Origin of the sequence: Actinoplanes subglobosus (assembly GCF_042650585.1) — a bacterium.
In the GTDB taxonomy this organism is placed as follows: Bacteria; Actinomycetota; Actinomycetes; order Mycobacteriales; family Micromonosporaceae; genus Actinoplanes; species Actinoplanes subglobosus.
This window is the reverse complement of record NZ_JBHSBL010000021.1, coordinates 123,401-181,071: the sequence shown is the minus strand read 5'-3', so window position 1 is coordinate 181,071 and position 57,671 is coordinate 123,401. Positions and strand designations below refer to the sequence as shown.

The window sequence follows — 57,671 nt, the reverse complement described above, 5'->3', positions numbered from 1 at the left end:
GGGCCGAGGACGATCTCGTTCATGATCCTGATGAGTTCGGCGCGGCTCACCTCGTACCCCATGCCGATCTTGACCCGGAGAATGCGGCTGCCGGCGAACTCGACCTTGGCGAATGCTGAGAAACCCTGACAATCGCTCACCGAAGCCGGTAGGTCGGGGCAACCGACGCCGGAGTCGCCGAGGTGCACGAAGCCGGGCAGGCCGCGCATGGTCGCCGGGGTGCCCTTGGACGTGGAGATCTCCCAGAGCAGTTCGGCCTCGATCGCGGTGCGAGCCTCCGGTGACCCACCCACCCGGAGGGTCTCGCGCCAGTGCTCGGAGGTGCCGCTGAGCTCGGCGCTGACCGGGCCGCCGAATCGTTCCGGGAGCCAGCCGAACGACAGCGACACCGCGGCGACCGCGCCGGGGTCCGGCACGATCGAGGCCGCGATCCGCCGGGTCGTCTCGCCGGTCGGGTCGAGGCGCGGCACCGAGACGCCGGCCATCAGCCCGTCGCCGACCTCGACCCACACCTTGCCCGGTCCGGTGACGACCCAGGCCCGGCGACCGCCCAGGACGGCCGGCTGGAACCCGGCCGGGTCGAACCGCGACCGGGAGGTCAGGAACAGCAGGATCCGGTCGTCGCCGCGCTGCCAGGTACGGGTCTGCGACTCCGGGCCGGTGCCGGAGCGGCTGACCTCGGCGAACCCGTCCGGCAGCCAGGTGGGCCGGTAGTTGACCGGCAGTATGGCCGACGGCGACGGCGACGGGGCGGGGGTCACGGCCGGTGGCTGCGGGGTGTGCGGCCGGGGCCACAGCGCCGCCGCGCCGGCCACCCCGGTGACCGCCGCGGCCGACGCCACCAGCAGTCCACGGCGTTGCCGGTGGGCCCGGGCCCGCGCCTCGATCCCGGCGGCCACCGGTGCCGGATCGTGCGCCCGGCCGGCGATCGCCGACAGCGCGTCGCGCAGCATGTCCTCGTCCCTCATCGAACCTCAGCCTCCAACCGGAGCTTGGCCAGGGCGGTCGACGCCTGTGCCCGGACCGTCGAGGCCCGGCTCCCCATCAACTCGGCGATCTCGTCGAACGTGTGCCCCTCGAAGTAGCGCAGCACGATCACCGCGCGCTGCCGGGCCGGCAGCGCCGCCACCCGGCGGACCAGCTCGTCGCGCTCCTGTCGTTCGGTGAGCGGGTCGACGGCGGCGGCCCGGGTGTCGAGCTGCTCGTGGGACATCGGGACGACCCGGCCCCACCGGCGTCTCAGGGACAGGAACTCGTTGAGGACCATGCGTTTCACGTACGCCTCGGGCTGGTCCATCGCGGCGATCCGCCGCCACCGGGAGGAGACCCGGACCATCACCTCGCCGACGATGTCGTCGGCTTGATGCGGGTCACAGGTCAGCACGGTCGCGTAGCGCAACAGCGCTGCCAGCCGCGCTCCCGCGAACTCCTCGAACCCCATGCCCCTGTAACGCTCCCGCTTCCCGAAGTGCTTAGCGGACAATCGAAGAATGCTGCGTGTGGATCACGGTGTCGTCTCCGGCACCTTCAGCCTGGACGGTCAGACCTTCGACGTCGACAACAACATCTGGGTGGTCGGCGACGACGAGGAATGTGTGGTGATCGACGCCCCGCACGATGTGGACGCGATCCTCGAGGTGGTCGGCGATCGGCGTCTGGTGGCGATCGTCTGCACCCATGCCCACGACGACCACGTCCGGGTGGCTCCCGAGTTGCGGGAGCGTACCGGTGCGCCGATCCTGCTGCATCCGGCCGAGTGGCCGTTGTGGGAGCTGACCCACGGGCGGGACGTGTGGTGGAACATCGATCTCGCCGACGGCGCCCGCATCGAGGTGGCCGGTTCGGTGCTGGAGGTGCTGCACACACCGGGTCACGCGCCCGGCGCCGTCTGCCTCTACTCGGCCGACCTGGGCGAGGTCTTCACCGGTGACACCCTGTTCAACGGCGGTCCGGGCGCGACCGGCCGCTCCTACTCCGACGCCGATCTGATCGTCGACTCGATCCGCAAGCGGCTGTTCGCGCTGCCGGCGGCGACGGTGGTCCACACCGGCCACGGTGACGACACGACGATCGAGGCGGAGGCCTCCCGCCTGTAGTCGACGGCCCGCCCTACCATCGGCAGCACCTGCCGACGGAGAGGGGTGTCGATGTCCGACCGGGGTCGTCTGCTGCGTTCCCTGTTGACCGCCGACGTACTTCTCCGGGTGGCCGCGGTCGTGCTGGCCGCGGCCATCGTGGTCCGTTCGCTGCTCGCCGGCGCCGCCGGGTTCTGGTCGATCGTGCTGGTCCTGGCGTCGGCGGCGGTTCTGTGGGGGCTGTTGAGGCTGGCCACCCGGGTGCGGTCGGCACTGTCCGGGGCGGCCGCCGAGGCGCCGAGCCTGCCGTCGTTCATCGCCGACCGTCCCCGGTCCCGGCTGGCCGCGATCCTCGCCCTGCTGGTGCTGATCGTGCATGCCGGGATCACCGGATACGTCGGTGTCTGGACCATCCTGGTGACCGTCGCGCTCGCCGCGATCGCCACCCTGCTCAGCCCCAACCTGCGGCTGGTCCTGGTGCTCGGCACCACGGCCGTCGTCTTCGCCGCCGCGACCGTCTTCGTTGCCACCTTCTTCCAGGGCAGCACCGAGGCCCGGGCGCTGGCCGTGTCGCTGGCCGCGGTGATCCTGCCGGTGCTGGTCTCCGACAAGCTGGTCGGCCTGTTCAAGCAGCCCGCCCTGACCATCACGCATCAGGCGGTGCTGGCGGTGCTGACGCTGTTGCTCGGTTTCCTCGGCTGGACCCGGGCGGACTGGCTGCCCGGTGTCATGCACAACTGCTACACGCTGCCGACGTCGACCGGCATCACCGTGCTGCGCGCGACCGCCGACGGCACCCGCTGTTACGGCCTGCTCGACACCGCCGACGCCGGGGTGTTCGCGGCCACCGCGTTCGGCCGCGACCCCGTCACCACCAGACTGGAACGCCGCATCCTCGACAACAACAAGCCGCTCGCCGATGGTGACCTGACCGTCGTCTGGCTGGGCGCGCTCTCCTGCGATCCGCCGCCCGGCGGCGGGACCGGCTGTGCGGACGGGCGTGACTACCCGTCCGAGCGGGACCAGCTGCGGGCGATGCTCTTCGCGCAGAAGCACATCGAGGACACCACCGAGCACCAGCTGCACGTGGTGATCGCCGACGCCACCCAGGACGTCCGGCACGCCGCCGACATCGCCAAGATGATCATCGAGCAGCGGGACGCCCTCGGCCCGCGTCTGGTGGTGATCGGTGGTGGGGACAGCCGCGACACCACCCAGAGCGCGATCAACAGCCTGCTCGACGCCGGGATCCCGTTCATCGCCCCGAACCTGCTGGCCGACTTCGGCGCGCCCGGCCGCCCGTTCGTCGACCGCGCCGGCTATCTCCAGCTGGCGCCGCCCAACCTCACCTACGCGACCGACACCGCGGTCCGGCTCGCCGACGAGTTCCCCGACGGCTACCGGCTCGACGTCTATCAGCACCCCAACGCCACCGACCTCTACACGACGTCGCTGGTCAACGACCTGCTCGCCGCGGTCGCACCGAACGACAAGGCGAGCGCCCGGCACGTCGCCGCCCTGGACCGGATCGACGAGTCGATCTGCGAGGGCGCCGAGGGCCCGCCGGCGGTCATCTACTTCGCCGACCGGTGGACCCGTTTCGCCGACTTCGTCCAGCGGATCAAGGAGGTGTGCGGCCACCGCCTCCCGCGCCTGGTCATCGCCGACAGCTCGGTCAGCCGGTTCATGGCCAACTACCAGATGCGGGCGGTGAGCATGGCGCACTGGCCGGTCGACTACTACGTCGGCGGTCCGGGGTGCTCGGCGCTCACCGACTCGTCATTGCGGGTGCTCACCGGTCAGATCCAGCACTTCCACGAACTGTTCGGGATGACCGCCGGCGAGAGCTTCACCTGCGCCGACCGGGCTCCCGAGGCCGCCGCGAGCGGCGAACTGCGCGACGCCTGCACTCTCGACGCCGCCGCCAAGATGACCAGCCAGCCCTGCCACCCCAACGACCTGGGCGGGTTCCTGCTGCCCGCCTGGGACGCGGTCATCCTCGCCGACGCGCTCCTGCCGTTCGCCGACAGCGACGACCGGCCCGCCCCCGCCGAGTACCTGGCCGGTCTGAAGATCGCCGGGCTGCCGCTCTCCACGAAGGATTCGGTGGCCACGATCGAGGCGGGGCGGCTGGTCACCGCGACCGTCCCGGTGCTGCTCTGGCACGTGGACCCGCTCAACGACCCGGCCCGCGTCTGGGAGCGGCCCAGCCCCACCCTGCTGCTTCCGCACGAGAAGAACCCCTAGGCGGGGGTACGGGTCAGAGGTGCGCGGCGATCGTGTCGGCGACGGCGACGCGCATCGGGTCGGGGTCGGCCCACGACCAGTTGGGATGTGCCCGGTTCGTGAGCAGGGCCAGCACCAGCCGGTGACCGGGGTGCACGAGCAACGACGTGCCGGTGAAACCGGTGTGCCCGAACGACGCCGCCGACGACAGCCGGCCCATGAACCACGGCTGGCCCAGCGTGACACCCAGCCCGTGGGCGGAGGGCCGGCCGGGCCGGTCGGGGTCGACGGCGGGCAGGCCACGGTTCTGATTCGTGAGCATCTCCGTGACGATCCCCGCGGACAGCAGCCGTCTGCCGTGCAGGACACCGCCGTTGCGGAGGAGTTCACCGACGAGCGCGACCTCGTAGGCGGTCCCGAAGATCCCGGCACTGCCGATGACACCACCCATCCGGGCGGCGACGTCGTCGTGGACCACGCCGCGGAGCAGCCCGCGTGAGCTGCGGGCGTCGGTGGCGGCGATCCGCGCCTTGCCGGGCAGCCACTTCAGCGGGTTGAACCCGGTCGACGTGAGACCGAGCGGCGTGACGATGCCCGCTTTCAGTGCCGCGTCCAGGGACTTCCCGGTCACCTTCTCGACGATCTGGGCGGCGACCATCAGCCCGACGCTCGAGTACCGGTAGCTACCGCCGGGTTGGACGCCCTTGATCAGCGGGGTGCCGAGCACGGCGGCCCGCTTCGCGGCCAGGGTCGGCCGGCCTTTCACGTTCGCTCCGACGGGCAGGGCGGCGGTGTGAGTGAGCAGCATGCGTACGGTGACCGCGCTCTTGCCCGCCCCGGTGAATCCGGGCAGATACCGGACCACGGGCGCGTCCAGGTCGACGAGACCGCGGTCGACCTGTTGGAGCAGCAGGATCGACGTGTAGATCTTCGTCAGGGACGCCAGGTCGAAGACCGAGTCGGTGCGCATCGCCACCCGTCGCGCCACCGGCAGCTGGACCGGCCCGGCCTTGTAACGCAGCGCGTGCCCGACGGCGACACTCGCGGTGACCCGTCCGTCGACCAGGACGACGGCGGCCGCCCCGGCGTAGACGGGATGCTTCGGGTTCGCCTTGGTCGGCTTGAGGTGACGGGTGAGCGTCGCCTTCAACGGGGCGAGGTAGGCGGCCTGCGTCTGGGCGACCGGTTCGATGTTCTCGATGCCTTCGAGAACCGGATCGACGACGGGACCGGGGTCGGGAGTCGGTGGGGAGGTGCAGCCGGCGGCGGAGGCGACGGCGGCGAGCCCGCCTCCGAGCAGGCTCCGGCGAGTCAACGACACGATCGACATCATGCCTGACGGCGCGTTCAGTGTCCTCGCCCGACGGGGCGGCCGCAGGGTTTCCCGAACTCCCATGACGCTCCGAATTGTTTCGATTACGTTGCGTTTCGGCACGCGGACGGGTCATCGGGGATCCGCCCGCAGACCGAGGGGAGAACAACCATGAGCACGGCTACGTACGCGCCGACCAATCCGGCGACCGCGTTCAGCGATCCGATGCGCTCCGGCTTCGGCGGACAGTTCCTCGGCGCGGCGTACGGCCCGGGCCTCGGGCTCGACCCGCAGCTGATGGGGCAGTTCGGGCAGCAGTACGGCCAGCAGTTCGGCCAGCACCCGCAATACGGCCAGCAGCAGTACGGCCAGCTCCACCAGCAGCACCACCTGCAGCAGGCCATCGCCCAGCACGTGCAGCAGGCCATCGCCCAGCAGGTCCAGCAGGTCCAGATTCAGCAGGCGATCGCCCAGCAGATTCAGCAGCAGCAGATCCAGCAGGCGATCGCCCAGCAGATCCAGCAGCAGCAGATCCAGCAGGCGATGGCCCGGCACTGGCAGCAGGGTCACCCCGGCGCCATGTACGGCGGGTTCGGCTCGCCGTACGGCCAGCAGATGTGGAACTGACCCGGAGCCGGCCGTGACCTACATCAGCACGATGCCGTTCGGGCCTTTCGTGGCGGAACCTCCCGTCGAGGCGATGCGGCAACCGGCGGCCGCGAGCATTCAGCGGTGCTACCGCTGGCTGGAGGCGGCCTCACCGGTCCTGCCGCAGGTCGCGGCCCTGGCGCCGGGCCTGGTCACGGCCGTTCAGCAGTACGCGGCGCAGCAGTACGCGGCCAGCCTGCACCAGTCGGCCGCGGTGCTCCAGACGGTGCAGCATCTGCGCGCCACCGTCCCGGGCCTGCCCGCTCTGTAACACCTCTCTGTGGCCTGCAGAGAACCACCGCGGCCGGATCCGTCCCATCGGATCCGGCCGCACCCCGAACCGAATCGGAGCATCCGATGACCGACCACAACTCCGCCGTCCCGGTCGGCTCGCGGCGCGAGCGCTACCTGGTGGCGCCGCTCGGCGCCCCGCCCGAGGCCGGCCGCCTCCTCGACCGGCTGGGCGAGGACACCGCCACGACCGTGCACCGGGTCGTCACCACCGCACCGAGCTTCGCCGTCGTGGAGATGGACGCCGACCGGGCCGCCATGCTCACCGCGTCCGGTGCCGCGCACGTCGAGCCGGATCTGCAATTGAGCTACGCCGGCCCGATGCCCGACCCCTCGGTGATGCCGCCCGGGGAGGTCGCCCGCGTCTCGTTCCTGGTCACCGGCAGCGACGGGCGTCCGCTGTCCGGCGCCGAGGTCTACCTGATGAACGAGACCTACCTGCTGCGCGGGGTGACGGGCCAGGACGGCACCGTGCAGATCGACACGCCGGCCGGTGTGCTGCACGCCCTCGACGGGGTGCACGTCAAACCCCGGCAGGACTACTGGGCGGTGTGGCTGGGCCGTCCCGCCCTGACCGCCGACGCACCCAACCTGGTGACCTGCCCGTCGTTCGCCGAGACGTTCCCGGGTTTCCCGCAGCGGCCGCTGGACGGCTGGGCCCGCCGGGCCATGCGGTTCGACGCCCTGCCGCCGACGTTCCGCGGTGACGGGGTGCGGATTGCGATCGTCGACTCCGGCGCCTCCGGCGAGCATCCCGACCTGGCCGGGCGGGTCGCCGGTGACCGCGACCGATGGGAGGACCCGGTCGGCCACGGCACCCACGTCGCCGGGATCATCGGCGGCGCGGACGACGGGCACGGCATCGTCGGTGTCGTCCCCGAGGCGATCCTGCACTCGTGCCGGATCATGCCCGACGGCCGGTTCAGCGATCTGATCGAGGCGATCGACCACTGCATCGCCGAACGCATCGACGTGATCAATATCAGTCTCGGCAACGCGCAGGCGTCGCCGCTGGTGGCCCGCAAGATCGAGGAGGCCCGGCAGGCCGGCATCGCCTGCGTGGCGGCCGCCGGCAGCACCGGCGGCCCGGTCCTGTTCCCGGCGTCGCTGCCGTCGGTGCTGGCGGTCGCGGCGATCGGCCGGCTCGGCGACTATCCGCCGGAGAGCTATCACGCGACACGGGTGTACGGGGTACCGACCGTCGACGGATACTTCTCCGCCTCGTTCACCTGCCACGGGCCTGAGGTCGACGTGTGCGCGCCGGGTGTCGCGATCGTGTCGTCGGTGCCCACGTCCGGGTATGCGGCCTGGGACGGCACGTCGTTCGCCGCGCCGTACGTGACCGGGCTGGCGGCGCTGCTGCTGGCCCACCACCCGGACTTCCGGGGCCGGTTCGCGGGCCGGGACAGCGCCCGGGTGGACCGGCTGTTCGAACTGATCAAGGGCAGTTGCCGGCCGCTGGCGCTGGGCGATCCCACCCGCGGCGGTGCCGGCCTGCCGGACGCGGTGGTGGCGCTCGGCCTGGTCCCGCCGGTGACGACGAGTCCGCCCGCGCACCCGATCCTGGCCGAACTCTGGACCATGATGGCCCAGTCCGGCCTGATCCCGGTCAGTGTCCCCACCGTCGGCCATCCCCACTTCGCGGCGATGGGCGCGCCGATGGGGGCGCCGATGGGAGGTCATACGGGCGTGCCGATGGGAGGCCATCCGGGGGCGCCGATGGGAGGTCATGCGGGCGTGCCGATGGGAGGCCACTCGGGCGCACCGATGGGAGGTCATATGGGCGCACCGTTCGGAGGTCACCCGGGCCTGATCGGGGCCAACGTGGGCGCATCAATGGGGTATCACGGGCATGTCGATGGAGCTGAACCGAGCAGGGACGGCGATCAGAATCGGCCGAGCCGGATCACGCTGACAGCGCCGGCCGGTGAGCCGCTCGACCCGTTGCGGGCCGCCATGCGCTCAGCCGGGCTGCTGCCCAAGAACCGCTGAACCCACCCGCCGGCCGTCGCTCACGACGGTTTCGCGTCTCGCGAAACCTGCCTGGGCGACGGGCGGCGAAGTAACGGTGACCGCCGGACACAGCCCGGCGGTCGCGTTTCGGTGCCGGGCCGGGCCGGCCTCGCGGCCGACTTCGAGCGGGTTCGCGTAGCCGTACCGGGAATGAAGGAAGTAAGGGTGAGAGAAACGCCCACCTGACGTCGACGGCGCCGGAGGCGCGGGTTAGGCTGCCCTAACCTCTTCAGGGGCGGGTGGACATGGCGCAACCGGAAACGCTGGCGGAGTTGCTGAACGGGCGGCGGGCCGCGGTGGACGCGTCGTTGCCCGCAGTCGGGTTCGTGGCCGGCTGGCTGGCCTTCGGTGATTCGATCTGGGCCGGCGCGATCACCGCGGTGATCGTCGCGATCGGGCTGTCGCTCTGGCGGTTGCGTAAAGGCGACAAGCCGCGCGCTGTTCTGATCGGGCTGCTCGTGGTGTGCGTCGCCGCGCTGATCGCTCTCTACACCGGCAAGGCGGAGGATTTCTTCCTGATCCAGTTGCTCAGCAACGCGGCCAGCGTGCTCGTCTGGGCCATCAGCATCGTCGTCCGCTGGCCGCTGCTCGGCATCGTGGTCGGCACCGTGCTCGGGCAGCGGACCCGGTGGCGGCGTGACCCCGCGTTGCTCAGGGCGTATTCGCGGGGCAGCTGGGTGTGGGTCACGCAGTACGTGATCCGGGTGGCCGTTTTCCTGCCGCTCTATCAGGCCGGATATCTGGCGGCGCTGGGCACCGCGCGGGTCCTGCTGTCCGGGCCGCTGGTCGCGGCGTGCCTGGCGGTGAGCTGGTGGGTGATCCGCCGCAACCTGCCGGCGGACCACCCGGGCCTGCGTCATCCGGTCGTCGACGAGCCGGTTCAGAAGGCCGCTTCGTGAGGCTCGGCCTCAGAAGGCCGCTTCGTACAGTTCCTTGAGCCCGATCGAGTCGGCCTCGCCGCTGTAACCGCAGATCATCACGTTGTTGTCGGCGGCCGACACCAGGTAGGCCTTGCCCATCTCGAACTTTCCGCTGCCGAGCATCGTCTCGGAGATCTCACCCTGCTGGGCGACCTCGACCCGGCCGACCACATCGCCCCGGAACATGCGGGACACCGCGAGGGTGACGCGACCGTTCTCGATCTTCTGCACGGTGCCCTCGAAGGCGAAGTCGGCGGACTCCGCGAGGCGGGCGGCCTCCGGCTCGCGGCACTTGGCCTGCACGCCGGTGGTGAACAGGACGACGGACCCGGCGGTGGGTTCAGACGTCGTCATGATCGGGACGGCCAGCGGGACCGGTGGCGTCTCCGGCCTGGTCATCGCCCACGCGGCTCCGCCGGCGATCAGGACCAGCGCGGCGGCAACGGGCAGCGCCCACGTTTTCGTGCGGCGGGACATGGCTTCCTCCACGAGATGCGCGACCTGGGTGGGGGACGCCGGTTCCAGCGACGCGGCCGGGTCGGCACGCCTCAGCAGTGCACGCAGATCGTCGTCGTCGGTCACGGCCGGCTCCCCTCTGTCGACTCCTCATGTCCGGAAGAGGTCATGGTCTTTCGCAGTTTCTCCTTGGCCCGGTGGAGCCGGATCGACGCCGCGTTCGCGGTGATCCCGAGGGCCACGGCGATCTCGGCCGCTGCCAGGTCCTCCCATGCCCACAGCCGCAGGATCTCGGCGTCCTCCGGCCGCAGCCGGCGCAGCGCCGCACCCAGGTCGTCGTCGTCCGGGGCCGGCCCGTCGACGGTCTGCGGCGGCGGGTCGAGCCGGGAGATCCGGGTGACCAGGCGGAACTGGCGTCGCTGCCCGCGTTCGGCGTTCGCCAGGCAGAGGCGGGCCACCCCGTACGCCCACGGCAGGTGCTCGGCGGGTATCTCGTCGAACCGCCGCCAGCAGATCAGCAACGTCTCGGAGAGCACGTCGTCGGCGGTCGCCGGGTCGGTGCGCCGGGCCAGATAGCGTCGGACGGCGTCGATCACCGCCGGCGCCAGGGTCTCGAACCGCGCCCGGCGCGAGTCCACGTTCACGAGGTCCACCCTGACTCATGTCCGGCAGCGGGGACGTTCTTTCACCGCCCCGCCCGGGGGTGTTTTTTCACGGCCAGTGCAACGATACTGACCGGTAACCCAGCGTCGGGAGAGAGCCATGCGGACCGCGTACCGGACATGCCCGTTCTGTGAGGCCGCCTGCGGCCTCGAACTGACCGTCGACGGCGACCGGGTGACCGCCGCCCGCGGCGACCGCGAGCACGTCTTCAGTCACGGCTTCATCTGCCCCAAAGGGGCGACGTTCGCGCAGCTCACCCACGATCCCGACCGGTTGCGGCAGCCGCTGGTCCACGGCCGCGAGGCCACCTGGGACGAGGCCTTCGACGCGGTCCGGGCAGGCCTGCGCCCGATCCTTGAGCGGTACGGGCCGAACGCGCTCGCCGTCTACCTGGGCAACCCCAACGCGCACACCATGTCGGGCGGGCTCTACGTCACCCCGCTGCTGCGTGCCCTCGGCAGCCGCAACGTCTACTCGGCGAGCACCGTCGACCAGATGCCGAAACACGTGTCGTGCGGCTACCTGTTCGGCAACCCGCTGATCATTCCGGTGCCGGACGTGGACCGGACCGACTTCATGCTGATCCTCGGTGCCAACCCGTGGGAGTCCAACGGCAGCCTCGCCACCGCCGCCGACTTCCCCGGCCGGCTCAAGGCGCTGCAAGCCCGCGGCGGTCGCTTCGTGGTCGTCGACCCGCGCCGTACGGTGACCGCCTCACACGCCGACGAGCACCTGTTCATCCGGCCCGGCGCCGACGCGTACCTGCTGTTCGGCATCGTGCACACGCTGTTCGCGGAGAACCTGGTCGACCTGGGCGACATCGCCGGGCACGTCAGCGGGATCTCCGCGGTGAAGGACCTCGCCGCCGGCTTCGCTCCGGAGGCCGTCACCGATGCCTGCGGGATCCCCGCCGACCGGATCCGCGGCCTGGCCCGGGAGCTGGCCGCCGCACCCACCGCCGCCGTCTACGGCCGGATCGGCACGTGCACCGTCGAGTTCGGCACCATCGCCAGCTGGCTCGTCGACGTGATCAACATCCTGACCGGCAACCTGGACCGGCCCGGTGGCGTCATGTTCCCGCTCGCCCCGCACCTCACCGACCAGGCACGGCGCGGCAAGGGGTTCCGGACCGGGCGCTGGCACAGCCGGGTTCGCGGGCTGCCCGAGGTGAAAGGCGAACTCCCGGTCGCCACCCTCGCCGACGAGATCGAGACCCCCGGCGACGAACAGGTCCGTGCGCTGCTCACGATCGCCGGCAATCCGGTCCTGTCCACCCCCAACAGTGGCCGACTCGACCGGGCCGTCGACGGACTCGACTTCATGGTCAGCGTCGACCCCTACCTGAACGAGACCACCCGGCACGCCGACGTGATCCTGCCGCCGGCCGATCCCAGCCGCAAAGGCCACTACGACTTCTCGTTCCTGGCCCTGTCGGTGCGCAACTTCGCGGCGTACTCCCCGCCGGTCCTCCCGCCCGACCCGGCCGTCCCCGACGAGTGCGACATCCTCGCCCGGCTCACCCTGATGATCTCCGGGCAGCCCGACACCGACCCGGCCCCGCTCCACGACCTCCTGCTCCAGCAGGCGCTGCAGAACGTGCCCGCCGAACTCCACGACCGGGTCACCGGCGACCACCCGTCCGAGCGGCTCCTCGACGTGGCGCTGCGCTCCGGCGCCTACGGTGATCGCTTCGGCGCCCAACCTGACGGGCTCAACCTGCGCAAACTCGTCGACAACCCGCACGGCATCGACCTCGGCCCGCTGCGCCCGCGGATCCCCACGGTGCTACGCACGCCGTCCGGAACCGTCGAACTCGTCGTACCCGCTCTCGTCGAGGAGACCGCCCGCCTGCACGCCGCCCTGACCCGCCGCCACGACGGCCTCGTCCTCGTCGGGCGCCGCCACCTGCGCTCCAACAACAGCTGGATGCACAACGTGCCGGCCCTCATCAAAGGCCGCGACCGGTGCACGCTGCAGGTCAGCCCGGCCGACGCCGACCGGCTGTCCCTCACCCACGGCGAACCCGCCCAGGTCACCTCGCGCGCCGGGACCGTCACCGTGCCCGTCGAGATCACCGACCGCGTCATGCCCGGCGTCGTCAGCCTCCCGCACGGATGGGGCCACGACGCACCCGGTACGCGGCTGTCCGTCGCCGCCACCAGCCCCGGGGTCAACTCCAACATCCTCACCGACGAACTGGTCATCGACCCGCTCTCCGGCAACAGTGTCCTCAACGGCATCCCCGTCGAACTGAAACCCGCCTGAAACCCCGGCCCCCCTCCACTCGGTCCGAGAGCCGCCCTCACCCGCTCGTCCCGCACAAATCCATCCAGACAGCCATCTATCGACGCCCTCGCCACCCTTCCCCCAGGTCGCAAACCGCCGTTCCCACCGTTCCCCCAGGTCGCAACCGCCGTTCCCACCGTCCCCCCAGGTCGCAACCGCCGTTCCCACCCTTCCCCCAGGTCGCAACCGCCGTTCCCGCCGTTCCCACCGTTCGCGCCGTTCGCGCGCCGCCGTTGTTCGCCCGTTTCCGTTGCCCGCGCCCTGCTGTTCTTCGTCTGTTTTCGTTGCCTTCGCGCTGCTGTTCTTCGCCCGTTTTCGTTGCCCGCCCGCCCTCGCCGTTCGTGCGTCCCCACTGGTCGCCCGCCCGCACCGCCCGCTTGTGCATGGTTGTCGGGAGTGTTGCTGTCGTTCGCGGGCCCGGTTCGGGTGTTGACCTTGGCTGGCTGTTACCGCTGTTTCAACTGCCCTGAGACGTCGCCCACGACCCGCCGACCAAGATCAATCGTCGCAGTGCTGCCCCTGGGTGCAGTGCAGCCCCGGGTTGTTGTCCGTCGGGGCGGTGGGTGCGCCCGTGTTCGGTTTGGGTGGGGGCGTCGCCCGTCTGGGGGCGGTGTGCGCGCCCGTTGGTCGGTCGGGTGTGGTTGTTGGCTGTGGGGGCGGTGTGCGCGCCCGTTGGTCGGTCGGGTGTGGTTGTTGGCTGTGGGGGCGGTGTGCGCGCCCGTTGGTCGGTCGGGTGTGGTTGTTGGCTGTGGGGGGCGGTGGGTGCGCCCGTGTTCGGTTTGGGTGGGGGCGTCGCCCGTCTGGGGGCGGTGTGCGCGCCCGTTGGTCGGTCGGGTGTGGTTGTTGGCTGCGGGGGCGGTGGGTGCGCCCGTGTTCGGTTTGGGTGGGGGCGTCACCCGTCTGGGGGCGGTGTCTGCTCCCATTGGCCGGGTGGGTGTGGTTGTTGGCGGTGGGGGTCCGAGGGCTGGATGGGTGTCGGTGACGTGGGTGCGGGAAGTAGTCGCTTCGATACGGGTGGTGGGTTCGGCGCTTAAGCTGTCGGCATGATCCGAGCGGTGATCTTCGATGTCGGTGAGTGCCTTGTGGACGAGACGCGGATCTTCGGGGAGTGGGCGGACTGGATCGGGGTGCCGCGGCACACGTTCTCGGCGGTGTTCGGGGCGGTGATTGCGGCCGGGCTTGATCATCGGCGGGCGTTTCAGCTGGTGCGGCCCGGGTTCGATGTCGAGGCGGAGCGGGTGAAGCGGGCGGCGGCGGGGCGGGCCGAGGGGTTCGGCGAGGGTGACCTCTATTCGGATGTGCGGCCCGCGTTGACTGCTCTGCGTGCGGCCGGCCTGTGGCTGGGGATCGCCGGGAACCAGCCTGTCCGGGCCGGCGGTGACCTGCGGGCGCTGGACCTGCCGGTGGACATGATCGGGACCTCCGAAGACTGGGGCGTGTCGAAACCTGACATCGCGTTCTTCCATGCGGTCGGGCGGCGGGTGCCGTTCTGCCCGGAGGAGACGCTCTACGTCGGTGACCGTCTGGAGAACGACGTGCTTCCCGCGGCTGCGGCCGGCTTCCGGACCGCACTGATCCGGCGAGGTCCGTGGGCCTACATCCACCAGGACGATCCGCGTGTGGAACTGGAGACCGACATGCGGATCGACACCCTGACCGACCTACCGGGCCGGATCGAGGCCTTCAATGCCACGGCGCACTGATGGTGGCGCGGCGCACTGATGGTGGCGCGGCGCACTGATGGTGGGGCGGCGCACTGATGGTGGTGAGTGGGCAGCAAGCCCGGCGGGCGCGCTGGGGCCTTGAGCCGGGGGGACGTCGCGGGGGAGCCACGGGCGGTGTGGGGCGCGGTTGGGGGCGGCCGACGGCGTACCGGAAGGTCAGATCCATCCCATGCGCTGGGCCTGGTGGATCGCGGTCAGCCGGTTGGGGGCGCCGAGTTTGGTGATCGCGTTGGAAAGGTAGTTGCGGACGGTGCCCTCGGTGAGGTGCAGGCGGGCCGCGATGTCGGCGACCGAGGCTCCGGAGGCGGCCAGGGCGAGGGTGTCGCGTTCGCGGTCGGTGAGGGGGCTTTCGCCGGCCATCATGGCGGAGGCGGCGAGTTCCGGGTCGAGGTAGCGGCCGCCGGCGTGGATGCGGCGGATGGCTTCGGCCAGTTCGGCGCTGGAGGCGTCCTTCGGGATGAAGCCGCGGACGCCGGCGGCGATGGCGCGGCGCAGGTAGCCGGGCCGGGCGAACGTGCTGAGGATGAGCATGGCGCGGCCGGGGAGGCGTTCGGCGACGCTGAGGCCGTCGAGGCCGGGCATCTCGATGTCGAGGACGATCACGTCGGGGTCGTGGGCGGTGACGGCGGGGAGCACCTCGTCGCCGCGGCCGCACTGGGCGACGACCGTCAGGTCGGCCTCGAACTCCAGCATCATGGCCAGCGCCTCCCGGATGAGGTGCTGGTCGTCGGCGAGCAGGACGCGGATCATGCGGCGACCCCGGTTGGCGCTGTGGCACGGACCAGGAAACGGCCGTCGCCGGTGGGCTGGGCGGTGAGGGTACCGCCGACGGCGGCGAGGCGTTCGGCGAGGCCGGCCAGGCCGGTGCCGCCCTGATCGACGGCGGCACCGGCACCGTCGTTGACCACTTCGAGGACCGCTGACCCGTCGGTGGCGAGCAGGGTGACCGTGCACCAGCTGGCCGAGCTGTGCCGCAGGATGTTCGTGGCGCTCTCCCGGACCACCCAGGCGAACGGCCCGGCCGCTTCCGGGTCGACGGCGGTCTCCGGCAGGTCGACCTTGCAGCGGATGCCGTCTGCCTCCAGGATGGCCTGCACGCTGGCGATCTCGGAGGCCAGGTCGAGGATCCGGTAGCCGCGGACCGCCGACCGGATCTGCCGCAGGCTGTCCTGGGCGAGCGCGCGGACCTCGGCCATCTGGTCGGCGGCCCGGCCGGTGTCGATGGCGGTGAGTTTGCCGGCGAGTTCGCTCTTCACGGCGATCACCGACAGGCTGTGGCCGACCAGGTCGTGCAGGTCGCGGGCGAACCGCAGCCGTTCCTCGGTGACGGCGAGCCGGGCCTCGGCGTCCTTGCTGTGGTGGGCCTGTTCGGCGAGGTCGAGGATCCAGATCCACAGCTTGTTCGCCCACGGCAGGGTCAGGCACATCACGCCGTAGATGACCGCGTAGGCACCGATCGGCAGGACCTGCGGGCCCGGGTTGACGATGCCGATGACGACACCGGTGGCGGCCGTGCCGAGTGCCAGCAGGACTGTCATGAGCCGGCTGGAACGGACGGTGACCAGACTGATCCACGCGATCGAGACCATGCCCCAGCCCGCCGGGTTGGCGTCCTGCACCAGGAGGACGGTCAGGACGGCAGCCCCGGAGATCACCGTGTCGATCCGGCTGCGGCGGGCCAGTCGCGGCCAGAACAGCGACACCGCCCGGAGCAGCCGGACCATCGACCAGGTGAGGACCAGCATCGCCGCGAGTGTGACGGTCAGCCGCGGTGCCGACAGCCGGTCCTCCATCGCGTACAGGCTGATCCCGGCCAGGGCGCCGAACCAGGCCAGGATCAGGCTGAAACCCAGACTCCACATGGTGATCCGCTGGGCCCGCTGGATCGCGCTGGTCATGTCGACACCCTAACTTTCAGCCGCGCCGCGGGTCCCAGCGGAAGAACCGCCGGGCCAGGACCGCCGCGACGGCCACCCACGCGGCCAGCAGTCCCAGCGACGACCAGGTGAAAGCGGCACCGTACCCGGCCCGGACCAGGTCGGCGATCGGCGTCAGCGGCAGGAATCCGGCGACCTGCTGGAGCCGGTCCGGGAAGACCTCGGCCGGCACGATCACGGGGGAGAGGATCAGACAGACGAGCATCACCGGTACGGTCGCCAGCTGCGCCAGTTCACCGGACGAGCTCAACCCGGAGATGGCCATCGACAGCAGCGCGAACACGGCCGCCCCACCGAGCGCCGCGATCAGTACGAGCAGCGGGTTGCCGGGCAGCCCGAAACCCATGATCACTGCCGTGATCGTGACGGCGAGGACCTGCAGCAGGTAGACAGCGGTGGCGCCGGCCGCGCTGCCGCCGAGGATCGCGGTCGCCGACGCCGGTCCGCCGAGCAGTCGTTTGAGGACCAGTTCCTCCCGGCGGCTGGTGTAGAAGCCGGCCAGGTTGACCAGCGGGGCGAACATCAGCAGCCCGGCGATCTGCCCGGTCAGGAGGAACTCGACGGCGTCGCGGTCGCCCTGCCCGGCGCTGAACACCAGGAACGCGGCGACACCGAGCGGCATGATGACGGCGTTGGTGAGGGCCGACCGGTTCCTGAAGATCATCGTCAGGTCGAGCCGGGCCAGCCGGTAGATGTGCGCGAGATCGGTCTTCACTGGTCCTCCACGATGCTCAGGAACACGTCTTCGAGGGAGGCGGGACGGACCGACAGCCGGTCCAGGGTGACGTTCCGCTGGGCGGTCCACGCCAGCAGCACCGCCATCGAACGGTGTGCGCGGCCGTCGGGGTCGCCGCCGGTCACCGTGTAGCGGGCGGCCGGGAACCCGTCGGCGACGGTGATCTCCGGGGCCCTGCCGTCGAGTGCGGGCAGCGTGTCGATCGGGGTGTGCGCGGGGACGCGGAAGGCGATCCGGTCACCGTGACCGGAGACCACCTCGGGTACGGTCCCGGCGATCCGGATCTCCCCCCGGTGCATGATCGCGATCCGGTCGGCGAGCCGCTCCGCCTCCTCCAGGTAGTGGGTGGTGAGCAGCACGGTCGTGCCACCGGCGACGAGTTCCTGGATCAGTTTCCAGGTGCCGATCCGGGCCTCCGGGTCCATGCCGGTGGTGGGCTCGTCGAGGAAGAGCACCTCGGGCCGCCCGACGATGGCGAGCGCCAGGTCGAGCCGGCGCTTCTGCCCGCCGGACAGCTGCCGGACGGCGACACCCGACCGGTCCGACAGGTCGACCTTCTTCAGGGCCTCGTCCTGGGAGATCGGGTTCGCGTGCAGGTCCCGCCAGAGGTCGACGGTCTCGGCGACGGTCAGATCACCGATCAGGCCGCTCTCCTGCAGCATGATGCCGACCCGGGGGCGCAGGGCCTTCCGGTTCCGGTACGGGTCGGCGTCCAGCAGGCGGACACTGCCCGACGCCGCCGGACGGAACCCCTCGAGGACCTCCATCGTGGTCGTCTTGCCCGCTCCGTTCGTGCCGAGCAGGGCGAACAGTTGCCCGCCGCCGACGCTGAAGTCGATGCCCCGGACTGCCTCGAAGTCCCCGTACCGCTGGCGGAGTCCATCCACTTCGATCGTCTGTGTGCTCATGCATTCATGGTTCGCGTTTTCCGGTGGCGGGGGCAGTCGCCGGAGTCAGCGATCATCCATGACAGATGTCATGTGCCATCGTGGTGAACACCTTGTGCAGCAGATCGCCGCTGGTGAACGGCTTCTCCAGGAACGCGATCCCCTCGTCGAGCACGTGCGTGGTGCCGAGCAGCCCGTTGCTGTATCCGGACATGAACAGCACCGGCAGGTCCGGCCGCTCCCGGCGGGTCAGCTCGGCCAGTTTCGGGCCGGTCATCTCCGGCATGATCACGTCGGTGAGCAGCAGGTCACAGCCGTGCTCCTGGAAGATCCGGAGCCCCTCGGCCCCGTTGCTCGCGGCCCGCACCCGGTAGCCGCCGTTACTCAGGATCCGCGTGATGATCCGGGCCAGCGCCTCCTCGTCCTCGACCACGAGCACCGTCCGGCCGTCACCCCGCGGCGGGCTGCCGGTGCGGCCCGACGGCGGCGTCACCCCGGACACCGACGAGATCGGCAGGTAGATCCGGAACGTGGTGCCCACCCCGAGCTCCGAGTAGACGTTGATGCTGCCGCCCGCCTCGGCGACGATGCCGTAGACGGTGGCCAGCCCCAGGCCCGTACCCCGGCCTCGTGGTTTGGTGGTGAAGAACGGCTCGAAGATCCGCGCCGCCGTCTCCGGGGACATGCCCTCACCGGTGTCGCTGACCAGCAGGCGTGCGTACGTGCCGGCCGGCAGCGGCGGCTGCATGTTGAGTTCCTCGCCGTCCAGCGCGGCGACGTTCGCCTCCAGGACCACGGTGCCGCCTTCCGGCATCGCGTCCCGCGCGTTGATCGCCAGGTTCAGCAGGATCTGATGCAGCTGGCCGGGGTCGGCGTGCACGCACAGCGGCTCCGGCGAGGGCACCGCGATCAGCGTGATGTGCTCGCCGATCGTGCGTTCCAGGACGGCGTGCACCTCGGCGACCGCCGCGTTCAGGTCGACGTCGCGCAACTGGATGGTGTCGCCGCGGGTGAACGTGAGCAGCTGCCGGGTCAGGCTGGTGGCCCGGTCCACGGCGGTCCGAACGTGCGCCAGGTCGGCCTGCACGTGCGGCAGCTCCCGGGTCTCGTCCGTCACGAAGTCCGTGTAGTTCGCGATGATCGCCAGGATGTTGTTGAAGTCGTGCGCCACCCCGCCGGCCAGGTTTCCCAGGCTCTCCATGCGTTTCGCCTGATCACTGCGTTCCTGCACGGCCCGCTGACGTGCGGCGGCCTCCTTCTCGGCGGACACGTCCCGGGCGATCACCGACACCCCGATCACCTCGCCGGCGGTGTCGGTGACCGGCGTGACGGTGAACGCCACGTCGACCGGGCGGCCGTCCTTGCGGATGCGCCGGCCCTCGTAGGAGAAGCTGCCCTCCCCGCCCCGCATCCGCGCCAGCATGTCCGCCTGCTGGCCCGCACCCGCCGCGTCGGCGAAGATCGTCGCCGGCCTGGCCAGCACCTCCGCCGCGGTCCAGCCGAAGATCCGCTCCGCGCCGCCGTTCCACGCGTTGATGATCCCGTCCGGGGTGAGCCCGATGATCGCGTCGGCACTGTCCTCCACGATCGTGGCCAGCGTCGCCTGATGCGCGTCGGCCAGGTCACGGGCCGCCCGCTCCCGCGCGTCCGCCTCGTCCAGTCGCCACTGACCCCACGGATCCACGTAGATCGCGCCCTTCTGGAGCAGGACGCCGTACCCGCGCCGCAGAGTCCAGTAGTAGACGCCGACCGCCGCCGTGCACGCGTCCCAGACCGCCGACGCCGACGACCAGCCCGGACCGGCGCCGTGCGCGTGCACCTGGTCCAGTGCCGCCAGCGTCCGCCACGCGATCACCGCGTGGAAGCCGTGCCCGACCGCGCAACTGCAGAAGATCATCGCGGTGGCGGTCGCCAGCTTGTTCGAACCCAGCTGCCCGGCCCGGTGCACGGGTACCACGATCGACACCATGATCGCCGCGTAGGCGACCATGATGATGAGGTTGGCCAGCAGGAACAGGTCCGGCACGTCATCACGATCGGACACCCGCAGGACAAACTGAGGGTTGCGTCCGTCGATAGGGTCATGATCATGACGCTGACCGATGTGCTTACCCGCGCCGCGACCATCGCACCAGGTCAGGGCGTCGTGCACGCGGACCGGTTCGTCAGTTACGCCGAACTCTTCGCCGACGCGCTGCGCATCGGCGGCGGCCTGCGCGAGGCGGGCGTCGCACCCGGCGATCCGCTGCCGGTCGTCGCCGACGACGGGGTGGACTTCCTCGGGCTCTTCTGGGGGGCGGTGGTGGCGGGGGCCGTGCCCGTGCCGTTGCCTCCGGAGCCGCACCGCCTCGCCGCCGTCTGGCGTCACCTCGGCGGTCCGCCTCTGGCCGGCGACACCGCGACGCCCGGCGGCACCCTGCTCTCCGCGAGCGACCTCCGGTCCGCGTTGCCTCTGCAGACCCCTCATCCGGTACGGCCGGACGACCTCGCCTTCCTCCAGTTCTCCTCCGGAAGCACCGGCGATCCCAAAGGCGTCGAACTCACCCACGCCAACGTCCTGGCCAACCTCGACCAGGCGTCCCGCGCCGGAGCCCTCACCGCAGACGACGTGTTCGTGACGTGGATGCCGTACTTCCACGACATGGGCCTGATCGGCACCCACCTGGCGCCGCTGCACGCCCGGTGCCGCCAGGTCCGGATCAGCCCCCTGGCCTTCGCGAAACGCCCCGAACTGTGGCTCAGCACCGCGTCCCGCCACCGGGGAACCGTCCTGTCGGCGGCCAACTTCGCGCTGGCGCTGGTCAACCGTCGCGTCCCGGAGCCGGCTCTGGCCTCGCTCGACCTGTCCAGCGTCCGTTTGCTGATGGTCGGCGCCGAACCGATCTCGCCGTCGGTGTGGGAGACGTTCGCCAGCCGGTTGCGCTCCGCCGGACTGCGCGCCGGAGCGATGCAGCCCCTGTACGGCCTGGCCGAAGCCACCGTCGCCGTCACCTGCCCACCACTGGGCGAACCGGCCGTGCCGGTCACGCTGAGCCGGGCGGCGCTCGCCCGGGGCGTCGCCCTCCCCGCCCGTTCCCTCCCCGCGCCGCCTGCCGCCGATCCCGCCGCGTCGCGGCCTGTCGCTGGTCCCGCCATGTCACCGCGTGTCGCCGATCCCGCCTCCGGGCCGCGTGTCGCCGATCCCGCCTCCGGGCCGCGTGTCGCCGATCCCGCGGCGTCGCCGGTGGTCGCGTTGATGGACGTCGGTTATCCGGTGCCAGGCTGTGAGTTGCGCATTGTGGACGACGGCGGTGTCGTGCTGGAGGACAGCCTCGTCGGGCACATCCAGGTCCGCGGTCCGAACGTCACCCGCGGCTACCACCGTGCCCCCGCCACCACGGCCGCGGCCTTCGACGGCGACTGGCTGCGGACCGGCGACATCGGCTTCCTCCGCGCCGGCCGTCTGGTGGTCACCGGCCGCCACAAGGACGTCCTGTTCATCAACGGCCGCAACTTCCACGCCGCCGATCTGGAAGAGGTAGCCGCCGCCACCCCCGGACTGGCCCCGGGTCCGATCGCCGTGGTCGGCGCCACCGACCCGGCCACCGGCCACGAACGGGTCGCGGTGTTCCTCTCCGCCCCCGCGGTACGCCCCGACCCGATCGCCCTGCCCGCCCTGGTCAGGTCCCGCATCGCAGAGGCTCTGGCCCACGACGACGTACGGGTCGAGGTCGTCCCCACCGGCACCTTCACCCGAACCACCAGCGGGAAACTCCGCCGCCAGCCCCTCCGCGACCGCCTGGCCACCCATCCCGCAAACCCACCCGGCCGGTTGTCACCGCTGTCTGAGGTTCCGGGCGACAGCGGTGACGACCGCCTCGCCACCCATCCCGCAAACCCACCCGGCCGGTTGTCACCGCTGTCTGAGGTTCCGGGCGACAGCGGTGGGAGCCAGCCGGGTTCGCCTGGCGGGGCTTCGGTGTCTCGTCGGGTGCCGACGGAGCCGGCCGAGGGGCGGGTGGAGCGCACCGGCTGGTCGTCACCGCTGTCTCAGGCGCCGGGCGACAGCGTTGAGAGCCAGCCGGTTTCGGTGGTTGCGGGGAGTCAGGCGCCCGGCGGTGGCTGGTCGGGCGTGCCGCTGGGGCGGGCCGAGGTCGAGCGGGTCGTCCGGGGGATCTGGGCCCGGGTGCTGGAAGTGCCTGCGGAGACCATCGGGCCGGACGATCGGTTCCTGGCCATCGGTGGTTCCTCGTTGAGGGCGATGGAGGTGCTGGCGGGGCTGGAGGACGCGTTCGGTCGCACCCTCGACCCGGCGATCCTCCGCGACTGCGCAACCGTCCCGGCCCTCGCCGACCGGCTGCTGGCCCTCGGAGCCGCCACGCTCGCGCCCCGCCCGCTCGCAGGCGCCGTCCCGGCTGTGGCACCCCTCCCGAATGCGGTCTCCGGTCCGGTTGTGGCGCCTACCCCGATCGCGGTCTCCGTGCCGGTTGTGGCGCCTACCCCGATCGCCGTCTCCGTGCCGGGCGAGGCAGCCGTCGCGATCGCCGTGGCTGTGCCGGACGTCGTTAACGTCTCGGGCGTCGGTGCCGTCGCGAATTCTCTGGCTGCGTCGGGGGGTGGGGAATCCTTCGCTGACGATGGCAGGGTGGGGTCGGGGGCTCTGGCGGTCGTCGGGATGGCGTGCCGTTTTCCCGGGGCGGATACGCCGGAGGAGTTCTGGGACAACCTTCTTGCCGGGCGGGACAGTGTCACTGCTGTCAGCCGGTGGCCCGGTGGTGGGTACGGGGCGTTTCTCGAAGATCCGGCATCCTTCGATGCCGGATATTTCGGGATTGGGGAAGAAGAAGCGCGGCTGCTCGATCCGCATGCGCGGATCTTTCTGGAACTCGCCCATGAAGCACTCGAACGAGCCGGATATGCCGGACCCCGCCGCAACAACCGCAAGATCGGACTCTACGTAGCGGTCGGCGAAAGCGCCTATCCCGAGATCATCGCGGGAGCGGGAGCGGGAGCGGGAGCGGGAGCGGGAGCGGGAACGGGAACGGGAACGGAAACGGGAACGGAAACGGGAGCGGGAGCGGGAACGGAAACCGGAAGGGGAGCGGGAGCCGGAACGGAAACCGGAACGGAAACGGAAACGGGAGCGGGAACGGAAACCGGAAGGAGAGCGGGAGCCGGAACGGAAACCGGAACGGGAACGGGAGCGGGAGCGGGAACGGGAACGGGAGCGGAAACGGGAACGGAAACCGGAAGGGGAGCGGGAACAGGTCAGGGCGCCGGACCTGGAAACGGCGCGGGGCCGGGGTCGCAGCAGCAAGGGCGGGCGTTTGCGCTCACCGGGGGGCTGCGGAACCTGATCGCCGCCCGGGTGGCGCACCTCCTGGATCTGCACGGGCCGGCCGTCACCGTCGACACCGCCTGCTCCTCCGCGCTGGTGGCGCTGCATCTGGCGCGCCGTGCCCTGGCTGCCGGTGACTGTGACATCGCCGTCGTCGGTGGTGTCAACCTGAACCTGACCCCGACCGGGGAAGCGTTGCTCACCGAGGCGCAGGCGTTGTCGCCGACGGGACGGTGCCGGGCGTTCTCCGCTGACGCGGACGGGTTCGTGCCCGGTGAGGGTGGTGCGGCGCTGGTGCTGAGCCGGCTCGCCGACGCTGGTGAGGATCGGGTGCTGGCCGTGGTCCGGGGGAGCGCCGTCAACAACGACGGGCGTTCGCTGAGCCTGATGGCCCCGAATCCGCTGCTGCAGCGGGAGGTGATCGTCGACGCGTACCGGGAATGTGGTGTCGATCCGGCCGATGTCACCTATGTTGAGGCGCACGGCACCGGAACCGCGGTGGGTGATCCGATCGAGGCGCGGTCCCTGGCGTATGCGTTCCCGCCCCGGGGCGACGGCCGTCCCCGTCTGCTCGGTTCGGTGAAGACGAACATCGGCCACCTGCTCAATGTGGCCGGACTGCCCGCTCTGGTGAAGGTGATCCTCGCGATCCAGCACCGGGAACTCCCGCCGTCCCTGCACCACGACCGGCCGTCGCCGCGGTTCGATCTGGCGGCGGCCGGGTTCGAGGTGGTCACGCGCCGGCAGCCGTGGACGGGGCCGCTCGTCGCCGGTGTCAACGGGTTCGGCTTCGGCGGAACGAACGCCCACGTGATCCTGACCGCGCCGGCCGAGAGAGAGGTGCCGGCCGGGAGAGAGGCACCGGCCGGGAGAGGGGCGCTGGCCGGGAGAGAGGCGCTGGCCGGGAGCGAGGCGCTGGCCGGGAGCGAGCAGACCGCGGAACACCCGGGCGGGCCTCATCTGCTGACCCTGTCCGCGCGTGATGCGGCCGGACTACGGGCGGTCACCGCGCAACTGGCGGACCACCTCCGGAACCATCCCGGACTTCCGGTGGCGGACGTCTGTGCCACCGCGTCGACCGCGCGCGACGATGGCCCGTACCGAATCGCGGTCTTGACTGAAAATGACCTCGCCGGTCAGCTTGCCGTGACGGAACCGGGAACGCCGCCGGCCCGCCCCGCCCGCGTGGTCTTCCTGTTCGGCGGCCAGGGCACCCAGCGGCCCGGACAGGGTGCTGACCTGTACCGAACCGCCCCGGCGTTCCGAGCCGTCCTCCACGAGGTGTCCGCCGCGGCCGGCCCGGTCGCCGGACGTTCGCTGGTCGGATGGTGCACCGACCCGGACGTTTCGATGTCCGATCTGGCCCGCACCGAGGTCACGCAGCCGCTGGTGGTCGCGTTCGGGGTGGCGCAGGCCGCGCAGCTCGCGGCCTGCGGCATCCGGCCGGACGCGGTCGCCGGCCACAGCGTCGGCGAACTGGCGGCCGCCGTCACCGCGGGCCGCCTCACCGCCGTCGACGCCGTCCGGCTCGCCGCCGAACGCGGCCGTCTCACCGCTGACCTGGCCGAACCCGGCGCCATGCTCGCCGTCGCCGCCGCACCGGCCGACCTTCCGGCCCTGGACGGCGTGGTCGTCGCCGCGGTGAACGCGCCCCGCCGCGCGGTCCTGGCCGGCTCGCGCGAGGCGATCGACCGGGCCGCGGACCGACTGGCCGCCGAGGGGATCGCCGCGCGGCGTCTCGCGGTGTCGCACGCGTTCCACACACCGGCGATGGCGCCGGTCGCCGAGGCCCTCGCCCGCCTCGCGCCACCGACCCGGCCTGCCGTGATTCCGCAGCTCAGTACGGTCACCGGTGAGTGGGACGCGACGTTCGACGGCGACTATCTGGCGGCTCACGCGGTCCGGCCGGTCCGTTTCGCCGACGCCGTCGACCGGCTGTGCACGGCCGGTTTCGACACGATGGTCGCGGTGGGCGGGTCGCCTCTGACGATTTCTCCGGTACGTGGAACGACCGTCCTCGCCGCGGGCGGCAACGCGTCCGAGATCCTGGGAACGGCCGGCGAACTGTGGCTCCGGGGCGCCGCACTCGACCGCAGCCGGTTGGACGCCGGCACCCGCCGCGTGCCCCTGCCGACGTACCCGTTCCAGCGCCGCCGCTACTGGATCACCGCCCCACCGGCCGGCACCGCTCGTACTGCTCCGCCGCCTTTGCCGGTCCCGCCGGTTCGCGTCGCTGATGTCGCGGGCTCGGGCCGGCCTGCACTCATGGTTCCGGTCTGGGTGCCGTGCCCGCTGCCTGAGCCCGCCCCGCCGGTCGCCACCACGGTGGTGGTCGCCGGTTCGCCGGAGGCCGGGGACGCGCTCGCGGCCATCACCGCGGCGCCGGCTGACGGGTTTCTGCTGGTGGTGACGCGTGACCTGTTCGCGGCGGGCGGGAATCCCCCGGACGCCGGGCATGCGGTCTGGTGCGGCTTGGCGATGGCTTTCGCCGACGAGAACCCCCGGGCCCGGGTACGGGTCATCGACCTCGGCTCCGCCGACTCGCACGAGGCCAGACGGTCCGCGCTGGAGCAGGAGACCACCAGCCCACCACGGCCCGGCCCCGCCGAGATCATCGTCCGGCGCGGCGATCGACGGCTGTCCCGCTCGTTCACGCCCGCCGCAGCCGGTGATCCGACCTTTCCCCCGGAGGACGGCAGCTACCTGATCGTCGGCGGGGCCGGGGCGGTCGGTGCGGAGATCGCCCGGTGTCTGGCCCGGCGTGGCCGGCCGCGGCTGCTGCTGGCCGGACGTTCCGCCGAACCGGCCGGTCTACTGGCTGAACTGCGCGAACTCGGTGCGACAGTGGATTACCGGGTCGCCGACGTGACCGATCCGGAGGACGTCGCCGCGCTCGTGGCGGACCGTCACTTCGACCTGGTGATCCAGGCGGCCGGAACGGTCCGGCCGGGAAGTCTGCGCGCCAAGTCGGCGGAGGAGATCACCGCTGGCCTGACCGCGAAGACGGGTGGGACGATCCTGCTCACCCGAGCCCTCGGCGACCGGCGTCCACCGGTTCTGGCGCTGTCCTCGGTCTCCTCGGTGATGCCCGGCCTGGCCGGCGCGGTCGGCGATTACGTCGCGGGCAACGTGTTCCTGGATTCGTTCGCGGCCGCGGAGAGTGCCGCCGGCCGTCCGTTCGTGGCGGTCAACCTGCCCGCGATCACCGGCGGAGGCCTGGCCGCGGCGCACGGGCTCCGGCCGGCCGGCGGCGTGCTCCCGATCGATCAGGTGCCGGAGGTTCTCTGGGCGGCAGCCGCCGTCGGCGCCCCGCAGGTGCTGGTCGCCCCGGCAGAGACAGCGACCGGGATCGCACGGCCCGGCCCGGCGGCGGGTCCCGCACCGGAACGTGCCGGGGAAACGGCTGACCTGCCGGCGACCGGGCCGGGCAGTGTCACGGCGGCTGATCTGGTGGGGACCGTTCGGGGGCTGCTTGCCGGGCCTCTGGAGCGGGAACCGGGGGACATCGGTCTCGATGAGCCGTTCCTCGCTCTGGGGCTGGATTCACTCACCGCCGTCGACCTGGTCAAGGAGCTGGAGAGACGACTCGGGCGGACGCTGTCGACGACCCTGTTCTTCGAGTACCGGACGATCGCGGAGCTCGTCGGGCACCTGGCGGGGGCGGCGGAGTTCCCGTTCAGCCCGGTCCAGCTGGCGTTCGTCACCACCGGACGGCTGTATCCGGAAGTTCCGGCCTACGCCTTCGTGCGGCAGACCCTGGCCGGACCGGTCGACGCGTTGCGGCTGGCCCGTGCGTTCGCCGAGCTGGAACGTCGTCATCCGATGCTGCGGGTGCGGTTCGGTCCGGCTGGGCAGCGGTTCACCGTTCCGGGCGGGGAGTGGCCCTCCTGGTTCGCCGTCGCTGACCTGGCTGTCGCGGAAGGTTCGGGACAGCGGTCTGAGCCGGACTGGGAGGTCGAACTCCGGAATCGGCCGTTCGACCTGGGGCGGGAGGGACCGATCCGGGCCGTGCTCGCGACCGGTGCGGAACAGTCCCGCCTGATCGTGGTCGCGCACCATGCCGCGGTCGACGGCTACAGCCTGGCGGTGCTCGGGGACGAACTCTGGGCGCTGTATGCCGGAAGCGAACCGGGGCCGTCGCCCGTGGCCACGTTCGCGGAGCACGAAGCCGGTCGCAAAGCTCCGAAGGCGACCGATATCGATCACTGGCGCACCGTGTTGGCGGGGTATCCGCGGCTGTCCCTGCCGTTCGACGGGGACGCCGCGGACGAGCCTTGCGGGCCGTACGCCGTACATCAGATGGTGCTGGACGAAGAGTCGACCCGGAAGCTGACCGCGGTCGCGAGGGACGCCGGGGTTTCGCTCTTCCATCTGCTCCTGGCCGGATATGTGCGCTGCCTGGCACGGTGGAGCGGGCAGGATGAGGTGCCCGTCTCGGTGGCCCGGGCCGGGCGGGAATCCCGGCTGCCAGGGGTCGGGCGGATGGTCGGGCCGTTCGCCGACACGCTGCCGGTGCTGGTGGCGACGCGCCCGGGGGAGAGCGTGGCGGAGCTGGCCGGGCGGATTCGTGAGCTCTGGCTGACGGCCGAACAGCGCGGATCCGTGTCCACTATTGATCTCGCTCGGGCGCTGGCGGCGGACGGTGCCGGGCCGCGGACCGCGAGCCCGGCGAGTTTCAGTTTCGCCCGGTTCCCGAACGCCGGGGCGACCGCGGCGCACGTGCTCGCCACGACCGCCGGGACCGCGTCGGCGGCCACCCGGCTCGGCCTGGTCTGTTTCGAGGCGCACGGCACGCTGCACTTCTCCTGGAACCATCCGGTCACGCTCTTCGACCCGGCGACCGTCGAAAGGCTCGCGGAGGAACACCTGGCGACCGTCGAGCGGCTCGCGGACGAGCACCCGGCGGCCGTCCAAAGATCGGCGGAGAAGGAGGGGGCGGCGGGGGAAGGGCTGGTGGCGGGAGCCTTGCTGGACCGGCCGGGCGCGGGGGTGGCCGAGCGGATCCGGGAGCAATGTCGCCGTACACCCGATGGGGTTGCGGTTCTGACCGATGGCGTGCCGCTCACCTATCGCGAACTGGATGCGGCAACGGATCGGCTCGCTGTCGGTGGCGGCCGGCGGATCGGGCTGCTGACCAGCCCGGGTGCCGGCACCGTGATCGGTCTCGTCGCGATCCTCAAAGCCGGTGCGGCGTGGGTGCCGATGGACGCCGCACATCCGACGGCCCGGCTGGCGAGCCTGCTCACCCGGGCCGGCGTGTCGGAGGTCCTCCACGACGCCGGGACGCGGGCCGTCGCGGAGGCGCTCGGACCGGAGTTCACGCTGGTGGACGTCGATGGACGTGCCATGGGTCAGGCCGGATCGGCACCGGTCCGTGCGGCGGCGGACGACACCGCGTACGTCATCTTCACGTCCGGGTCGACCGGGCAGCCGAAGGGGGTCGCGGTCAGCCACCGGGCGATGACCGGCTACCTCGACTGGGCGATCACCACCTTCGGTTACCGGGCCGGCGACCGGCTCGCCCAGACCGCGTCGATCTGTTTCGATGCTTCGGTACGGCAACTCCTGGCACCGCTGCTGGTGGGGGCGACCGTCGTGGCCTGGGACCGGGACACGGTGCGTGACCCGGAGCTGCTGGCCGGCCGTCTCGTCCGCGACCGGGTGACCGTCTGGAGCTCCGTCCCCACGCTGTGGGAACTGCTGCTGACAGCCGCCGAGCGGACCGGCGCCGACCTGTCCCGGCTGCGCTGGGTGCACGTCGGCGGTGAGGAGCTGTCGCCAGCGCATGTGCGGCGATGGTTCGACCTGTTCGGCCCGGGCCAGCGGATCACCAACCTGTACGGCCCCACCGAGACCACGATCAACGCGACCTGGCACCTGATCGACGAACGTCCGGCCGACGACGTGACCCGGCTGCCGATCGGCCGTCCGGTCGGCGGGGCGGTCGTCGACGTCGTCGGGCCGGACGGGGAGATCTGGATCGGCGGCACCGGGCTGGCCGACGGCTACCTCGACGATCCGGAGCGGACCGCCGCGGTGTTCGTGGAGCGGGACGGCCGGCGCTGGTACCGCAGCGGCGACCTCGGGACACTCGACGCCGAAGGGGTGCTGTGGTTCCGTGGGCGGGCCGACGATCAGGTGAAACTGCACGGTTTCCGGATCGAGCCGGGCGAGGTCGAGGCGGTGCTGCGGCGGCATCCGGCGGTGGAGCGGGCCGTGGTGCTGGTCGACGGCGGGCGGCTCGTGGCGTGGGTGCAGTCGTCGTCGGTGGACGGTCCGGAACTGCGTGCCCACCTGACCGCGCTGCTGCCGGAACACCTGGTGCCGGCACGGTTCGAGGTGGTGGCGGAGCTGTCGCTGACCGCCACCGGCAAGATCGACCGTGCTCCGCTGCGGGCCACGCCGGAGGAGTCGCTGAGCGGGACCGAACGGCTCCTCGCCGACCTGTGGTCGCGCCAGCTCGGGGTCGCGTCCGTCCAGCGGGAGGACGACTTCTTCGCGCTCGGCGGCGACTCGATCGGGGTGCTGGAACTCTTCGCGAGCCTCGGCGAGCACCGGTCGGCGCTGCCCCGGCCCACTGTCCTCTACCGGCATCGCACGCTCGCCGCACTGGCCGCCGTCCTCGACGAGACGTCCGCCGACCCGGCCGCGCTCCCGGCCGCGCTCCCGGCCGCGCTCCCGTCCTCCGCGGTTTCCGTGGCCTCCGTGGCCTCCGTGGCCTCCGTGGCTCCCGGTTCGGCGGCTTCCGCCTCTGCCGGGGACTTTCCGGTGACCGATACGCAGCGCGGATTCCTGCTCGCCGACGCGGTCGGTGTTCCGTCGACCTGGCTGGCCGCGCCGCGCTTGCACGGACCGCTGGACGTCGAGCGGTTCCGGCGGGCCGTGGACGTGCTGGTCGTACGGCATCCGATGCTGCGAACCGTCTTCCCCGCGGGCGCCCGCCCGCCGGTGCAGCGGGAGATCCGGTCGGTGACGGCGGCGGTCGGCTACGAAGCGTCACCGCGCCCGCTCGACCAGGAGCTGGCGGCGGAGCGGGAGCACCGGTTCGACCCCGCGCGGTGGCCGCTGGTGCGGTTGCGGCTGCTCCGGTACGGCCCCGAGGAGCACGTCCTGCTGGTCCACGCGCACCATCTGGTCGGTGACGGCTACAGCGTGGCGCTGCTGATGCGGGAGCTGCTGGCCGTCTACGACGGTGCCGAACTGGAGCCGATTCGGGCGACATTCCGGGAATATGTGTCGCGGTTGGAGGGAATGCCGTCAGAGATCGCCCCGCACGACGGTGGCCCGATACGCGTCGGCGGGGCGATCACCACGGCCGGGTTCACCGTGAACGCGGCCCTGGTCAGGGAACAGGCCCAGACCGCCGGAGTGACCCCGGTCGTGCCGGTGCTGACCGCCTACCATCGTGCGCTGGCGACGGTCACCGGCCGTACCGACCCGGTGATCGGCGTCGCGGTGACCGGTCGTGATCACGCGTTGCCCGACATCGGCCGGATCTTCGGCCCCTGCGCGACGGCCGTCGCCGTCCGGCCCGGTCCGGAAGCGGGGCCCGCCGAGATGTCCGCGGCCGTCATCGAAGCCCGGACCAGGACGTTCACCGCGCCGCAGGGCTGGCAGTACTTCTTCACCTATCTGGACTTCGGTGCGCTCGGCGCTCTGGACGGGGCGGCAGTCCGCCTGACCTGGGACGACACGGACGCGGAACTCGCCGTCCCACCGGGCACCGACATCCTGCTGGCGGTCCGCCCGGTCGACGGGGGACTGCGGTTCACACTCCGGACACGCCTGCCGCAGACGGTGACCGACGACCTGGCCGCCGCCATCGCCACAGCCCTCACCGCCGCCGCGCCCGCCGCGCCCGCCGCGCCCGCCGCGCCCGCCGCGCCCGCCGCGCCCGCCGCGCCTGTTCGCGACGCCAGCGCTCCCGTTCGCGATCTTGACCGTGTTACCACCGGATCCGGTGGTAACACGGTCAAGATCGGCAGAGGGCAGACGGTGGATGCCGGACTTGTCGGCTATCTGCCGGCGCCGGAGCACGTCACCGCGCTACCCGAGGCGATCCGCCGGCTGCTGCCCGCCCTCGACCGGGAGACAATCCGGCGGACGGTCTTCCCGGACGGGCGGCCGCGCCTGCTGGAGACCGTCGACACCCCGCTGGGCCGATCCGGGTTCGTCGCGGTTCCCCGGTTCGCCGACGAGCTGCGACAGGAGGGGCTGGCGGAGCACGTCGCGGCGGCGGTCGACCTGGCCGCCGGGCTCGGGGCGCGGACGGTCTCGCTCGCGGGGATGATCCCGGCGAACACGAATTACGGTGCGGCCGTTTCCCCGTACCTCCGAAGCGAAGTCAGCCTGACCTCCGGCCATGCGGTGACCGCGGCCGCGGTGGTGCGCACCGTCCTAGCCGCGCTCGCCGCCCGCGACCGCAAGCTGCCGGACTGCGTCGTCGCCGTGCTCGGCATGGGTTCGATCGGCACGTCGTCGCTGAGCCTGCTGCTGGCCCGGGCCGAACCCGCGGCGAGCCTGATCCTGTGCGATCTGCCGGCCGCCGCGACCCGGCTGACGGAGCTGGCCGCGACCCTGGACACCCCGGCCGCGGTGGCGACGGACGTCGAGGCGGTCTACCGCGCCGACGTGATCATCGCCGCGACCAGCAGTGGCCCCCGCACGCTGGACGTGGACCGCCTGCGCGCCGGCACGATCCTGGTCGACGACTCGTTCCCGCACTGTTTCGACACATCCCGCGCGCTGGCCCGGATGCGCACCCGCGGCGACGTGCTGATCGTCGGCGGCGGCCTGCTGGACTGCGGCGAGACCGTCCGGACGACGGCGCCCGGCCTGCCCGAGGTCAAGCGCCACCTGCCGGGGTCGATCGCGTCGTGCCAGCTGGAGTCACTGCTGCACGCCGCCGTGCCCGCGTTGCCACTGGTGGACGGCCCGGTACGCCCGGAGCAGGCGGCCGCCTACTGGGACGCGCTCGACGCCGCCGGGATCGAGGCCGCGCCCCTGCACCTACTGGACGAGCGGCTCGACACCGAACGCGACGTCTAGCCGGTAGCGGTCGCCGGCGTAGCGGGACTCGCTCAGCTCCAGCGGCCGCTCGTTCTGGTCGAGGATCAGCCGCTCCTCGATCAGCAGCGCCGAACCGACGGGAACGCCCAGCTCATCGGCGTCCTCAATGGTCGCGGCCTCGGCGCGGATCGTCGACGTCCCGTGCACGGGGGTGTGCCCGAGTTTGACCAGCGCCTCGTGCACCGAACGGGACAGGTCGGCGGCGAGCAGGTCACCGACGGTCCCCGGATACATCGCCCGCTCGAACGCGATCGGCTCGTCGTCGGCGAACCGGACCCGGTGGATGGCGAACACGTCGCCCTTGCGCAGCCGCAGCCGGGTGGCCTCGATGGCGGTCGGCGGGCGCAGCTCCGCGACGACCACCTTGGCCCACGGTCGCTTGCCCTGCTTGCGGATCTCCTCACTGAGCCGGATCAGGTGGTCGGCGCGGCGCGGCCCGCTGGGCACGGCGACGAACGTGCCGCGGCCCGGCGCACGATAGACCAGACCGTCGTTGACCAGCTGTGTCACGGCGGCCCGGGCGGTCATCCGGCTGACGCCGTGCTCGCGGGCGAGCTCCGGTTCGGACGGTAGTGGGTCATGTGGCCGGGACTTCGCGATCTGTGCGCGCAGCGCCTGTTCGATGCGGAAGTAGCGCGGCGAGAAATCGGGATCCCCGGACATGAGGCACACCCTACCGACACCCTGAGACTGTCTAGACAACCACCTGTCTAGACAGCTACCGTCCTGTTTCATGAACTTCACCGTGCCGCAGATCGCGAAGATGATCGACCACTCCATCCTCCGGCCCGAGTTCACCCTGGAAGACCTGCGCGAAGGCTGCGCGATCGCCAAGAAGTACGACGTGGCCTCGGTCTGCGTCCGGCCCTGTGACGTGACCGTCGCCGTCGACCTGCTGCGCGGCACCAACGTCATGGTCGGCACGGTCGTCGGCTTCCCGCACGGCGACACCGCCACCACGATCAAGATCGCTGAGACCGAGCTGGCCGTCCACCAGGGCGCCAAGGAGATCGACATGGTGCTCAACGTCGGCTGGCTCCGTTCCGGCGACATCGCCGCCGTCGAGCACGAGATCGGCATGATCGTGAAGGCCGCCGGCAGCGCCCACGTCAAGGTCATCCTCGAGACGGCGTACCTCACCGACGAGCAGAAACTCGCCGCCTGCTGGGCCGCCGAGCGCGCCGGCGCGGCGTTCGTCAAGACCTCCACCGGCTTCGCCCCCAAGGGCGCCACCATCGACGACCTCGCGCTGATGCGCTCCGCCGTCTCCCCAAAGGTGCAGGTCAAGGCCTCCGGCGGGGTCCGCACCCTGGACGCGATGATCGCGATGGCCGGCGTCGGCGTGACGCGTTTCGGCACGTCGGCGACGAGCGAGATCCTGCAGGACCTGGCCCGCCGGCAGGTCTCGGTCCCCGGCGGCCGGGCCTGATTCCTCCGGGGATACGCGCCGGGCCGGTCCTGCCGTGTGCGGGGCCGGCCCGGCATCCTCCGCCGGTAGGCTGGCCGGATGCTTCAGCGGTACGACGAGCGCAACGCCGGCATCCAGTACTGGGTCAACGGGAACCTGCTGCACCGTGACCAGCCCGGCCTCTCCCCGTTCGACTCGGTGGTCCAGGGCGGTGACGCCGTCTGGGAAGGCCTGCGCCTCTACCAGGGCGCGATCTTCGGGCTGACCGAGCACCTGGCCCGGCTACGGCGGTCGGCGCTGGCCCTCGGGTTCACCGACATCCCGGCCGAGAACACGATCATCGAGGCGATCACCGCCACGCTGCGGGCCAACGACATGGTCGACGGGGTGCACATCCGGCTCACCCTGACCCGCGGGGTGAAGGTGACCAGCGGCATGGACCCGCGGCTCAACAGGGCCGGCCCGACCCTGATCGTGCTGGCCGAGCACAAGCCCCCGGTCTACGACACCGGCGGTCTCACCCTGGCGACGTCGAGCATCCGCCGCCCGTCCCCGGACGTGCTCGACCCGAAGATCCACCACAACAACCTGATCAACTCGATCCTCGCCAAGATCGAGGCCAACGCGGCCGGCGCCGACGACGCCCTCATGCTCGACCAGCGGGGTTTCGTCGCCGAGACCAACGCCACCCACCTGTTCGCGGTGATGGACGACCGCCTGGTCACCCCGACGACGGCCGCCTGCCCCGAGGGCATCACCCGTCAGACGGTCCTCGACCTGGCCGCCCGCCACGGCATCCCCGCGGTGGTTCGCGACGTGTCACTGACCGAGATGTATGCCGCCGACGAGGTCTTCTGCACCGGCACGATGGGCGAGATCGCCGCGGTGACCACGATCGACGGCCGCCGCATCGGCGAGGGTTCAGTGGGCCCGCTGACGGCCAGGGTCGCCAAGATCTACCAGGAACACGCCGCCGCCAACGGCATCCGCCTCCTCGCAGCCTGACAAGCCCGCCGCCGAACGCTCGCCGGGCGCCGAAGGTTCGCCAGCGGTCGCCGGGGGCGGGAATGCCTTGCGTGTGGGGTTGCTGGGCGACGGCCGGAAGCGCCGGCCGTCGCCGGGGGCGGGAATGCCTTGCGTGAGGGGTTGCTGGGCGACGGCCGGCGATCAGAGGCGGTGGGCGGCTAGTTCGTCGTAGTACGGGCGGGCCGCCGCGACCAGCGGGCGCAGGCGCTCGGGGACCTCGGCGGGGGACGGGTTGTAGGCGGCGAAGCCGGTTGAGGCGTGCACGGAGGCGTACCAATGGGGGGCCCACACGCCGTCCTCCGGCCGCGGCCCCGGTGTCCACGACAGCATCGCCGGGTCGAAGGGGATGCCGAGGCTCTCGCACAGGAGCCGCAGGGTGCGAGCGGGGTCGCGGAGCACGTCGGCCGAGTCGACCACCGGCCCGCCGAAGGTGCGGAAGATCTCCGCCTGCTGCGGGTAGCCGAGATCCTCCAGGGTCGGCTCGCCGCGCACCTTCGCATACGACGCGACCACGTGCGACGGGTCGCGGATCAGGAAGGCGTGGGTGAGTTTGCCCAGCCAATCGCGCCCGATCCCGGGGAGCAGGTGATGGGTCATGTGCTTCTGGTAGAAGACGGCCGGCTCGCCGGGAATCGGCCCGGTCAGCGTGTCGGCGACGTCCTCCCAGCGCTGCGGCTGCGACGCGAGGATCTCGTCGCGCCCGGGATGGTCGAGTCCGGTGGCGGCCAGGTAGTGGGCGTAGAGCGGCTCGTCGGACACGACGGTGTCGGCGCGCGAGCCGAAGCTGCGCATCATCGCCGTCGAGATGTTGCGGGGACCTGACCACATCGCGACCCGGATCGTCATGCACCCATGGTCACACTTGTTACAGCCGTTGCGGGTCGAACCCCGGGCTCGTTCTCACCGCGGCCTCGGCCGCGTCGAAGGCCGGTTCAGTCTTCGGATCCGATGGCCACGGGGCCGACCCACGTCAGGTCGGGGACGTTGACGACGATCGCGTCCTGGGTGGTCCGGGAGATGACCACGACGGCCTCGTTGTCCGGGTCCGGGTTCTCCTCGCGGTGCGGGACCCACGGCGGTACGTAGATGTAGTCGCCCGGCTTCGTGTCGACGCGGATCTCGCCTTGCCCGGGGTCGAGGAAGACGAACGACGGGTTGCCGCTGACCACGTAGATCGCGGTCTCCGACTCGCCGTGGTGGTGGTTGCCGGAGTTGGTGCTCGCGGCGACGTGCGTCTGTCCCATCCAGAGGTTGCGGCTGCCCACGGTGGCGCCGCTGATCGCCTCGACGCGGCGCATCCCGGTGGTCTGCGCGGTGTCGCCGCTCAGGGCGTGGGACGCGATGTGGTGCAGGCGCTGATGGAACGCATCGTGCTCGCTCATGCCCGCATCCTGGGCCGTCAACCCCGTTTATGTCAATGAGATCCTATCGGTTTACTAGGATATGGGAAGCGGGTTGACGGGCCGGTCACTCACAGAGCACCGTCGGTGGTGCGAACCTGGCGGCGCGTGACCTCGGGCATCACACGCCGCATCGCGAAGAGCTGTACCCACCGCAACACGATGGAGGCCCGTCATGACCCTGCAAGCCGTCCCCGCCGACACTGTGGACGCCGACCTCTTCCGTCAGCTGCTGCGCCTGCACGCCGCGGCCGTCGTGGTGATCACCGCCCCCGGCGCGCCGGCCGAGGGTGCGCCGGCCACCGGTTTCACCGCCACCTCGTTCACCTCGGTCTCGCTGGATCCGCCGCTGGTCTCGTTCTGCCTGGCCAAGAGCGCGTCGGCCTGGCCCGCGGTGGAGGCCGCCGACACCGTGGCGGTGCACGTGCTCGGTCAGGAGCAGGAGCGCGTGGCGCGGACCTTCTCGACCCGGGGGATCGACCGGCTGGCCGAGCACGGCGCCTGGCAGCCCGGTCCCGACGGGGTTCCGCTGCTCGACGGGGTGCTGGCCCGCCTGGTCTGCCGGGTGGTCGAGCGGGTCGAGGCCGGCGACCACACGATCGTGCTGGCCAGCCCGCTCACCGGTGAGCACGGGCTGGGCGAGGCATCGGCCCCGCTGGTCTACCACTCCGGCCGTTACGTGGCCCTCAACCATGGTGAATAGCACCGAGCGGCTGTCGTCCGAAGCGAAGGGCGCCGGGTCGCCCTCAGCCATGGTGGATAGCGCCGGTCAGGATCTTCGTCAGCGCTGTGGCCGCCCCGTCGACCAGGTCGGCGGGCAGGCCGCGGCGGGGCCAGACCGAGAGTTCCAGAGGTCGCGGCGGCGGCAGGTCGTCGCGGACGGCCAGCCCCTCCGGCCGCTGGCCGAGTGTGGCCATCAGTCCCACTCCGAGGCCGGCCCGCACGGCCGCCTGAACCCCGGCCAGGTGTGCCGCCTCGGCGCCGACCTCGGTCGGTACAGCGCTGGCGGCGAGCGTCTCCAGCGCCAGGCTGCGAATGGCGCACGGTGCGTCGAAGCAGACCAGCGGCACCGGCTCGCCGGGCGCCGGCGATGTCCACTCGGGAGCTGAATACCACGTCAGGTGCAGCTCCCCGACGGTCCGGGCGTCGCTCTCGTGCGCCGGGCCGAGCAGGAGCGCCAGATCGATCCGGCCCTCCTGGAGCGCGGCCCGCAGCTGGGCGCCCCGGTCGATCCGGAACCGGATGCGCCGGTCCGGGAAGGTGGCGGTCAGTGCGGCGGTGAGGTCGGGCAGCAGCTGGGCCGCGGCGTGCTCGGTCGAGCCGATCACCAGTGTCCGCTCGCCCTCGTCGTCGAAGGCGCCGAAGGCGTGCAGGGCCTCGTCGTGCACGGCCAGGATCCGCCGGGCGTGCAGGAGCAGGGCCTCGCCGTCGGTGGTGAAGCGGGAGCCACGGCCGTCCCGCTCGACCAGGGTGCGGCCGAGGGCGGTCTCCAGGCGGCGGACGTGCTGGCTGACCGCGCCCTGGCTGAGGTGCAGCGATGTGGCTGCGCGCTGGAATCCACCGCAATCCGCGACGGCGACGAGGCTGCGCAGCGGGGCGATGTCGAGATACCGACTCATACCTATCAGTCTACTAGGAATTGATTAGCGACCGTGATGGCTTGTCATCACGATCTCTCCTTGGACGTCCGGGCCGGGGCCTGCCGATACTGAAGCCGGTGCCGCCGCCCGAGGCGCCAACCCCAAAAAATCTCATCGATAGATGAAAAGGTCCATAAATGTCGAAAAAGACCCTTAAATTAGGTGCCGTGCTGCTCGGCGTGGGCGGACCCGGCCAGCATCACACCTGGCTCAGCCCGGAGATCCCCGGTGACGCCAGCGTCGACATCCGCTGGTACATAGCCCGTGCCCAGCAGGCCGAGGCCGCGAAGTTCGACCACGTCTTCATCGTGGACAGCCAGTTCATCACCCCGGACTCGCCGAACCACTACCTCAACCGGCTCGAACCGCTGACCCTGCTGTCCGCGGTGGCCGTGCACACCACCAACATCGGGCTGGTCGGCACGCTGACCACCTCGTACAACGACCCGTTCAACGTGGCACGGCGGCTCGCCTCGCTCGATGTGATCAGCGGGGGCCGCGCGGGATGGAACGTGGTCGCGACCGGCGACGGCGGGACCGCCGGCAACTACGGCCGCAAGGAGCACTACGACTACGCGACCCGGTACGGCCGGGCGCTGGAGCACGTACGCGTCGTCCAGGGGCTGTGGGACTCCTACGAGGACGACGCCTTCCCGCGCGACAAGGAGCGCGGGGTCTTCTTCGACAGAACCAAGCAGCACGCCCTCAACCACATCGGTGAGCACTTCCAGGTGGTCGGCCCGCTGAACCTCCAGCGTTCCCCGCAGGGGCAGCCGGTCATCTTCCAGGCCGGCGACTCCGACGAGGGCCGTGACCTGGGCGCGAGCATCGCTGAGGCGATCTTCACACACGCGCAGACGATCGAGGAGGGCGTCGCCTTCGCCCGTGACATCCGGAGCCGGGCCGCCGCCAAGGGCCGCGACCCCGAGCACGTCCTGATCGTCCCGGGCATCAGCCCGATCATCGCGGACACCGACGAGCAGGCCCGCGAGAAGGAGTCCGCGATCATCGGCGGCAAGAGCTTCGACCGGGCGCTCAAGGAGCTGGGCCGCCCGTTCGGCTGGCACGACTTCACCCGGTACGACCTGGACGCGCCCTTCCCGGAGCTCGGCGACCTGGGCGACCGGAGCTTCCGCACCCACGCCGAGAAGATCAAGAAGCTGGCGAAGGACAACAACTTCACGCTGCGCCAGGTCGTGCAGCACGGCATCGATTCGCGCCGCTCCCCGTTCACCGGATCCCCGCTCACCGTGGCGAACGAGATCCAGAAGTGGTTCGAGGCCGGCGCCTTCGACGGCATCAACCTGACCGTCACCGTGCCCAGCGAGTTCGCCCGGTTCACCGACGAGGTGCTGCCGATCCTGCGCGAACGCGGCGTCGCCCGCACCGAGTACGAGTCCACCACCCTGCGCGGCAACCTCGGCCTGCCCGTCCCCGGCAACATCCACTCCCTCGCGAAGGTCTCCTGATGAAGAACACGAAATGGGCCGCTGCTCTCCTGGCACTGCCACTGGCGCTGGCGGGCTGCGCCGGGGACGGCGGTGCCGGCGCCGCAACCGGTGAGTCGACCCTGCGCTGGGCCGTCACCCTGCCCGCCCACTGGGACCCGGTGGTCTCCGGCAGTGGCGCGCAGTTCCGCATCCTCTCCCTGGCCTACGCCTCGCTGACCGAGATCAACGAGAAGGGCGAGGCCGTCCCGAGCCTGGCCGAGAGCTGGGACTACAACGACAAGGGTGACCAGATCACCTTCCACCTGCGCAAGGGCCTGAAGTTCACCGACGGCGAGCCGCTGAACGCCGCCGCGATCAAGTCGTACCTGGAACGGGCCAAGACGCAGAAGGACTCGGCGCTCTTCGGTGACCTCACCTCGATCAAGACGGTCACCGCCGCGAACGACACCGACGTGGTGATCGACCTGACCCAGACCGATTTCCAGATCCCGCTGCTGCTCGGCGAGCGCGTCGCGCAGATCCCCAGCCCGAAGGCGGCCGCGGACCCGGCCGCGCTGGACAAGAATCCGGTCGGCGCCGGCCCGTTCGTGGTGACCGAGAACGTCCCCGGCTCGCACGTCTACCTGAAGAAGAACCCGGACTACTGGGACGCCGCCAACATCAAGATCGACAAGGTGGAGCTGCTCTCCGCCCCGGACGCGGCGACCATCGTCTCCGGTGTGCAGACCGGCGTCTACGACCTGGCCGGCCTGACCCCCAATCAGATCAAGGCGGCCGAGGCGTCCAAGCTGGACGTCGTCATCCAGCCCGGCTACAACGCCGCGAACATCAGCATCAACATCAACAAGAAGCCGTTCGACAACCCCAAGGTCGTCGACGCGGTGCGGCACGCGACCAACCGCCAGGAATTCGTCGACAAGGTCACCTTCGGCTCCGGTACGGCCACCGACCAGCCGTTCCCGAGCAACTACCTCGCGTACGACCAGCAGTCGGCGAACCGCTGGCCGTACGACGTGGAGAAGGCGAAGTCACTGCTCGCCGAGGCCGGCTACCAGCCCGGTGACATCAAGGTCGACCTGGTCATCTCGGCCCAGTCGACGGCCGCCGAGATCATCCAGTCGCAGCTCGGCGCTGCCGGCATCACGGTGAACATCAAGGTCGACCCGAACTGGGCCACCCCGTTCTTCGCCAAGGACCTGGCCCTGTCGATCTACGGCACCACCGGCCGTGAGTCGCCGGTGCAGACCCTGACCGCGCACTTCGGCCCGAACGGCCCGCTGAACCTGAGCACCCCGTACGAGCCGGCCGGTTTCGAGGCCGCGGTCGCGACCGCCCGCAGCACTCCGCTGGACTCGCCCGACTACCAGAAGAACCTGCAGGCCGCGACCCGGGCCGGCCTGGAGAGCCAGGCGCTGGTCTTCACCTACTCGCAGCCCAACCTGTTCGTGAAGAGCCCCAAGGTGTCGGACTTCGCCCCGATCCCCGGCCAGCTCCACTGGACCGGACTGACGGTCGGCTGATGAAGGGCCTGCTCAGCGGTCTCGTCCGTACGATCGCCATCTTCGTACCGGTCTTTCTGGTCGCCACGTTCGTGACGTTCGCGCTGCGGGCGCTGAGCGGGCTCTCCCCGGCTCACCTGCAACTGGGTGAGTCGGCCACCCCGGAGACCGTCGCCAAGATCGAACACGAGTGGGGCCTGGACCGGCCCTTCCTCACCCAGTACTTCGACTGGTTCGGCAACGTCCTGAAAGGGGACCTCGGCGTCAGCTGGTTCAACGGCGCCGACATCTCCCGGCTGCTCCTCGAAGGCGCGATCATCAGCCTCTCGGTGGCCGGCCTGGCCCTGATCATCGGTGTGGTCTTCGGGTTCGGGTTCGGCGTGCTGGCCGCGGCACGCCGGACCACCTGGGTGGACCGGGCGATCACCGGGTTCATGACGTTCATCTCGGTGATGCCGTCGTTCGTGGTCGGCATCGCCCTGGTCGTGGTCTTCGCGGTGGCGCTCGGCTGGTTCCCGTCGGCCGGCTACATCCCGGCCGAGCGGGGCTTCGGGGTGTGGCTGGCGCACCTGGTGCTGCCGGCCGTCGCGCTCAGCTTCGACACGGTCTCCGACGTGGCACGCCAGCTGCGGTCGGGGCTCGTGGCGGCGTACCGCGAGAACTATGTGACCGGCGCGGTCGTCCGCGGCCTCAGCCCTCGCCGGATCTTCTTCCGGCACGTGCTGCGCAACGGCATGGGCCCGGCGCTGACCGTCCTCGGCATGAAGTTCCCGAACCTGCTCGGCGGCGCCGTCGTCACCGAGTCGATCTTCGGGATGCCGGGCTTCGGGCAGTTCGCCGCCGACTCGGCCCAGCGCGGTGACGTGCCGGCCGTCCAGGGCGTCCTGGTCGTCTCGGTGGTCCTGGTCGTCGTTTTCAACCTGCTGGTCAACGTCATCCTGGTCCGGGTCACCCCGGCGTCGGCGAGAGGGGTCTGACATGGTCCGCAGGATCCTTCAGCTGCCGTCCGGGCGGATCGCCGTCGGCATCCTCGTCTTCATCGTGCTGCTGGCCGCGGCCGGACCGTTCCTGGCCCCGCACGACCCGCTCGAAGGCGGCGCCGACATCCTGGCCGGCCCGTCCGGCGCGCACTGGCTCGGCACCGACTACCTGGGCCGGGACGTCGTCAGCCGGCTCCTCGACGGTTCCCGGATCAGCGTTCTCGGCTCGATCCAGGTGTCCCTGGTCGCCCTGGTCGCCGGGGTCATCCCGGGCATCCTGTCGGTCTACCTCGGCACGGTCTTCGAATGGGTCACGCTGCGCCTGGCCGACACCCTGATCGCGCTGCCGTTCCTGGTCTTCGCGGTCGCCGTGACCGCCCTGCTCGGCAACGGCATCCCGCAGGCCATGTTCACCGTCGGCATCCTGATCTCGCCGCTGTTCTTCCGGGTCTCCCGGGCCGCGACCCTGTCGGTGGCCCGCTCCCCGTACGTCGAGGCGGCGATCATCTCCGGCGCCTCGGTCGGCTGGGTCGTCCGGAAGCACGTCTGGGTCAAGGTGCTCCCGCCGATCGCGGTGGCGCTGGCCAACACCGCCGGCATCGGGTTCGTCGTGGTGTCCAGCCTGACGTTCCTCGGCATCGGCGTGCAGCCGCCCGCACCGACCTGGGGTGGTGTCCTCGCCGCCGACCTGGGCTATCTCAGCTTCCGTCCGTGGGCGCCGCTGGTGCCGACCGCGCTGATCATGGCGACGGTCTGGGCCTGCAACTCGCTGGCCGATGCGATCCGTGACGTCACCGGCGAGGCCGGGCGTGCCCTGCTGCTGAAAAGGAGTGCCGATGTCCGTGCTCGCGCTTGACGCCGTCCGGATCCGCAACGACGTGGACGGCCGGGAGATCGTCCGCGGGGTCTCCTTCACCCTCGAACCCGGCGGCGTTGTCGGCATCGTCGGCGAGTCCGGCAGCGGCAAGACCATCACCTGCCGGGCGGCCCTCGGCATCCTGCCGGAGCACTTCACCATCGCGAGCGGCCGCATCGACCTGGACGGGCACGACGTCGCGACGCTGACACCGAAGCAGTGGACCGGGCTGCGCGGTTCCACGATCAGCGCGGTCTTCCAGGACCCGGCCTCCTACCTCAACCCGTCGCTCACCGTGGGCTCGCAGGTCGCCGAGGTCGTCCGGGTCAAGCTCGGCCTGCGACGCAAGGCCGCGCGGTTGCACGCGATCGAGCTCCTTTCCTCGGTACGGCTGGGCAAGGCCGTTTTCGATCAGTACCCGCACGAGCTCTCCGGCGGGATGCTGCAACGCTCGCTGATCGCCGCCGCGATCGCCGCCGAACCGAAGGTGCTCATCGCCGACGAGGCCACCACCGCCCTCGACGTCACGGTGCAGGCCGAGATCCTCGACCTGCTCGCCGACCTGCGCGACACCACCGGACTGGCCCTGGTCGTGGTCTCGCACGACCTGGCCGTCGTCGCCCAGTTCTGCGACGAGGTGCTGGTCATGCGCGAGGGCGAGGTCGTCGAGCAGGGGCCGGTCGAGAAGATCCTCTACCACCCGGAGCACGAGTACACGCAGCTCCTGATCGCCGAGCACGAGTCCTACGGGTTGGAGCGGTACCTTGTCCCTTCTTGAGATCAGCGACCTGGACGTCCACTACCGGCGGCGCGTCGGACGGCTGCACGCGCTGCGCGGCGTCTCTCTGAGCCTGTCGCCCGGCGAGACGGTCGGCGTCATCGGCGAGACCGGTTCCGGTAAGTCGACGCTGGCCCGCGCCGTCCTCGGCCTGGTCCGCCCGACCTCCGGCCGGATCGTCGTCGACGGGTCCGACGTCGCCGCCTTCAACCAGCGCCAGTGGCGTGAGCTGCGGCGACGCGGCATCGTCCAATACGTCTTCCAGGACCCGCTGAAGAGTCTCGACCCCGACCTGACCATCGCCGAGTCGCTGGCCGAGCCGTTGCGGATCCAGGGCTCGGCCGACATCCACGACACAGTGCGCAAGATCCTTTCCCGGGTACGGCTGGACGGGTCCCTCCTCGACCGGCTCCCCGGCGAGCTCTCCGGCGGACAACGGCAACGTGTCGCGGTGGCCCGGGCCCTGATCACCTCGCCCCGGCTCGTCCTGCTCGACGAACCGGTCAGCGCCCTCGACTCGGCCAACCGGGTGCAGGTGCTCGAACTCCTCAAGGAACTGCGGGACGCGGGGACCGCCCTGCTCTTCATCTCGCACGACCTCGGCTCGGTGGCCGGAGTCGCGGACCGGATCGCGGTGCTCTACCAGGGGGAGGTCGTCGAGGACCGGCCCGCCTCTTCCGTGATCAACGAGCCCGTTCATCCGTACACCAGATTGCTCGTCAGCTCCGCACCCACGTTGCGCTCCGCGGCGGCCGGCCGGGCCGCCCGCGGTGAGTTGCGCACGCTCTTGAACCTCGAAGGAGCCCCGGTATGACGTCCCGGCAGATCCGGCTCGCCCTCCGCGCCTATGGAGTCGGTGGGCCCGGGCAGCACAATCTGTGGAAGGACCCGCGCGTTCCGAAGAATGCCAGCATCGACATCGACTGGTACATCGCGCAGGCGAAAGCGGCCGAGCACGCGCTTTTCGACGCCCTCTTCATCGTCGACAGCCAATTCATCGACGCGACATATCCGCCGCATTATCTGAACCGTCTGGAACCGCTGACCCTGCTGTCCGCGGTCGCCACGCACACCCGGCACATCGGACTCGTCGGCACGCTCAGTTCCACCTACAACTCGCCGTTCAATGTGGCCCGCCGATTCGCGTCCCTGGACCACATCAGTCACGGCCGCGCCGGCTGGAACGTGGTGACCAGCTTCGACACCGGGACGTCGCGCAATTACGGGCTCGACGAGCATCTCGACTACGCCACGCGGTACGGCCGGGCGCTCGAACACGTGCAGGTCGTCCGCGGGCTGTGGGACTCCTACGAGGACGACGCGTTCCCGGCCGCCGGAGACGTGTTCCTCGATCCGTCGAAACTGCACGCGCTGAATCATGCGGGCGAGCACTTCCGGGTGGACGGGCCGCTGAACCTGTCGCGTTCGCCGCAGGGCCAGCCGGTCATCTTCCAGGCCGGGGTCTCCGAGGAGGGCCGCAACCTGGCCGCGCACGTGGCCGAGGGGATCTACGCGCCCGGCGGCACACTGGAGGCGACACGCGAGTACTACGCCGACATCAAACGGCGGGCCGCCGCCCTCGGCCGCGACCCCGACCATGTCGTCATCTTCCTCGGCGCGCAACCGGTCGTGGCCGGCACCGACGAGGAGGCGCTGCGGCTGTCCCGGGAGATCTTCGAGGCCGACAACGACTTCGGCCGCAAGCTCGGCCAGTTCGGGCGGGCCTTCGGGGCGCACGACTTCTCGCAGTACGACCTCGACGCGCCGTTCCCGGACGTCGCCCACCTCGCGGAGAAGAGCGGCCGCACCCGCGGCACCGAGATCATCCGCCGGGCCACGTCGGAGGGGCTGACGCTGCGGGAGACGGTTCTCGCCTTCACCCGGTACCAGCCGTCGCCGTTCACCGGCGCGCCCGACACCGTCGCCGCGACGATCGCCGCATGGTTCGAGGCCGGCGCGTTCGACGGGCTCAACGTCGGGTTCCGCACCCACGAGGACCTGTCCCGCTTCGTCGCCGACGTGGTGCCGCTGCTCCAGAAGCAGGGCCTGTTCCGCACCGGGTACGAGCACGACACCCTGCGGGGCCACCTCGGCCTGCCGATTCCCGCCAACCGATGGAGCGTCGCGTCATGACCAGGTTCCGGCTCGGATTCCTCACCCATGTCCAGGGGCGCGGGCCGCTGGACGAGACCTACCGGCGGGCACAGGAGCTGTTCGTGGTCGCCGACGAACTCGGCTTCGACGTCGGCTGGGTCGCCCAGCACCACATCCCGTTGCACGGTGGCGGCCTCTCCTCACCATGGCCGTTCCTGGCGTACGCGGCCGCCCGTACCGAACGCATCCGTCTCTCCACGGCGATCACCATCCTGCCGCTGGAGAACCCGGTCCGCCTCGCCGAGGACGTCGCGGTCGTCGACACCCTCAGCGGCGGCCGTGTCGAGATCGGCGTCGGCAGCGGCTCCGGACCGGTCGAGTACGCCGCGCTCGGCGCCGACTACGAGCGCAAGCGTGAACTCACCACCTCGGGACTCGACGTCCTGCGGCGGGCACTGCTCAACCAGGAGGTCGGGACACCGGGCTTCACCGTCCAGCCGCCCCTCGGTGGTGATTTCACCGACCGGATCTGGCAGGCCGTGTTCAGCGCGGACGGCGCCCGCTACGCCGCCGACGCCGGGGCGAACCTGCTGCTCAACCGGGCCACCTACGGCTACACCGAGAACACCGACGACATCCAGCGCGGGTGGGCCGACGCGTTCCTGGACGCCTGGAAACAGCCTCGCCCGCCCCGGATCGGTCTGTCCCGGTTCGTGTTCCCGGCCGCCGACAAACGCACCGCCCTCGCCCAGATCTCGCCCGGCGTGCTGCGGTCGGCGCAGAACTTCATCGACCGCGGCACGTTCCCGGCCGGCCAGAGCATCGACGAGTACCTGCGCCGGTTCCACGCCTTCTACGGCCACCCGGACGAGATCGTCGCCGCGTTCCAGCAGGAGAAGGTCCTGCCGGTGGCCACCGACCTGATCACCCAGTTCAACCCGGGTATCCCCGATTTCGACGCCGCGGTCCGCGCGCTCGAACTCATCGCCACCGAGGTCGCCCCCGCCCTCGGCTGGAAACCCTCCCCTCCGACAACCCCGGCGGCCCTCGCGGCGGGCGCCCCTTCCACTCCCTCGGCGGTCTGACATGTCCGAACACCTTCCTCCGGCCGGCCTCAACGTCCGTGGCACCGTCGTCGTGCTGCCCGGCCGTGGCGAGAGCCCGCTGACCTACGCCCGTTTCGGCCGCCGCCTGGCCGCCGACGCCTACCACGTGCACGTCCTGCCGCCGGTCCCGATCGTGCCGGGCGGCCTGGCCGAGGCGCTGGACACGCTCGCCGCCGCGGTCCCGGCCGACGGTCCGGCACGACCGCTGGTGTTCGCCGGTTCCGACACCGGGGCCGCCCTGTTCGCGGCACTCGCCTCCGTCGCCCCGCCGGACGCCGTGGTACTGGCCGGGCTGCCCGGCCACGACCGGCGGCAGCAGGGGGAGTGGGAGGACGAGCTCGACGCCCGGTCCCACTGCCCGGTGCACCGTGGCGTGCTGAGCGACGACACGGCCGTGACCCGGGGAGCCCTCGCCGAGGCGGTGCCGGCCGATCTGCTCGACGCCGCCTACGGGAGTGCTTCGGACGTACCCCATCTGCTCCTGACGGGTGAAGCCGACCCGATCGCCGACCGTGAGGCGCTCGCCCGCCTCGCGAAATCGCTGCCCGTCGCGCGTCTGGCCACCGTGCGTGGCGCCCACCACGACGTGCTCAACGACGTCTCGCACCGCTCGGTCGCCGCCGAGATCGTGTCGTTCCTGGAGGCGGTCCGCGACGGCTCTCCGGTGCGCCCGTTCGTCCGGACCGACGCCGGCACCTGGTAAAGCCCTCCCCGGCTGAGCGCCAGCTGCGAAGATCCGGCTGGTTCTGACCGCTGTCTCGGGTCGTTTGAGGCAGCGGTCAGAACCAGCCGGATTCACGGGGTGGTCGCGTCGTGCCAGAGGTAGGCGGCCAGGCCGAGGGCGGCCAGGGCGATCACGATCCGCAGCGGGCGCTCCGGGGTGCGCCGGACCAGGGACGGGCCGATCCAGCTGCCGATCAGGCAGCCGAGGCCGAGCAGGGCCGCGGCGGTCCAGTGGACCGGGGCGATGACGGCGTAGAGGACCGCGGCGGCAGCGTTCGAGGCGCCCAGGACGACGCTCTTCACGGCGTTGCTGACCGCGAGCGGTTCCACCATCGACATCGACATGACGGCCAGCATCAGCACACCGGCGGCCGCGCCGAAATAGCCGCCGTAGATGCCGATCAGGAAGATCGCCAGGCCGATCGGTGGTTGCGCGAAGCGGGACCTCGGCCGGGTGTACCAGTCGCGTAGCCGGTCACGCAGCAGCAGGACCACCGCTGCCAGGGCGATCAGCACCGGAACGATCCGCTCGAACACCGCCGACGTGGTGTTCATCAGCAGAACCGCCCCGGCGGCCCCACCGAGGAGCGCGAACAGGCTCTGCCGCAGGATCCGGCGACCCTGCCCGCGCAGTTCCAGCCGGGAGCCGGCGGCCGAGCCCACACCACTGGCCAGGAGCCCGACCGAGTTCGTCACGTTGGCGGCGATCGGCGGGAGCCCGACGGCGAGCAACGTCGGATAGCTGATGAGGGAGGCCAGCCCGGCCATCGATCCGGTCAGTCCGGAACCGATGCCCCCGGCCACGAGCAGCGCCGCATGATCGAGTCGCACGGTCCGAGTCTTGTCGGAAACGTCCGGTGACTCCGGTGGATATCGGTGTCGTATTCGTCACGCGGGCCCGCCCGGCGATACCGGGCGGGCCGTACGCCTACGACAGGAAGAGCGGCATCGCCTTGGTCAGCATGCCGCGCCACTCCGGCAGCGGAGCGACGCCGGTGCCGGCCCAGCGGTCGTGACCGAGGACGCTGTACGCCGGGCGGCGGGCGGGCCGCGGGAACCTGTCGCTCGTGGTCGGGCGGACCCGGTCCGGGTCGAGGCCGGCCTCGATGAAGACGGCCCGGGCCAGCCCGAACCAGCTGGTCGAGCCGGCCGCGGTGCCGTGGTAGGCGCCGGGGACGGCCCGGCCGGCCACTGCGGCGTGCGACAGGTCGACCAGCAGCTGAGCCAGCGCGTAGGACCAGGTCGGCGGCCCCACCTGGTCGTCGACGACGTCGAGCGTGTCCCGGTCCTCGGCCAGCCGCAGCATGGTCCGGACGAAGTTGGGGCCGTGCTCGCCGTACAGCCAGGCGGTCCGGACGACGTAACCGCCGGCGTCCAGGACCGCCGTCTCGCCGACCGCCTTGCCCCGGCCGTAGGCGTTGAGCGGCGCGTGCGGCGTGTCCTCGGCGATCGGCGTGGTGGCGCCGCCGTCGAAGACGTAGTCGGTCGACACGTGGACGAGACGGCTGCCCGCCGCGGCGGCGAGGACGCTCACGCCGTGACCGTTGATCGCGGTGGCGGCCTCCTCCTCGGTCTCGGCGCCGTCGACGTTCGTCCAGGCGGCGGCGTTGAGCACGATGTCCGCACCGGCGACCGCGTCCCGCACCTGTGACTCCGAGGTGATGTCGAGATCACCCCGGGTGGCGGCGACCACATCGGTCTCACCGTGTTCGGCCAGGACAGTCCGCAGGTCCCGGCCGAGCATGCCGCCGGCCCCCGTGATGAGCCAGCGCATCAGAGGCCGGCCCGGGACTTCAGCGGCTCCCACCAGGCGCGGTTGTCGCGGTACCAGGCGACGGTCGCGGCCAGGCCCTCCTCGACGGTGACCTGCGGGGCGTACCCGAGCTCCTCGCTGATCTTGGTGATGTCCAGCGAGTAGCGGCGGTCGTGGCCCTTGCGGTCGGCGACCGGCCGCACCATGTCCCATCCGGCCCCGCACGCTTCGAGCAGGCGCTCGGTGAGCTCGCGGTTGGTCAGCTCGGTGCCGCCGCCGATGTTGTAGACCTCACCGGCCCGGCCCTTCTCGAGGACCGCCTGGATGCCCCGGCAGTGATCGGACACGTGCAGCCAGTCACGGATGTTGCCGCCGTCGCCGTAGAGCGGGATCTGCTTGCCGTCCATCAGGTTCGTCACGAAGAGCGGGATGACCTTCTCCGGGAACTGGTACTCACCGTAGTTGTTCGAGCACCGTGTGACGACGACGTCCATGCCGTGGGTGCGGTGTGCCGCGAGGGCCATCAGGTCGGAGCCGGCCTTGGAGGCGGCGTAGGGCGAGTTCGGTGCGAGCGGCCACGTCTCGGTCCACGAGCCCTCGTCGATCGAGCCGTACACCTCGTCGGTGGAGACGTGCACGAACCGCCCGACACCGGTCTCACGGGCCGCGTCGAGGAGCGCCTGGGTGCCCAGGACATTCGTTGTGACGAAGGGCATAGCGCCGGAAATGGAGCGGTCCACGTGTGATTCGGCCGCGAAATGCACCACGGCGTCGTGTCCCGGGAGTAGTTCCCGCAACAGGTCGGAATCGGAAATGTCGCCCTGGACGAAACGGAGTCGGGGATCGGACACCGGAAGGTTGTCACGATTTCCCGAATAGGACAACAGATCCAGAACGGTCACCGAGGCACCCGCCGCACCTGCGTACTCGTCCTGCAAGAGGGCCCTGACGTAGGCCGATCCGATGAACCCGGCACCACCGGTTACGAAAATCTGCACGGGTGGCGAGTGTAGACGTAGGCGGCGACTGTCTAGGGTCATCCGGTGCGCGGAATTCTGCTCGCCGGTGGTACCGGTTCCCGGCTCTGGCCGATCACCATGGCCATGTCCAAACAGCTCATGCCCATCTTCGACAAGCCGATGGTCTACTACCCGTTGACCACGCTGGTGTCGGCCGGGATCAGGGAGATCCTGGTGATCACCACCCCTGAGGACCAGCCTCACTTCGAGCGACTGCTCGGTGACGGAAGCCGGTTCGGGCTCGACCTTCGGTACGCTGTGCAACCGAAGCCTGACGGAATCGCCCAGGCGTTCCGGATCGGCGCCGACTTCATCGGTGACGAACCGGTCGCCCTGATCCTCGGTGACAACATCTTCCACGGGGTCGGTCTGGGTCGGCAGCTGTCACGGTTCGGTGACACTCCGGGAGGGCGGGTGTTCGCCTACCCGGTGGCGGACCCGGAGCGGTACGGCGTGGTCGAGTTCGACGAATCGGGCAAAGTTCTCTCCATCGAGGAGAAACCGGAACACCCGAAGTCGACGTACGTGGTCCCCGGTCTCTACTTCTACGACGCCGACGTGGTGAAGATCGCCGAGAATCTGGAGCCCAGTGCCCGCGGCGAACTGGAGATCACCGCCGTGAACGAGGAGTATCGACGCCAGGGGCGGCTCGAGGTGACGGTTCTCGACCGGGGCACCGTCTGGCTGGACACCGGGACGTTCCAGTCCATGGTCCAGGCCTCGGAGTACGTCCGGGTGATCGAGGAGCGGCAGGGTTTGAAGATCGGTTGTGTGGAGGAAGCGGCCTGGAGGCTCGGCTTCATCTCCGACGACGAGTTGCGTGAGCTGGCACAGCCGCTGCTGAAGAGTGGTTACGGGCAGTATCTGTTGCGTCTGCTGGACGGTGGTCTCCGGTGAAGATCCGCCCGCTGGGCATCGAGGGCGCCTTCGAGGTGACCCCGGTGCAGCACGGTGACGACCGTGGCCGGTTCATGGAGTGGTACCGGTTCGACGCGCTGGCCGAGGCGGTCGGGCACCGGCTCGACCTGGCTCAGGCCAACCTGTCGACGTCGGCGAAGGGTGTGGTGCGCGGCATTCATTTCGCCGACGTCCCGCCCGGGCAGGCCAAGTACGTGACATGTGTGTCGGGGGCGGTGCTCGACGTGATCGTCGACATCCGGCTCGGATCGCCCACGTTCGGTTCGTGGGAGGCGGTGCGTCTCGACGACGAGGACCGTAAGGCCGTCTACATCGCCGAGGGGCTGGGGCACGGGTTCTGCGCCCTGACCGAGGGCGCGACGGTGGCGTACCTGTGTTCCTCGACATACCGCCCTGGTCATGAACACGGAGTGCATCCGTTCGACCCCGAACTCGGCATTGCATGGCCGGTATCAGACCCCGTACTGTCCGGCAAGGATGCCGAGGCTCCGAGCCTCGCCGAAGCCGGCGCGAAAGGTTTGCTGCCGCGTTACGACGCTGTTCACAGCTTCGTCGAATCGTTGCGTCGGATTGACGACACTCGATAGGACTAGTCCGTTGACGGTCCTACTTGGACATTCGCGTCACTCCGGTTCCAGCATCATCCGAATCGCCATGGCTGTCGAACGGAAAGATGTAGCGCGATCGGGGTCGCATTGAGAGTCTGTCTCATGTGTCTCGGTGGTTTCCGTCATGGGGCGTTCGTGGTCGGGTGTGTCCGAGCACACCACAGATCTGGATCATCATGAGTCGGTCGCAGCCGATGTTGGGGGCCTGGCGTGCAGACAATTGAATCCGTGGAGACGGTCGACCTCGCGGCGACGGCCGCGCAGCTCAAGGCCAGATCCAGGGCGACCAAGGCTCGTGCCGGATGGCAGAGCCGCTATGCGTTGACCCTCTATCTCCTAGACTTCGTGGTCGGCCTCAGTGCGGCCTCGTGGGCGCTGCTGATCCGCTTCGGCAGCGAGGGCATCGCGCCGTATCAGCGTGACTACCTTCTGCTCACCCTGCTATTGCCGCTGGCCTGGATCGCGTGCCTCGCGTTCAACCGTGCGTATGAGCCTCGTCATCTCTTCGTAGGCACCGAGGAGTATGCGCGTGTATTCCGTGCGGGATTGGCGCTGACCGCCGGTCTCGCCATTGTCTCGTTCGCATTCGATCTGCGTCTGGCCCGCGGTTACGTCAGCATCGTGATGCCGTTGGCGATCCTCGTCGACCTGGGCGCACGGTACTTCTACCGTCAGCGTCTGCACCGGGCCTGGGCCCGCGGGCAGCGCCTGCACCGGGTGGTCCTGGTCGGTCACGAGCGGGCCGTCCTCGACATGACCCGCCGGCTCAGCCGGGAGCGTTACCACGGTCTCGGCGTCATCGGCGCGTGCCTGCCGCCCGGCCCGGCCCGGAGTCACGCCGTCACCGGCATGCCACCGATCTACGGCACGTTCGACGACGTCGCCACCGCGGTCGCACGGTCCGACGCCGACACCGTGATCGTGCTGTCCTGCCCCGAGATCGACGGCCCCGCGGTCCGGCGGCTGGCCTGGCAGCTGGAACGCGACGACATCGACCTGATCGTGGCGAGCACCCTGGTCGACGTCGCCGGCGACCGCACCACGATCCGCCCGGTCGACGGCCTGCCGATGCTGCACGTCGAGCACCCGCGCCTCAAGGGCAGCGCCCGCGTGGTCAAGGAGATCTTCGACCGGGTCGGCGCGATCATGCTGATCCTGCTGGCGTCGCCCGCCCTCGCGGTGGTCGCGCTGATGGTCAAGTACGGCAAGGGCGGCCGCGGCCCGGCGATCTTCACGCAGGAGCGGGTCGGCCGCGACGGCAAGCCGTTCACGCTCTACAAGTTCCGGACGATGACGGTCGACGCCGAGGCCCGGCTCTTCGAGCTCGGCAACCTCAACGAGACCGACGGCGCTCTGTTCAAGATGCGTGAGGACCCCCGGATCACCCCGGTCGGCAAGTGGCTTCGCCGCCTCAGCATCGACGAGCTGCCCCAGCTGATCAACGTGGTCAAGGGCGACATGTCGCTGGTCGGCCCGCGGCCGCCGCTGGCCAAGGAGGTCGCCGACTACCCGGCCGACATGCTGCGCCGCCTGGTCGTCAAGCCCGGCCTGACCGGCCTGTGGCAGGTCTCCGGCCGCTCCGACCTGTCCTGGGAGGAGTCGATCCGGCTCGACCTCACCTACGTCGAGAACTGGTCGCTCGCCATGGACCTGGCCATCCTCTTCCGCACGGTCAGCGCCGTCGTCCGCAGCTCGGGCGCCTACTGATCCTTCCTCTCACCGGTGACCCAGGGACGTCTCCCTGGGTCACCGTTCGTTGTCCGCTTCCTTCTCAACCCTTGCGGCGGTACGGCCACTCCGCACCACCCGACCGGGAGCGGGCCGTCCGTCCCGATCCTCACCGAAGCCCCCTGTCCTTCCCGTCCGGCCGTCACCATCGGCACCGGCGTTCAGGGCTTGAGGGTTTTCCGCAAAAGTACGGGGGAGAACGGGATCCGCCCCGGAACCCGCGTGAAGCGGGCGCCGGGGCGGCTGGGGGAGAGGGTTACTTCTCCGTCGGGTGGTGCAGCTCCTTGCCGTCCGAGGTGATGCTCACCCCGCGCAGGACCGGGCTTGCACCCCCGGCCGTCCGGGTCAGCTCCACCCGGTACTGCACGAACCGGGAGCCACCGGTGACCCGGCCACCCTGGCCGACCGCGGTCCAGCCGGTCCAGGAGCCGTCCGGTGTGGCCGTGCTGCCGGTGCGGACGAACACCTTCAGCTTCGCCCCGGCCGGCACAGCGCCCTGGTAGGTCAGCCGGTCCCAGTGGACCATCTGCTGAACGTCCATGACCCGGGACACCAGGTTCCCGGACCGGGCGGACCCGGCGAGCCGGACCCCGTCACCGGTGACCGTGACACCCGACTCCACGCCGGTCCGCAGCTGCGGCGCCGTGTAGTCGGCGACACCGACCGCCGACGAGACGAACGTCGCGGCCGGCTTGTCCAGCGCCGGCCAGGTCGAGGCGTTACCGGCCTCGTCCACGCTGCGCACCCGGTAGTAGTAGGTGCTCTGCGGCTCCAGGCGCGTCACCACGGCGCTGTGCCGGGTGCCGCTCTGTGTGCCGGGCCACCGGTCCAGCGCGTCCGGTGCGGCACCGACCAGCAGGGTCGCGGCCGCAGGCTCGCTGGTGCGCCACTGCACCTCGGCGGTGCCGTCGGCACGCGGCGTCACACTGACCGCCGACGCGCTGGGCGCCCGGCGGTCGGCGGCAGCCGTGGTGACCTTCTGCACCGGGCCGGTGGTGGTCCGGCCGTTCGGCGTGGTCACCTTCACCCGGTACCAGTACGTGGTGCCCGGGGTGAGGCCGGCGAGCCGGACGGTGCGCTTGCCGGTCTGGGCGGCGTCGACAGCCGTCCTGGTCAGCGCGGTGGCCGAGGTGCCGTACACGATCTCGGTCCGGGCCGCGAGGCTGCTGGCCACCGTGACCGACGCCGTCGTGCCACCGGTCTCCGCCGCCGCTGAGGCGGTGAGGGTCGCGGCGGCCGCGGTGGCGTACCCGGCCGTGTAGGCCCCCGACGCGGCGGTGAAGAACGCGTACTCGACGCCCTTGATCGTGGTCCGGGTGAACGGGACCGCGACGCCGGCACGGGTGAGGGTGGACAGCGTCCGGCCACCCGGTCCGGCGGCCGGCACCATGCCGGTGAGGCCGTTGGCGCCGGTGCCGACGTTGACCGAGAAGGTCAGGTTGTCGCCGGCCCACGCGATGTTCGAGTACGACGACGCGTTGCGCCCGTCCAGCCAGGTGAGCAGCTGGTGGCCGGTGATGATCGGCACGTTGCGGCTCAGCGCGGAGGCCAGGACCTGGTCACTGTCGTACGTGGTGGCCTGGTCGGTGTGCATGTTGGCGGTGAACGCGCCGTAGTAGCCCAGCGAGCCCAGCGCCGCGTCGAGCAGGGCGTTCGACGTGTACGGGTAGCTCTGCCCCGATTCGTCGGTCATCTGGGTGGCGGCCTGGTAGTTGTCGATGAGCGCGCCGTTGATGTCGGCGAACCGCATCGGCATGCCGGAGCCGGTCATGAACCCGGGACGGTCGGCGACCCAGGTGTCGGGCCAGTAGTAGTAGTTGGTGTCGAGCCGGATCCCGTTGGCCACCTCGGCGCTCGCCTGGGTGGACCAGTCCGACCAGACGATGCAGTGGGTGCGGTTGGTGTCCGGGGCGCGGACCGAGCCGTACTTGGACCGGAACGCGTCGAGCTGGTCGGTGAGGTTGGCGGCGATCGACGCGGCCGTGTAGTCGCTGCAGTTGGTGCTCAGGTGCAGGCCGACCTCGAAGCCACGCGACTGGTAGGTGCCCGCCGCGGTGTTGGTGAGCGGGGTGTTCGGGTAGACGTACGAGGTGAACCGCGGGCACTGCCAGTCGTCCACCACGCAGCCGGTCGCGCTGTTGGCGAGGTACTGGTCGAACCGCCCGGCGGTGCCGCCGGTGGCGTGGTCGTCACCGGTGGCGACCACGACCGCCTTGAGGCTGCGCGGGAAGTACCAGAACCGCGGCAGCGGCTTGCGGTCGGCGTTCATCGCCCCGATCAGGTTGGCGAGCAGGCGCTGCTGCTCGTCGGCCTGCGGGACGGCGACCTTGGTGAGGTCGACCCAGTCGGCGGACCCGGCTCCGAAGTACATGTCGTTGGAGCGGACCGGTGCCTTGCCGTCCCGGTTCTGCTTCTCCCAGGCCGGGTTGCCCTGACGGGTGTAGACCAGGGAGCGGGGCAGGTCGAAGGTGAACGCCGCGGCCTGACCGCCGGAGGTCCCGACGTCGGTCAGCGTGACCGCCGGGTTGGTGGTGGCCGCCGTCGCCGTGGAGTAGAGCGTGGCCACCGCCCGCGCACCGGCCAGGGTGTACCGGTCGGCCGTCGAGTGGTACTGGATGGTCTGGCCGGTGATGCCGGCGCCCGGCGAGGACGCCGTGTCGACCCGCAGGTACCCCTCGGCCAGGGTGCCGGTGGTGGAGGTCAGGCCGAGCAGGGCGGCCAGCTGCTTGTCGGGGCGGAACGTGATCAGGTTGCCGCCGCCGGTGACCCAGGTGGTGAACATGCTGACCTGAGCCGCGGTGAGCGGGGTCGAGCCCAGCAGCACCACGTCGTACTGACCGAGCATCGTGGCGGTGACCGCGGACAGGTCCACGGTGGCGAACTCGTTGAGGCCCTCGTTCCGTAGCACCTCGGCGGCGAACGAGGTGAACCCGCTGGCGCCGGAGACCGTCGACTTGATCACCAGAACCGGACCGCCGGGACCCTGGTCCGGCGGCGGGGGCGGGGGTGCCGCGGTGGTGAACGACCAGGTCACCGTGGTCATCACGTTGCCCGCGGCATCCCGGGCTCCGCTGACCGTTGCGGTGTAGGCAGTCGAGTACGACAGCGCCGCGGAGGGCGTGAAGATCGCGGTCGTGGTAGCACCGTCGTAGGTCGTGGTGCCGGCGACCGCCCCGGACGGGCCGGTCAGGGTCATGGCCGCCGCGGTGACCGGCTCGCTGAAGGTCGCGGTGACCGGACCCGAGGTCGCCACACCGGACGCGCCGGCCGACGGGGCCCGGCTGGACAGGATCGGCGCCGTGGTGTCCGCCGCGGTGGTGTCGAAGACGACGTCGACCCAGTAGTTGGTGGACTGGTAGGTGCTGCTGGGGAATCCGCTGGCGCCGTACCGGTAGACGCCGTTGCCGCCGTCCGTCCCGTTGGCGAGGGCGGTCAGCGGACCACGGGTCACCGCGGAGGCGAACCCGTTGCCGGTGACCGCGTAGCGGCCGACCGGCGCGTAGTAGGACGCGACGTACGTGGTGTTCGCGGCCACCGCGACCGGGCTGGTCAGGGTGGCGGTCTGCCAGCCGGTCGCGCTCTCGCCGGTGAACGTCACCGTGGCCAGCCGGGTGCCCCCGGTGTTCCAGAGCGAGCCGGTGTGCGTACCGGTGTTGCCGCTGCCCTTGTAGAACTTCAGGGCGGTGATGTAGCCGGCCGACGTGGTCCGGAACTTCACGCCCAGTTCGACGGCCGAGTTGTCGCTGGCGGCGGCCGTGGCCGGGGTGGCCGTCGACGCCCAGATCGTGCAGGGACAGCCGGATCCGCCGGCCGCCGCGGTCGTGAACGACCAGGAGAACGGGGTCATCAGGTTGCCGGCCGTGTCCCGGGCGCCGGAGACGGTCGCCGTGTAGCTGGTCGACGCGGCGAGCGAGCCCGGTGTGAACGTCACCGTGCGGGTGCCCGCGTTGTAGGCGGTGGTGCCGGTCGCCCCGGCCACCGTGAGGCTGACCGTGCCGGTCTGGATCGCCTCGCTGAGGACCGCGCTGACCGTGCTGGTGGTGGCCACCCCGGTGGCACCGGCCGCCGGGCTGTTGCTGGTGACCGTCGGCGGTGTGGTGTCGGGGGCGCTGGGGTTGAACACC

At 70.9% G+C, this 57,671-nt stretch carries 42 protein-coding genes (2 of these 42 running past the window's edge); 24 read left to right on the top strand and 18 right to left on the bottom strand.

The window, feature by feature from the left end:
- Positions 1–968 carry the 5' portion of a hypothetical protein gene (locus tag ACFO0C_RS32785; protein WP_378070618.1) on the bottom strand. It extends 34 nt beyond the left edge of the window, so the window shows 968 of its 1,002 coding nt (coding positions 1–968); the start codon lies at positions 966–968; the stop codon falls past the left edge of the window.
- Positions 965–1,441, bottom strand: a complete 477-nt coding sequence (locus ACFO0C_RS32780) for a sigma-70 family RNA polymerase sigma factor (RefSeq protein WP_378070617.1) — start codon at positions 1,439–1,441, stop codon at positions 965–967. Before ACFO0C_RS32780 ends, ACFO0C_RS32785 begins: the two co-directional genes overlap by 4 nt.
- Positions 1,442–1,490: 49 nt before the next feature.
- Between ACFO0C_RS32780 and ACFO0C_RS32775 the strand changes: the two genes are divergently transcribed.
- Both ACFO0C_RS32775 and ACFO0C_RS32770 read left to right on the top strand, forming a co-directional pair.
- On the top strand, positions 1,491–2,096 hold the full coding sequence (locus ACFO0C_RS32775; RefSeq protein ID WP_378070616.1) for an MBL fold metallo-hydrolase: 606 nt from the start codon (positions 1,491–1,493) through the stop codon (positions 2,094–2,096).
- Between the two features lie 51 nt (positions 2,097–2,147).
- On the top strand, positions 2,148–4,322 hold the full coding sequence (locus ACFO0C_RS32770; protein WP_378070615.1) for a hypothetical protein: 2,175 nt from the start codon (positions 2,148–2,150) through the stop codon (positions 4,320–4,322).
- A 13-nt stretch (positions 4,323–4,335) separates the two neighbouring features.
- Here ACFO0C_RS32770 and ACFO0C_RS32765 read toward each other — a convergent pair whose 3' ends face one another.
- Positions 4,336–5,631, bottom strand: coding sequence for a serine hydrolase domain-containing protein (locus ACFO0C_RS32765; RefSeq protein WP_378070767.1), 1,296 nt, complete (start codon positions 5,629–5,631; stop codon positions 4,336–4,338).
- A gap of 153 nt (positions 5,632–5,784) precedes the next feature.
- On the opposite strand from ACFO0C_RS32765, the gene ACFO0C_RS32760 reads away from it, so the two are divergent.
- The 4 genes from ACFO0C_RS32760 (at position 5,785) to ACFO0C_RS32745 (ending at position 9,464) form a co-directional block, all read left to right on the top strand.
- Complete coding sequence (locus ACFO0C_RS32760; RefSeq protein WP_378070614.1) at positions 5,785–6,240, top strand: hypothetical protein; 456 nt, start codon at positions 5,785–5,787, stop codon at positions 6,238–6,240.
- A gap of 13 nt (positions 6,241–6,253) precedes the next feature.
- The gene (locus tag ACFO0C_RS32755) at positions 6,254–6,532 is read left to right on the top strand and encodes a hypothetical protein (protein ID WP_378070613.1); all 279 of its coding nucleotides are present in this window, start codon (positions 6,254–6,256) and stop codon (positions 6,530–6,532) included.
- A gap of 86 nt (positions 6,533–6,618) precedes the next feature.
- Positions 6,619–8,544, top strand: coding sequence for a S8 family serine peptidase (locus ACFO0C_RS32750; RefSeq protein WP_378070612.1), 1,926 nt, complete (start codon positions 6,619–6,621; stop codon positions 8,542–8,544).
- A gap of 266 nt (positions 8,545–8,810) precedes the next feature.
- Positions 8,811–9,464, top strand: a complete 654-nt coding sequence (locus tag ACFO0C_RS32745; RefSeq protein WP_378070611.1) for a DUF3159 domain-containing protein — start codon at positions 8,811–8,813, stop codon at positions 9,462–9,464.
- A gap of 9 nt (positions 9,465–9,473) precedes the next feature.
- Here the strand turns inward: ACFO0C_RS32745 and ACFO0C_RS32740 are convergent, their stop codons facing one another.
- Together ACFO0C_RS32740 and ACFO0C_RS32735 are read right to left on the bottom strand one after the other, a co-directional pair.
- On the bottom strand, positions 9,474–10,067 hold the full coding sequence (locus tag ACFO0C_RS32740) for a hypothetical protein (protein ID WP_378070610.1): 594 nt from the start codon (positions 10,065–10,067) through the stop codon (positions 9,474–9,476).
- Positions 10,064–10,585, bottom strand: coding sequence for an RNA polymerase sigma factor (locus ACFO0C_RS32735; protein WP_378070609.1), 522 nt, complete (start codon positions 10,583–10,585; stop codon positions 10,064–10,066). Before ACFO0C_RS32735 ends, ACFO0C_RS32740 begins: the two co-directional genes overlap by 4 nt.
- 118 nt (positions 10,586–10,703) lie before the next feature.
- Between ACFO0C_RS32735 and ACFO0C_RS32730 the strand changes: the two genes are divergently transcribed.
- Together ACFO0C_RS32730 and ACFO0C_RS32725 are read left to right on the top strand one after the other, a co-directional pair.
- On the top strand, positions 10,704–12,869 hold the full coding sequence (locus tag ACFO0C_RS32730) for a molybdopterin oxidoreductase family protein (RefSeq protein WP_378070608.1): 2,166 nt from the start codon (positions 10,704–10,706) through the stop codon (positions 12,867–12,869).
- 1,064 nt (positions 12,870–13,933) lie between these two features.
- A complete protein-coding gene (locus tag ACFO0C_RS32725; RefSeq protein ID WP_378070607.1) occupies positions 13,934–14,593 on the top strand; it encodes an HAD family hydrolase in 660 nt (219 codons plus the stop codon).
- Between the two features lie 177 nt (positions 14,594–14,770).
- Here the strand turns inward: ACFO0C_RS32725 and ACFO0C_RS32720 are convergent, their stop codons facing one another.
- From ACFO0C_RS32720 to ACFO0C_RS32700, 5 genes are read right to left on the bottom strand one after another with little or no spacing between them, the layout of a single operon-like run.
- Complete coding sequence (locus ACFO0C_RS32720; RefSeq protein WP_378070606.1) at positions 14,771–15,364, bottom strand: response regulator transcription factor; 594 nt, start codon at positions 15,362–15,364, stop codon at positions 14,771–14,773.
- Positions 15,361–16,512 carry a sensor histidine kinase gene (locus tag ACFO0C_RS32715; protein WP_378070605.1) on the bottom strand — a complete coding sequence of 384 codons (1,152 nt, stop codon included), beginning with the start codon at positions 16,510–16,512 and terminating at the stop codon, positions 15,361–15,363. The genes ACFO0C_RS32720 and ACFO0C_RS32715 overlap by 4 nt, the downstream gene beginning before the upstream one ends.
- Before the next feature lie 16 nt (positions 16,513–16,528).
- A complete protein-coding gene (locus tag ACFO0C_RS32710) occupies positions 16,529–17,266 on the bottom strand; it encodes an ABC transporter permease (RefSeq protein WP_378070604.1) in 738 nt (245 codons plus the stop codon).
- A complete protein-coding gene (locus tag ACFO0C_RS32705; protein ID WP_378070603.1) occupies positions 17,263–18,195 on the bottom strand; it encodes an ABC transporter ATP-binding protein in 933 nt (310 codons plus the stop codon). Before ACFO0C_RS32705 ends, ACFO0C_RS32710 begins: the two co-directional genes overlap by 4 nt.
- Before the next feature lie 52 nt (positions 18,196–18,247).
- Positions 18,248–20,218, bottom strand: coding sequence for a hybrid sensor histidine kinase/response regulator (locus ACFO0C_RS32700; RefSeq protein ID WP_378070602.1), 1,971 nt, complete (start codon positions 20,216–20,218; stop codon positions 18,248–18,250).
- A gap of 45 nt (positions 20,219–20,263) precedes the next feature.
- Here ACFO0C_RS32700 and ACFO0C_RS32695 point away from each other — a divergent pair, with 45 nt between their 5' ends.
- Entirely contained in the window at positions 20,264–32,539 is a 12,276-nt protein-coding gene (locus tag ACFO0C_RS32695) for an amino acid adenylation domain-containing protein (protein ID WP_378070601.1), read from the top strand.
- Here ACFO0C_RS32695 and ACFO0C_RS32690 read toward each other — a convergent pair.
- Positions 32,501–33,223 carry a GntR family transcriptional regulator gene (locus ACFO0C_RS32690; RefSeq protein ID WP_378070600.1) on the bottom strand — a complete coding sequence of 241 codons (723 nt, stop codon included), beginning with the start codon at positions 33,221–33,223 and terminating at the stop codon, positions 32,501–32,503. The two genes, ACFO0C_RS32695 and ACFO0C_RS32690, sit on opposite strands and share 39 nt — an antisense overlap.
- 70 nt (positions 33,224–33,293) lie before the next feature.
- On the opposite strand from ACFO0C_RS32690, the gene deoC reads away from it, so the two are divergent.
- Both deoC and ACFO0C_RS32680 read left to right on the top strand, forming a co-directional pair.
- Positions 33,294–33,989, top strand: a complete 696-nt coding sequence (gene deoC / locus ACFO0C_RS32685) for a deoxyribose-phosphate aldolase (RefSeq protein WP_378070599.1) — start codon at positions 33,294–33,296, stop codon at positions 33,987–33,989.
- Between the two features lie 78 nt (positions 33,990–34,067).
- Positions 34,068–34,973: an aminotransferase class IV gene (locus ACFO0C_RS32680; RefSeq protein ID WP_378070598.1), complete on the top strand. Its 906-nt coding sequence runs from the start codon at positions 34,068–34,070 to the stop codon at positions 34,971–34,973.
- 162 nt (positions 34,974–35,135) lie between these two features.
- Here the strand turns inward: ACFO0C_RS32680 and ACFO0C_RS32675 are convergent, their stop codons facing one another.
- On the bottom strand, positions 35,136–35,840 hold the full coding sequence (locus ACFO0C_RS32675) for a sulfotransferase-like domain-containing protein (RefSeq protein WP_378070597.1): 705 nt from the start codon (positions 35,838–35,840) through the stop codon (positions 35,136–35,138).
- Positions 35,841–35,926: 86 nt separating this feature from the next.
- Positions 35,927–36,376, bottom strand: a complete 450-nt coding sequence (locus tag ACFO0C_RS32670) for a cupin domain-containing protein (protein WP_378070596.1) — start codon at positions 36,374–36,376, stop codon at positions 35,927–35,929.
- Positions 36,377–36,569: 193 nt separating this feature from the next.
- Here ACFO0C_RS32670 and ACFO0C_RS32665 point away from each other — a divergent pair, with 193 nt between their 5' ends.
- Positions 36,570–37,097 carry a flavin reductase family protein gene (locus ACFO0C_RS32665; protein ID WP_378070595.1) on the top strand — a complete coding sequence of 176 codons (528 nt, stop codon included), beginning with the start codon at positions 36,570–36,572 and terminating at the stop codon, positions 37,095–37,097.
- Positions 37,098–37,140: 43 nt separating this feature from the next.
- On the opposite strand, the gene ACFO0C_RS32660 is transcribed toward ACFO0C_RS32665, so the two are convergent.
- Positions 37,141–38,013, bottom strand: a complete 873-nt coding sequence (locus tag ACFO0C_RS32660) for a LysR substrate-binding domain-containing protein (RefSeq protein WP_378070594.1) — start codon at positions 38,011–38,013, stop codon at positions 37,141–37,143.
- A gap of 158 nt (positions 38,014–38,171) precedes the next feature.
- Between ACFO0C_RS32660 and ACFO0C_RS32655 the strand changes: the two genes are divergently transcribed.
- Genes ACFO0C_RS32655 through ACFO0C_RS32615 form a run of 9 tightly spaced genes read left to right on the top strand, consistent with a single transcriptional unit; the run spans position 38,172 to position 47,501 of the window.
- Positions 38,172–39,503, top strand: coding sequence for an LLM class flavin-dependent oxidoreductase (locus ACFO0C_RS32655; RefSeq protein ID WP_378070593.1), 1,332 nt, complete (start codon positions 38,172–38,174; stop codon positions 39,501–39,503).
- A complete protein-coding gene (locus ACFO0C_RS32650; RefSeq protein WP_378070592.1) occupies positions 39,503–41,005 on the top strand; it encodes an ABC transporter substrate-binding protein in 1,503 nt (500 codons plus the stop codon). The genes ACFO0C_RS32655 and ACFO0C_RS32650 overlap by 1 nt, the downstream gene beginning before the upstream one ends.
- Positions 41,005–41,961 carry an ABC transporter permease gene (locus tag ACFO0C_RS32645; protein ID WP_378070591.1) on the top strand — a complete coding sequence of 319 codons (957 nt, stop codon included), beginning with the start codon at positions 41,005–41,007 and terminating at the stop codon, positions 41,959–41,961. The genes ACFO0C_RS32650 and ACFO0C_RS32645 overlap by 1 nt, the downstream gene beginning before the upstream one ends.
- A 1-nt stretch (position 41,962) precedes the next feature.
- Positions 41,963–42,820 (top strand): ABC transporter permease, encoded by an 858-nt coding sequence (locus ACFO0C_RS32640; protein WP_378070590.1) that lies wholly within the window; start codon positions 41,963–41,965, stop codon positions 42,818–42,820.
- Positions 42,801–43,598 (top strand): ABC transporter ATP-binding protein, encoded by a 798-nt coding sequence (locus ACFO0C_RS32635; protein ID WP_378070589.1) that lies wholly within the window; start codon positions 42,801–42,803, stop codon positions 43,596–43,598. Before ACFO0C_RS32640 ends, ACFO0C_RS32635 begins: the two co-directional genes overlap by 20 nt.
- Entirely contained in the window at positions 43,585–44,412 is an 828-nt protein-coding gene (locus ACFO0C_RS32630) for an ABC transporter ATP-binding protein (protein ID WP_378070588.1), read from the top strand. The genes ACFO0C_RS32635 and ACFO0C_RS32630 overlap by 14 nt, the downstream gene beginning before the upstream one ends.
- A complete protein-coding gene (locus ACFO0C_RS32625) occupies positions 44,409–45,731 on the top strand; it encodes an NtaA/DmoA family FMN-dependent monooxygenase (protein WP_378070587.1) in 1,323 nt (440 codons plus the stop codon). Before ACFO0C_RS32630 ends, ACFO0C_RS32625 begins: the two co-directional genes overlap by 4 nt.
- Complete coding sequence (locus ACFO0C_RS32620) at positions 45,728–46,777, top strand: LLM class flavin-dependent oxidoreductase (protein WP_378070586.1); 1,050 nt, start codon at positions 45,728–45,730, stop codon at positions 46,775–46,777. The genes ACFO0C_RS32625 and ACFO0C_RS32620 overlap by 4 nt, the downstream gene beginning before the upstream one ends.
- 1 nt (position 46,778) lies before the next feature.
- Positions 46,779–47,501, top strand: coding sequence for an alpha/beta hydrolase (locus ACFO0C_RS32615; RefSeq protein ID WP_378070585.1), 723 nt, complete (start codon positions 46,779–46,781; stop codon positions 47,499–47,501).
- A gap of 92 nt (positions 47,502–47,593) precedes the next feature.
- On the opposite strand, the gene ACFO0C_RS32610 is transcribed toward ACFO0C_RS32615, so the two are convergent.
- From ACFO0C_RS32610 to rfbB, 3 genes are all read right to left on the bottom strand, one after another.
- Positions 47,594–48,352 (bottom strand): sulfite exporter TauE/SafE family protein, encoded by a 759-nt coding sequence (locus ACFO0C_RS32610; protein WP_378070584.1) that lies wholly within the window; start codon positions 48,350–48,352, stop codon positions 47,594–47,596.
- A 97-nt stretch (positions 48,353–48,449) separates the two neighbouring features.
- Positions 48,450–49,295 (bottom strand): dTDP-4-dehydrorhamnose reductase, encoded by an 846-nt coding sequence (gene rfbD / locus ACFO0C_RS32605; protein ID WP_378070583.1) that lies wholly within the window; start codon positions 49,293–49,295, stop codon positions 48,450–48,452.
- The gene (gene rfbB / locus ACFO0C_RS32600; protein WP_378070582.1) at positions 49,295–50,272 is read right to left on the bottom strand and encodes a dTDP-glucose 4,6-dehydratase; all 978 of its coding nucleotides are present in this window, start codon (positions 50,270–50,272) and stop codon (positions 49,295–49,297) included. Before rfbB ends, rfbD begins: the two co-directional genes overlap by 1 nt.
- 45 nt (positions 50,273–50,317) lie before the next feature.
- On the opposite strand from rfbB, the gene rfbA reads away from it, so the two are divergent.
- The 3 genes from rfbA (at position 50,318) to ACFO0C_RS32585 (ending at position 53,526) form a co-directional block, all read left to right on the top strand.
- Positions 50,318–51,190, top strand: coding sequence for a glucose-1-phosphate thymidylyltransferase RfbA (gene rfbA, locus ACFO0C_RS32595; RefSeq protein ID WP_378070581.1), 873 nt, complete (start codon positions 50,318–50,320; stop codon positions 51,188–51,190).
- Entirely contained in the window at positions 51,187–51,798 is a 612-nt protein-coding gene (gene rfbC, locus ACFO0C_RS32590) for a dTDP-4-dehydrorhamnose 3,5-epimerase (protein WP_378070580.1), read from the top strand. Before rfbA ends, rfbC begins: the two co-directional genes overlap by 4 nt.
- 249 nt (positions 51,799–52,047) lie before the next feature.
- The gene (locus tag ACFO0C_RS32585; RefSeq protein ID WP_378070579.1) at positions 52,048–53,526 is read left to right on the top strand and encodes a sugar transferase; all 1,479 of its coding nucleotides are present in this window, start codon (positions 52,048–52,050) and stop codon (positions 53,524–53,526) included.
- 277 nt (positions 53,527–53,803) lie between these two features.
- On the opposite strand, the gene ACFO0C_RS32580 is transcribed toward ACFO0C_RS32585, so the two are convergent.
- Positions 53,804–57,671, bottom strand: partial view of a DUF4082 domain-containing protein gene (locus ACFO0C_RS32580; RefSeq protein WP_378070578.1) — the 3' portion only. The gene runs 512 nt beyond the window's last position; 3,868 of the gene's 4,380 nt are visible here — the last part of the coding sequence; the start codon falls outside the window, past its right edge; the stop codon is at positions 53,804–53,806.

What these genes read in the sequence shown, in the direction of transcription:
- ACFO0C_RS32780 (WP_378070617.1), bottom strand. Translation starts at nt 1,441, where the DNA reads ATGGGGTTCGAGGAGTTCGCGGGAGCGCGGCTGGCAGCGCTGTTGCGC.
- ACFO0C_RS32775 (WP_378070616.1), top strand. Translation starts at nt 1,491, where the DNA reads ATGCTGCGTGTGGATCACGGTGTCGTCTCCGGCACCTTCAGCCTGGAC.
- ACFO0C_RS32770 (WP_378070615.1), top strand. Translation starts at nt 2,148, where the DNA reads ATGTCCGACCGGGGTCGTCTGCTGCGTTCCCTGTTGACCGCCGACGTA.
- ACFO0C_RS32765 (WP_378070767.1), bottom strand. Translation starts at nt 5,631, where the DNA reads ATGTCGATCGTGTCGTTGACTCGCCGGAGCCTGCTCGGAGGCGGGCTC.
- ACFO0C_RS32760 (WP_378070614.1), top strand. Translation starts at nt 5,785, where the DNA reads ATGAGCACGGCTACGTACGCGCCGACCAATCCGGCGACCGCGTTCAGC.
- ACFO0C_RS32750 (WP_378070612.1), top strand. Translation starts at nt 6,619, where the DNA reads ATGACCGACCACAACTCCGCCGTCCCGGTCGGCTCGCGGCGCGAGCGC.
- ACFO0C_RS32745 (WP_378070611.1), top strand. Translation starts at nt 8,811, where the DNA reads ATGGCGCAACCGGAAACGCTGGCGGAGTTGCTGAACGGGCGGCGGGCC.
- ACFO0C_RS32730 (WP_378070608.1), top strand. Translation starts at nt 10,704, where the DNA reads ATGCGGACCGCGTACCGGACATGCCCGTTCTGTGAGGCCGCCTGCGGC.
- ACFO0C_RS32725 (WP_378070607.1), top strand. Translation starts at nt 13,934, where the DNA reads ATGATCCGAGCGGTGATCTTCGATGTCGGTGAGTGCCTTGTGGACGAG.
- ACFO0C_RS32720 (WP_378070606.1), bottom strand. Translation starts at nt 15,364, where the DNA reads ATGATCCGCGTCCTGCTCGCCGACGACCAGCACCTCATCCGGGAGGCG.
- ACFO0C_RS32715 (WP_378070605.1), bottom strand. Translation starts at nt 16,512, where the DNA reads ATGACCAGCGCGATCCAGCGGGCCCAGCGGATCACCATGTGGAGTCTG.
- ACFO0C_RS32705 (WP_378070603.1), bottom strand. Translation starts at nt 18,195, where the DNA reads ATGAGCACACAGACGATCGAAGTGGATGGACTCCGCCAGCGGTACGGG.
- ACFO0C_RS32695 (WP_378070601.1), top strand. Translation starts at nt 20,264, where the DNA reads ATGACGCTGACCGATGTGCTTACCCGCGCCGCGACCATCGCACCAGGT.
- ACFO0C_RS32690 (WP_378070600.1), bottom strand. Translation starts at nt 33,223, where the DNA reads ATGTCCGGGGATCCCGATTTCTCGCCGCGCTACTTCCGCATCGAACAG.
- deoC (WP_378070599.1), top strand. Translation starts at nt 33,294, where the DNA reads ATGAACTTCACCGTGCCGCAGATCGCGAAGATGATCGACCACTCCATC.
- ACFO0C_RS32680 (WP_378070598.1), top strand. Translation starts at nt 34,068, where the DNA reads ATGCTTCAGCGGTACGACGAGCGCAACGCCGGCATCCAGTACTGGGTC.
- ACFO0C_RS32675 (WP_378070597.1), bottom strand. Translation starts at nt 35,840, where the DNA reads ATGACGATCCGGGTCGCGATGTGGTCAGGTCCCCGCAACATCTCGACG.
- ACFO0C_RS32670 (WP_378070596.1), bottom strand. Translation starts at nt 36,376, where the DNA reads ATGAGCGAGCACGATGCGTTCCATCAGCGCCTGCACCACATCGCGTCC.
- ACFO0C_RS32665 (WP_378070595.1), top strand. Translation starts at nt 36,570, where the DNA reads ATGACCCTGCAAGCCGTCCCCGCCGACACTGTGGACGCCGACCTCTTC.
- ACFO0C_RS32660 (WP_378070594.1), bottom strand. Translation starts at nt 38,013, where the DNA reads ATGAGTCGGTATCTCGACATCGCCCCGCTGCGCAGCCTCGTCGCCGTC.
- ACFO0C_RS32655 (WP_378070593.1), top strand. Translation starts at nt 38,172, where the DNA reads ATGTCGAAAAAGACCCTTAAATTAGGTGCCGTGCTGCTCGGCGTGGGC.
- ACFO0C_RS32650 (WP_378070592.1), top strand. Translation starts at nt 39,503, where the DNA reads ATGAAGAACACGAAATGGGCCGCTGCTCTCCTGGCACTGCCACTGGCG.
- ACFO0C_RS32645 (WP_378070591.1), top strand. Translation starts at nt 41,005, where the DNA reads ATGAAGGGCCTGCTCAGCGGTCTCGTCCGTACGATCGCCATCTTCGTA.
- ACFO0C_RS32640 (WP_378070590.1), top strand. Translation starts at nt 41,963, where the DNA reads ATGGTCCGCAGGATCCTTCAGCTGCCGTCCGGGCGGATCGCCGTCGGC.
- ACFO0C_RS32635 (WP_378070589.1), top strand. Translation starts at nt 42,801, where the DNA reads ATGTCCGTGCTCGCGCTTGACGCCGTCCGGATCCGCAACGACGTGGAC.
- ACFO0C_RS32625 (WP_378070587.1), top strand. Translation starts at nt 44,409, where the DNA reads ATGACGTCCCGGCAGATCCGGCTCGCCCTCCGCGCCTATGGAGTCGGT.
- ACFO0C_RS32620 (WP_378070586.1), top strand. Translation starts at nt 45,728, where the DNA reads ATGACCAGGTTCCGGCTCGGATTCCTCACCCATGTCCAGGGGCGCGGG.
- ACFO0C_RS32615 (WP_378070585.1), top strand. Translation starts at nt 46,779, where the DNA reads ATGTCCGAACACCTTCCTCCGGCCGGCCTCAACGTCCGTGGCACCGTC.
- rfbD (WP_378070583.1), bottom strand. Translation starts at nt 49,295, where the DNA reads ATGCGCTGGCTCATCACGGGGGCCGGCGGCATGCTCGGCCGGGACCTG.